The following is a 43384-nucleotide window of genomic DNA, read 5'->3' as shown; positions in this document are numbered from 1 at the left end:
GTAGCAGTGGTGGTCATGGTATCTCCCCCGAGATCAACATGAGTTAGAAGAAGTGTTCTAAACATAATCCTAGCGGCCACCGCCACACATGGCTATAGCTAGTGGTGAATTCCCGTCAAGTCGTCACTATAAACGGGGGTAGCGGCTGAGCATTTCGCCTAGATATTCGATACTTAACGGATGTGGGTGGCGGCGCTTTTGTGAAACGTGAAACGCCCCTCCGGCCGTCAAGGGCAGCGCGAAGGGGCGTGGGTGGGGGTCTACTGGGCGTCGGAAAGCGCGTAGGCAGCGCCGGCACTTGCGGCGGTGACGGTCAGCACGGCCGGCCAGGAGCCCATCTTCTTAGCCAGCGGGTGGGAGAGGCCGAAAGCGCCGGTGTATAGAGCTGCCAAGCCAGCGGTAGTGGCTGGGTTCGTTTTCGCCCACCAGCTGCGGCCCGCCCAGACGCCAGCGGCGGCAAGCACCACGCCGCCAAGCGGGCGAATGCCTGTCTCCCGGGCGGTGAGCCACCCGCCGATAAGGCCTAGCGTGACGGTCGCCGCCGTTGATACATCCTGCGGTTTCTTGATATCAATCATTCCCATGTGCCTCAGTTTAGGCTGTGTGAGCGCGTTGTGGCTAGACTTCGCTCCATGAAACTCGCAGCAACCCCGACCTCGGAAAAGCAGGCTTGGCTCGCCATGGCCGCGCTGTCACTGGGCTTCTTCATGTCGTTGCTCGACCAATCGATGATTGCCGTTGCGCTTCCCGACGTCCGCCGCGAGTTCAACGCCGACGTCAACCAGGTGCTGTGGGTCTCCGCGATCTATCTGCTCGCCGTGGTCGTGCCGCTGTTGTTTACCGGCCGCCTCGGCGATATTTACGGTCAGAAGAACATGTTCCAGTTGGGCGTCGGGCTCTTTGGTATCGGCGCGCTGCTGTGCGCGCTAGCGCCCTCGGTGGAGTTTCTTATCGCAGCAAGAGCCCTGCAAGGTTTCGGCGCGTCGATTCAAATGCCGCAGACTATGGCCGTCATCAACCGTATCTTTGCCCGCGAGCGGCGCGGCCGTGCGCTCGGCGTTTGGGGAGTGGTTGGGTCTTTGGCCACGCTTGCCGGACCGCTCTTGGGTGGCTTCGTTGTCGCCGCCTTCGGGTGGCAGGCGGTGTTTTGGATCCATATACCTTTCGTCGTCGCTGCAATCGTCTTATCCGGTCTGTGGGTTCCTTCCTTGCCGACGGCGACGGGGAAGATTGACTTTGTGTCGGTGGGGGCGTCGTTTATCGCGTTAACGTGCTTTGTGTTCGCAGTGCAGCAGGGCCCAGAGACGGGCTGGCCGTGGTGGATTTGGGCCCTGCTCCTTGCTGGTGTGGTGGGCATCTACATCTTCGTGCGCTTGCAATCATCGCGGGGGAAGGCGGCGCTCGTCCCCCTCGTGCTGTTTAATGACCGCAACTACTCCGCAGGTTCAGTGGCCATCGTGTCCATGGGCTTTATGGCGGCGTCGATGATGATTCCAATCATGATGTGGCTGCAGGTCGAGCAGGACATGTCGGCGCGGGATGCCGGGCTCATCGTTACACCTATGGCGCTGGTCTCTCTGTGCGTGTCGCCCTTGGCGGGCATTCTGGCGGATAAGCTGCACCCACGGCGTCTGGCGGTCGCGGGATTCGGCATCCTGATTGCAACCTTCCTCGCGCTGTGGTTCCTCATGTACGCCGAAGTGTCGGCCTGGTGGTTGTGCCTGCCCTGCGCGGCGCTGGGGGCGGGGCAGTCCTTCATCTGGGGTTCCAACGCCGCGACGACGATGCGCGATATTGACGCAGATCTCATGGGTGCTGCATCCGGCGTCTATAACACTTCTCGGCAGGTGGGTTCGGTCATCGGCGTGGCCGCTGTTTCCGCGGTTATGCAGGTAGCGGGGGCCGCGGATTCCCTCGTGGTCATCGTTGCGATGCTATCGGCGGGGTGTGTGGCTTCGCTCTTCTTCCGCGACACCCTGCATGCGGTAGCGGAAACTGCGAGCCTATAGGGAAGCGAGTAGATTGGATGTCATGCGTCTTGCTGTACTGACATCCGGTGGTGATTGCCCCGGTCTGAATGCTGTTATCCGCGCGGTCGTTCGCACCGCATCCAACGAGTTCGGCGATACGGTCGTCGGCTACGAGGACGGCTGGGTTGGTCTCATGGAAGACCGTCGCCGAGACCTTTATGACGACGCTGAGATCGACCGCATCCTTCTGCGCGGCGGAACCATCCTTGGCACCGGCCGCCTCCACCCAGATAAGTTCAAGGCTGGGCTGGACACCATCAAGGCCAACATGGCTGATGCGGAGGTCGATGCGCTCATCGCCATTGGCGGTGAGGGAACGCTGAAGGGCGCCAAGTGGCTGTCTGATAATGGCATTCCAGTCGTCGGCGTGCCGAAGACCATTGACAATGACGTCAATGCAACGGACTACACCTTCGGTTTCGACACCGCAGTCTCCGTCGCAACCGATGCGATCGATCGCCTCCACACCACCGCTGAATCCCACGACCGCATCCTCATCGTGGAGGTCATGGGCCGCCACGTCGGTTGGATCGCACTGCATGCTGGCATGGCTGGTGGTGCGCACTACACGGTGATCCCTGAGGTTCCATTCGATATCGCAGATATCACCAAGGCAATGGAGCGCCGCTTCCAGATGGGTGAGAAGTACGGCATCGTCTGCGTTGCTGAGGGCGCTCTGCCCAAGGAAGGCACCATGGACTTCGAAGAAGGCGGCGTGGACCAGTTCGGCCACCAGACCTTCAACGGAATTGGCCAGGTCATCGGTGATGAGATCAAGAAGCGCACCGGCTACGACGTGCGCACTACCGTCCTCGGCCACATCCAGCGTGGTGGTACGCCAACTGCCTATGACCGCGTGCTGGCAACCCGTTATGGCACCCATGCTGCCCGCGCCGCGCACAATGGACAGTCCGGAATGTGCGTGGCCTTGCACGGCGAAAACATCGACCTCGTGCCGCTCGAGGAGGCCGTGGGCAAGCTGAAGGTGGTTCCTGCCAAGCGTTATGCCAACGCTCAAGCCCTCTTTGGTTAAACACCACTAGGGCTCACCCTTAGTTAATAAAGGAATTATGACAAGCGTATTAGCTTTCCTGGCTGATCAGCCGGTTCTCTTGGTGTTCCTGCTGATTGGCCTCGGCATGGCCCTCGGCGGTATTAAGACACGGGGCATCAGCTTGGGCGCGGCAGCCGTGCTCTTCTTGGGCATCGCTTTCTCGGCCGCTGCCTCCGCCGTCGGCGTCGAAGCTTCCGTTCCTCCCATTTTGGGTATGTTTGGCTTGGTGCTCTTTGCCTTTGGCATTGGCAACAACTCCGGCGTGTCCTTCTTCAAGTCGCTGAAAACTGCGACTGGCCCCGTGCTTTCCATGATCGCGGTCTTTATCGTCGCCGCCCTCGCTGCTTGGGGGCTGGGGACCTATGTCTTTGGGTTGTCGAGTGCCACTATCGCCGGTACCTTCGCTGGCGCGGTGACAAATACCCCTGCTTTGGCGGCGGCCTCGGAGGCTACGGGCGATCCGGGCTCAGCAACGGTGGGTTATGCGGTGTCTTATCTGTTTGGCGTCATCGGTATGCTCGCGGCGACTGTGCTGGTGCTTCGCGACGCCGGTAATGACGACGACACCCTGTCACCCGTCACGCGCCAGCACATGCAGATTCTGCGCGAGACCTCCGTTGCAGAGCTCGCGGACATTGGCAATGGGGAAGTGCAGGTCACCCGTTTACGCCGAGTAGGCAGCAACGTGATCGTCCTGCCGAAGTTTTTTGATGTGCTACACCCGGGGGATGTCGTCACGCTTGTCGGCGCCCCCGAGGACCTCGACAACATTATTGAGGACGCTGGGCGTGAGTCGCCACAGATTCTCAACGATGACCGCCACGAGCTAGATTTTCGCCGCATCACTGTGTCGGAGCACAACTTGGCCGGTCTGACCATCGCGGAGCTGAATAACCAATTGGCGGATCGTTGGGGCGCACGAATCTCGCGTGTTCGCCGGGCCGATAACGACCAGGTCGCAATCCCCGAACACATCGTAGAGCTGGGGGACCGCGTGCGCGTCGTCGGTTCAAAGAAGTCTCTGCGGGAGATTTCTGCTTTTCTCGGTGATTCCTCCCAAGGCCTGACGGATATCAACCCGGTCTCCCTCGGCCTAGGCATGGCTCTCGGGGTTTTCGTGGGCCACCTCGAGATCCCTCTACCGGGAGGTTCTTCCTTTAGCCTCGGCGCTGCCGCGGGCGTCCTCATCGTGGCGCTGATCATGGCGCGCATCGGGCGCATCGGCAACACGGTCACCGCACTGCCGCACTCGGCCAACACGATTCTTTCCGAGTTAGGCCTGCTGCTCTTCCTGGCGCAGGCCGGAACGAATGCGGGTGGGGAGATTGCCGGCGCCTTTACGGGTGGTTCGTGGTGGAAAATTCTCCTGCTCGGCGCAATCATCACCACGCTGGTGGCCACCGGGTTCGCCTTTGTGATGCGGCGTTTCCTGCACGTTGGTGCTACAAAGACCGCGGGGGCCATGGCTGGCGCACAAACGCAGCCGGCGGTGTTGGCTTTCGTTAACAACCGCACCAATACTGACCAGCGAGTTTCTTTGGGCTATGCCATGGTCTATCCGGCGGCGATGATTGCCAAAATTCTCATTACCCACGGCATCACCTTGTTGGGTTAGGCGGTTGCGCACGGTGTCGCGCTGACATACTAAGATGGCACGCATGACTGCTGCGATGTATGACCTGATGGACTATGATGAGGTCCTTGAAAAGTTCGATCCCGTTATGGGCATGGAAGTTCACGTGGAGCTCAATACGGAGACCAAGATGTTCTCCACCTCACCCACGAACTTCAACGCAGCCCCCAACTCCAACGTGGACCCGGTGTCGCTGGGCCTGCCAGGCGCTTTGCCCGTAGTGAACTCCAAGGGCGTGGAAGGCGCCATCAAGATTGGCCTGGCGCTGAACTGCAAGATTGCGGAGTCTTCGCGCTTTGCCCGCAAAAATTACTTCTACCCGGACCAGCCGAAGAACTACCAGATTTCCCAGTACGATGAGCCGATTGCCTACGACGGCTACCTCGACGTCGTCCTCGACGACGGCACCGAGTGGCGCGTAGAGATTGAACGTGCCCACATGGAGGAGGACACCGGCAAGCTCACCCACTTGGGTGGCGCCGATGGCCGTATCCACGGCGCAACCTCTTCGCTGGTGGATTGTAACCGCGCGGGCATTCCCCTCATTGAGATTGTGACCAAGCCAATCATGGGTGCTGGTGAGCGTGCCCCTGAGGTAGCGCGCGCCTACGTGACGGCGCTGCGTGAGCTCGTCGCCGCTCTCGGCGTTTCTGATGCCCGCATGGATCAGGGCTCGATGCGCGTTGACTCCAACGTCTCGCTGCGCCCGGTGGGCCAGGAGGAGTTCGGCACCCGTACCGAAACCAAGAACATCAACTCCTTGCGCTCGGTCGAGCAGGCCGTGCGCTTTGAGATGCAGCGCCAGGCGCAGGTGCTTGTCGACGGTGGCGAGATCATCCAGGAAACCCGCCACTACCAGGAAACCGATGGCTCCACCTCGAAGGGCCGCCCGAAGGAGACTGCGGAGGACTACCGCTACTTCAATGACCCGGATCTGCCTCCGGTGATTGTTTCCCGCGAGTGGGTCGAAGAAATCCGCCAGACCCTGCCGGAGATGCCGTGGATTCGCCGCGCCCGTATCCAAGAGGAGTGGGGCCTCAAGGACGAGGAGATGCGTGACCTGGTCAACGCTGGCGCGCTTGATCTCATCATCGAAACCGTGGAAGCCGGAACCACCCCGGATGAGGCGCGCTCCTGGTGGGTTTCTTACCTGACTGGTAAGGCCAATGAGGCCGGCGTTGAGCTGAGTGCTCTCGACATCACCCCGGCGCAGGTTGCTCGCGTTGTCGAGTTGGTTAAGGAAGGCAAGCTGACCACCAAGCTGGCCCGTCAGGCGGTCGACGGTGTGCTGGCCGGTGAGGGTGATGTCGACGAGGTCGTCGCCAAGCGCGGGCTCGAGGTCGTGCGCGATGATGGTGCGATTGAGAAGGCCGTCGACGATGCCCTGGCCGCTAACCCGGACATCGTGGAGAAATACAAGGCCGGCAATAAGAAGGTCACCGGCGCTATCGTGGGCGCGGTCATGAAGGCCACCCAAGGTAAGGCTGACCCGGGACAGGTCAACAAGCTGATTGCGAAGAAGCTCTCCTAGCCGGTAGAGATTTCCATTAGGCGAGGTCAGGCGGCTGCGGGGTACCGTGGTCGCCATGACTATTTCTACCAAAGCCCTGCAGAAGACCGGCCCGAACGAGCCCTTCGAGGTCGTGATCATCCAGCGCCGCGAGCCGCGCGCCGATGACGTCGTCATCGACATTAAGGCCGCAGGAATCTGCCACTCGGATATCCACACCATCCGCAACGAGTGGGGCGAAGCGCATTTTCCGCTGACCGTCGGCCATGAGATCGCTGGTGTGGTCTCCGCCGTGGGGGAGGAGGTCACCAAATTTAAGGTGGGGGACCGCGTCGGCGTGGGCTGTCTGGTGAACTCCTGCGGCGAATGTGAACAGTGCCAAGCCGGAATGGAGCAAAACTGCCTCAATGGTGGCGTGGGGACCTATAATTCCACCGACGTTGATGACACCATCACCCAAGGCGGCTACGCCGAAAAAATCGTGGTGAACCAAGACTTCGTTTTGCGCATCCCCGATGCACTCGACTTCGACGTAGCAGCACCCCTGCTCTGCGCCGGTATCACCACGTACTCTCCGTTGGCACGCTGGGATGTGAAGGAAGGTCAAAAGGTGGCCGTCGTAGGCCTGGGCGGCCTGGGGCACATGGGCGTGCAGATCGCTGCCGCGAAGGGCGCGGATGTCACGGTCATCTCGCGCACTTCTCGCAAGGCTGAAGAAGCTGCAGAGCTTGGAGCGAGCCGTACCTTGGCCACCACCGAAAAAGAGGACTTCTTCAGGAAGCATCGCGGGGAGTTCGATTTTATTCTCTCGACCATTTCCGCAGAGTACAGCCTCGAGGACTACCTGCGGATGCTCAAACCCCGCGGCATCATGTCGGTGGTGGGTCTGCCGCCAGAGGCCTTACCACTGCGCCTCAACCGCTTAGTCGGCGGCGGCAAGGTGCTCACGGGTAACAATATCGGCGGCATCGCGGAAACCCAGGAGATGCTGGACTTTTGTGCTGAGCACGGCTTGGGCGCGGTGATCGAGAAGGTGGGCGTCGACGAGGTTGATGCCGCCTACGAGCGAGTCGTGGCGGGTGATGTGAAGTTCCGTTTCGTCATTGACACAGCGACGTTCGCTGAGCACTAAGAGGTGAGCCGTCTCATGCTTTAGCGGTTGTTGGAGCAAGCTCTCTACAGCCGCACACATGTTTTCCTATCAGCGTGGCGTAAGGTAGAGACTATGTACCGTCATACTTATGTCAAAGTATGGCGCGTTTTTATGCACTAGTCATTAAGCATAAGAAGAAGAAAATAGAAAGCAGATAGGAAAACGTGTCTTATAAAAACGTTATGGGCCTCGCTTTGTCCTTTATTGGCTTGCTCGTTGGTGCGGGCTTTGCCACGGGGCAGGAAGTCGTCCAGTACTTTACGTCCTTCGGTATTCCTGGCATGTGGGGAATTTTGGTCGCCGGCCTAGTCATGACCCTCGCCGGCACGGTCTTCCTCCAGCTGGGAAGCTATTTCCACGCCAGCGAGCACAACCAAGTGTTTCGGAACATCACCCACCCGATCATTTCGCGCATTCTGGATGTCGCAGTGATCCTTACGCTCTTTGCGGTGGGCTTTGTCATGCTGGCCGGTGCCGGTTCCAACATGCAGCAACAGTTCGGCTGGCCTGCCTGGGTTGGTTCCTTGCTCATGCTCGTCCTGGTTCTGATCACGGGCATGTTCGATGTTGATAAGGTTTCCCAGGTCATTGGCCTTCTTACGCCGACCATCATCATCGCGGTGCTCTTCGCCGGCGCTTATACACTGCTGCATATGCCGGACAGTGTCGACGCTGCAATTACTGCATCCGAAGCGATTGAATCCCCAATCCCGCACTGGCTTATCTCCGCGCTGAACTACAACGGCCTAGCCCTCATCCTGGCTGTATCGATGTCCCTGGTGATCGGCGGCGATAATATCAGCCCGCGCGAGGCGGGCGTCGGCGGCATCGTGGGCGGCGCGGTTTACGCGGTACTCATGGCCATCGCCGGTTTCTCGCTGCTCATGAACGCAGAGAGCGTGGGCGATTCCGATATTCCGATGCTGACCCTGGTAGACAATATCCACCCAACACTCGGCGTCATTATGGCCATCATCATTTACCTGATGATTTTCAACACGGCCATCGGTATGTTTTACGCGCTGGGTAAGCGTTTGTCCTCTGGCAAGGAATCGAAGTACCGCATCATCTTCATCGTAGGCTGCCTCGCTGGCTTCGCCGTGTCCTTTGCCGGTTTCAAGGCACTGATGCAGTATGTCTACCCAGTACTGGGTTACATGGGCATCGTCCTCGTGGCCATCCTGGTTATTGGCTGGCTGCGCTCCCTGGGCAAGATCAAGGACGAGGGGCTGCGCCGTGAGCGCATCCGCGCCCTGTTGCACCTCAAGCTGCACCCCGATTCGGAGTACGACGCAGCTCGTTACGACGACGAGATCGGCCAGCAGATCGCTGATTCCAACATGGATGATGAAGCCCTCTTCGAGGATCTTGTCTCCGATGTCGTCGATGAATTGGATTCGGATGAAGACCTAGACTTCGACAGGGAAGGCTGGGAGGAAAACCGCAACGATCACTCCTACTACACTGAGCGCGAGGGCGTGGAGCAGGACCGCAGCGACGAAGAAATTAAGGCCTGGGTCGAGGAGACCGGCGCGGTGGGAGACCCTGCCGAAGACGAAGAGCTCCCAGAAGAATCAAAGAAAGATTAGAAGAGCAGGAGCTTTGCCGTCAGCGCAAGCATGACACAGCCGATGACGATGTTGACTACGCGCCACGTCGTCGGCTTGGCCAGCACGTGGGAAAGTTTCCAGGCACCAAAGCCCAGGGAGGGGAACCAGACGGAGCTGGCCAAAATCGCGCCGCCTGCGAAGACCCAGCGCTGGTCGCCATATTGGTTCGCAATGGAGCCCAGCATGACCAGCGCGTCGACGTAGGCCAAGGGATTGAGCCAGGTCAGCGCCAACGCACCGAGGACCGGCTTGACCCAGGAATTCGAGCGCACGCGGGGGCGAATTTTGGTGAGTACGGAGGTTCCTGAAGCTCCCGAATTGCCCGAGTTGTCTTCAACGACCTGCGCCACTGGTGCGGTTTCCTCAATGACCAGTGAGTCCTGTTCCTTCTTAAACGCGTCGCGGAAGCACGTGAACCCAAAGTAGATGAGGTAGGCCGCGCCTAAATACTTGACCACGACGAGCGCGGTGGGGAAGCGCTCGACGAGGACGCCGACTCCGGCGGTGCCGCCGGTGATGAGGATGACGTCGGAAAGCAAGCATGCCAACAGGATGGGCCCGACATGATCGCGTTTAATGCCCATCTTGATGATGTAGGCATTCTGCGGTCCGATGGCGATGATGAGGGATAGACCTAGCGCAAATCCTGCAAGCAATACTGACATGGCTTCTAGTCTGCGCATAGCGCCATATGAAGTCTAGTTAAATGTTCTACAGCTGGTTTAATATAGCTTCATGAATCCGCTCCATACCGAAACGTTGCTGGCCATCATCGATGAAGGATCCTTCGAGGGGGCTGCGGCTGTGTTGGGAATCACTCCTTCGGCCGTCAGTCAGCGCATCAAAGCGCTGGAAGTTTCGACCGGCCGCATCCTTCTGCGCCGCGGCACTCCGGTCACCGTGACTGAAGCAGGGGAGATCGTCGCCCAAGCAGCACGGCGCATGGCGCTGGTCCAAGCTGAGGCGGATGCGCGGCTGACCGAGCGCCTGTCCCGCGTTCCACTCACCGTTGCTATCAACTCGGATTCCCTGGCCACGTGGTTCCGCCCTGTAATCCAGAGCACCGCCGAGCGCGGTGAGGCGGCGCTGCGCATCCGCATCGAAGATGAAGCCCGTACACTCGCCATGTTGCGCCGGGGTGATGTGCTGGGCGCGGTTACGCGCGAGCAAACCCCGGTCTCAGGTTGTGAATCCACGTGCCTCGGTACCATGCGCTACTTTGCCGTCGCCGCGCCCGCTCTGGCGGAGACTTTCGAGGACTGGGAGACCCTGCCCATCGTGGGCTTCGGTCCGAACGACGCCACCTTGGATGACGCCATGCGCGAGCGCTTCATTGATTCCCATGTTCTGCGTGCGCGGGTGTCCCAGATTCCTTCTTCGGAGAGTTATGTCGAAGCAGTGCGCTATGGCCTGGGATGGGGCTTAGTGCCGCGCCTGCAGGCACAGCCCTTGCTGGAGACCGGGGAGCTGGTGCTTCTCGACGACTTCCCGCTTGACATTGACCTCTACTGGCAGCGCTGGCGGTTGGAGTCGGAGTTGCTTGCGGACCTCACGGCGGATGTCTTAGATGCAGGCCGTGCAGTTTTAGCTTCGCGCCGCGCCGATAAAGATGCACCATAAGGGGGCTGTGCTGCCTTAAGTTGGAGGTATGAGCGATAAAACTCCTGATAAAGCCACCGACTTTGATGACGATATTCCGACCTACACGGGGAAAGACTCCGTGAAGGACAGCACGTCTAAAGAAGAAGCTACCGATAAGCCGCAGAAGAGCAGCCTCTTCCAGCGTCCCGGACGTGCCGAGCCGCAAGTGATTAGGCCCAAGAAGGCCGAGGAGCCTGCCGTTGAAGCAGAGCCTGAAGCCAAGACCGAAACCTTTGAGAGCGCCTCCCGTGGCTCCCTGTCTTTCGACAGTGCTGCAGCAGAAACCGAGACCACCGCCTTCCCGCGCGCTGAGGCGACGACAGAGTCCGAAGCGGAGACAACTGCTATGCCGGTATCGGCAACCGCTGCCGCTGATACCACAACTGAACCTGTGGCAACTGAGAGCTATGAAGAGGTACCAAGCACGGTTGCTGTTGCCGACCCCGCCGTGGACTCCGAGGCAGCAGCGGTGGAGGAGAAGCCGGAGCCGGCACGTCGCGGCACCATCGACTTCGGTCTGCTCTTCGTGCGCCTAGCGCTCAGCGTTTACCTGCTCGTGGCGGGTGCTTCGACCTTCTTTAAGCTCGGCGGTAACGAGGGGCTGTCCGGCTTGGAGAAGGAGTTCGGCGAGTACACCATGGCTGCAGCCTTGGCCATCGGTGTGCCGACTGTTCAGCTCATTGCCGGAGCCTTCCTGCTTCTCGGCCTGGTGACACCGCTGGCCGCTATGTTCGGCCTTATCGTCACGGGCTTCTCCGCTATCCACGGCCTCAACGCCTCCGGTGCCGGGTTGGATGTCTTCGCGTGGAATGAGAGTGTCTGGCTGGGTCTCGTCCTCTTCGTTATCGCGGTGGCCCTGCAGTTCACCGGCCCGGGATTCATCTCCTTGGACTTCAATCGCTCCTGGACTCGCCGCCCGCTGGCAACGTCCTGGATTTTCGTCGTCATTGGCGTGGCCGCGCTGGTCGCTATCTGGTGGTTTGGCGCTGGCGTTAACCCGATAAACTAGGCGTTGTTAGCGCGTTTCTACGCTCCCAGCCTGCAGCTATATACAAGCTCTTGTTGTTTTCCATTGCGTAAAGTAAGTTGTTTTCTGTAATGGAAAACAATGACTTTGGTGCCGCAGGAGGGGAGCTTTAGTTTTGTCTGATCAGGATGTTCGGGACGCACTCGCATTTGAGGAGCAACAACGGCTGGCCGCAGCCAAGCGGCCGCCCATCTGGTTGAGCCTGCTCGCAGCGGTGGTGTACGGTGCGTGGTTTGCCTACATGTGGATCAAGGATGACGTCCATCCTCTCGTTCTTGTTGGTGGACTGCTTCTTGTACTCGCGCTCTTGGTGAGTCTCGCCTTCTTTTATCGCACGGGGGTGAGGGATTCGATGCGCCAGAAGGTGGATCCGCATGCGTCACGGAGTGTCACCTGGCGGTATTTTGCGGGTTTGGGTTTCATGATTCTGCCGGCACTGTTCAATCCTTTTGTTGAAGGGCACGTTATTGCCTCGTGCATCGCAGGTGTGCTGTGCAGCTTGGCGGTCTTTTGGACGTTGCACACGGGTGCGCTGGATAGGATGCCGCGATGAATGGGCTCGATCCGGTAATTCACCCGCTCAATCGCTTTAAGATTTGCGCCACACTCAATGCTTTCGGTGCCACGCAGGGTGGGGAAGTAAACCGTGAGATGAAGTTCGCTATGTTGCGTGACCGCACGGAGCTTTCCGACGCCTCCCTGTCCAAGCAGCTTGGTGCATTAGAGAAAGCTGGCTACGTCACGCGCTTCCGCGAGTACGGCACCAGCCGCGCTAAAGATTCGGTATGGGTCGCTCTGACGGAGGAAGGTAAAACAGCTTTCGATGGTCATTTGGCGGCGCTTAAGGCTTTGGCCGGAGATTGATCGCGGGCACAGTTCACAAGGCATCAGCGTTCCGACGCATCATGCCGATGACGGTTTTAGAGCCCGAATGTCCTAGGATTTAGGGGCTATGGCGAAATCATCGACGTATCGTACAGACATTGACGGCCTGCGCGGCTTGGCCATCGCGCTGGTCGTGTTCTTCCACGTCTTCGTGGGCAAGGTCTCAGCGGGCGTGGATGTCTTCCTGCTCATCGGCGGTGTTTTCTTTTTCGGGCCCCAAATTCGCAACGCCCTCAACCCTCGGGGGCTAACCCCAGTCCAAGTGGTTATCAGGATGCTGCGTCGACTCTTTCCGGCGCTCGTGGTTACGGTCACTGTCACGCTGGCCCTAGCCCTAATAGTCTTTCCCCCGACGCGGTGGGGAAGAGAAGGCCGAGAAGCGCTGAGCTCGTTAGCCTATGTCCAAAACTTCGCTTTATCGGCTGCCGGACAGGACTACGCTGCCATTGGTCAAGATGTGAGTACGTATCAACACCTGTGGTCCATGTCAGCCCAGCTGCAAATCTATCTAGGATCCCTACTGGTCATCTTCCTGTGTGCAGGTGTGTACCGGCTCTGTGGACGCCGTGAAGGTAAGGCCCAGGTCAGTGGTATAAACATGGCCCCTTGGGGGCTCGGCATTGCTACGCTGGCCAGCTTCCTTTACGCGATGTATCTGCATGGTGTTGACCAAGGTACAAATTATTACTCACCGCTCAGCCGTTTCTGGGAGATTGGCCTCGGCGGGCTGCTGGGGCTGTGGCTGACACAACCGGGAACCCACCGCATGTCTGGAACTGCTGGGGCCGGTCATCGGAAGACTGACTGGAGTCTTGTTGGCCTAGCGCTCATCCTGGCCACCGGAGTAGTCATGGACGGCGCCCAGCAGTTCCCCGGCCCTGCGACGCTGATGCCGCTTGCGGGCGCGGCTCTCATTATCGTCGCGGGACCTTCCTCGCGTCTCGGTCGGCTTCTGACCACCGCACCATTCCAATTCTTAGGTCGAATTTCTTACAGTCTTTACTTGTGGCACTGGCCATTGTTGGTGTTGGTTACCTATCTACTCAGTGGGGGAGAGTCCAACCGCGATGGTATGGGCATTCTCGCTGCTGTTGGCACTACCCGTGGACTTGCGGCGGGTGCCGGCGTCATTGCCCTCTCGGTGGTGCTTGCCTGGCTCACGCTGAGCTACGTGGAGGTGCCGACTCGGCAGAAAACTAAACCCGGAGAGCGCTCTTGGGCGCCAGGGAGGTTAGTCGGTGTAGAAAAGGGTGCGACGGCAGGTATCGCGGCGCTAACCGTCTCAGCTATAGCACTGGCCGCGTGGGCGCAGCCTCCTGCGGTTTCGGATTCAACCGCGAGCATTAGCGAGAGCGACACTATTGACTATCCCGGCCCCGATGCTCTCCTAAACGGTGTTGAGGTGCCGCCGCGTGACCCGGTGCCGAATGCTCTCAACCCTATTGAGTCTTTCTACCCGGCCTCGCACGCCGATGGCTGCACGGCACTTTTTGAACATGAAGAGCCGATTCTGACGCATCAGCGAAACACTGAGGATATACCGTGCGCATACGGTGACCTGGAATCCGCTCGTACGATGTACCTGTTTGGAAATTCACATGCGGACCATATATTGACGACCTTGGATATCGTGGGTCGTGACCAGGGGATTCGAATTGTTCCGCTGCTGAAGATGGGCTGCTTCCCAGGCGGTGAGCCTAAGCGCTCCGACGGACACGACTACCCGGAGTGCGCCGCCTGGACCGAGGCTGCTTTGGAATACATGGAGGCCAATCCAGCTACGGAAGGCACCTTTCTCATTTCTACCCAGCCAGCGCCAGGAACCATGGGGCCCGAGCAGACTCCCGAGGGACTCCGCACGGTGGTCGAACGCCTCAACAGTGCGGGCATGCGAGTGTGGGGTTTGCGCGACACGCCCTGGCCGCACACCTCGGCAGGCCCCTTAGATGTGCGTGACTGCGTGGCTGCGGGTGGATACGTTGCAGGCGATCCCCTGCTTGATTGCGGCGTGGAGCGAGACGACTCACTGTTGGCTGAGAACCCTGCCGTGAGCGCACTGGCTGGGTTGGATGTCACTCACCTTGACCTGACAAACGCCATGTGTGGTCCAGAGCGTTGCCCTGGCGTGATCGGCAACGTGATGGTTTACCGCGATTCTTCGCATCTCACCAACACATTCGCCGCCATGTTGAGTGACGGGCTAGAGCGCCAAATGTACGGTGGTACGCTACCTAGCGATGAACTTGTTGAAGAACCTACTTCCCCCGGCCTCTGACCCTGATTGGCGTGTTCCGGCCGTCCGGGTGCTCTATTTCGTTGCTGGCGTTATGGTATTTGCTGCCGTAGTGTGGTCCCCAGCCGGGACCACGGGATCTGATTTTGATCCCATTTGGAACGCCGTTGACAAGTATGTCCATGGACAGCCGGTCTACGATGAGGACTACTCCACGCTCGATCCCCACTACCTGTACTCACCGGGGGCAACTTTTCTTCTCGGACCAATCGGCTGGCTGCCCGGCCGGGACATCGCACGTACTATCATGATGTGGCTAGGCGCGGTGTCCATCTTCACTGCGCTGTGGCTGCTTGCGGCCTCCGTTGCCGCGCGTTATAGGGGGCAGGTGTTCGCCGTGCTGGTTATCGTTGCGTGCACCTTCAATGAGCCGGTGCGCAGCACGCTGAGTCTAACCAATATCAATGGCTTTCTTTTCTTGCTGCAGGTTCTTTTTGCGCTGTTGACCATCAAGATGCTGCGTCGCGGTTGGCGTGCTTCATTGAAGTCCTGGGTGGCGGTTGCGGCTGGAATCATCCTGGGGGTGGCCATGACCATCAAGCCCCAGTTCCTCGCGCTGGCTGTGGTTTCATTGTTGTCTGGACACATAACGGTGTTGGTCGTGGCCGGCGTGTTCATGGCGGTAGTTTTTCTCGCTGGGTGGCTCACCATGGCTCGTCCACAGGACTACGTTGATCGCCTCCTGCCATATTTGGGACAGGCACGCGACTACAACAATGGCTCCATTGAGGGGGTGGGCAGGCAGCTTGGCTGGTCTGAGGCTGCCATCACGGGCGCAACCGTGGCTTTCCTCGTTGTGGTCGCTCTATCCTTAGTAGCGCTGTGGCGTTATAAGAGCGAGCAGCCAGTGGTGTGGGTGTACTGCTCGCTGGGGGTTCTTTTTGCGGGGGTGCTTATGACCACGGGGCTGATGCAGGGCTACTACTGCATCTGGTTGCTACCGCTGGTCGCAACGGTAGTGATCGCCGGAAGCCCAACCCGTACGTGGCTCATCGCGCTGATCTGGTGGTGCCTCGTGTCCAGCGCGGCGGGTCCCGAAAACCTGTGGGCACCAGTGGAGGCAGTTATCCGTTGGCGCTCGTCCTTGGCCTGGGTGGCACTGCCGCTCATTATGGCCGGGATGGCCTACTGGACGTGGCCATCCACCACGCGCACCGCACCACGGTCAGCGGACGTGGCCATGTTGGCGTAGGCGCGCAGGGCCTTGGTGACCGGGCGGTTGCGGTGCTTCGGGGTCCAGGGCTTCTCGCGCTGCTCCTCAGTGGCGCGGCGGCGTTCGAGAACTTCCTCGTCGACGTCGAGGGAGAGCTGGCGCTCGCGGATGTTGATGGTGATGGGGTCACCGTTTTCCACTAGGCCGATGAGGCCGCCGTGGGCTGCCTCGGGAGAGATGTGGCCGATGGAAAGGCCGGAAGTGCCGCCGGAGAAACGGCCATCTGTAATCAAAGCGCAGGCCTTGCCCAAACCGGAACCCTTGAGGAAGGAAGTCGGGTGCAGCATCTCCTGCATGCCGGGACCACCTGCGGGCCCCTCGTAGCGAATGACGATGACATCGCCCGGCTGGACCTCTTTCTTGAGGATGATGGACACGGCCTCCTCCTGGGACTCCACCACGCGGGCCGGGCCAGTGAAGGTCCACAGCTCTTCCTCCACGCCGGCGGCCTTGACGATGGCCCCGTTGGGGGCGAGGTTGCCGCGCAGGACGACCAGGCCACCGTCCGAGGAAAAAGCGTGCTCGGCGTCGTGGATACAGCCATTGGCAGCGTCAGTATCCAGCTCATCCCAACGGTTGGACTGGCTAAATGGCTCGGTGGTGCGTACACCGCCGGGTGCGGCGTGGAAAAGCTCGAGAGCGGCTTCCGTGGCCTTGCCGCCGCGGATATCCCAATCATCGAGCCACTCCTCGGCGTTGTCGTAGAGGGCGGTGTGGACCTTGAGGTTCACGTGGCCGGCGCGGCGCAGCTCGCCCAAGATGGCGGGGATGCCGCCGGCGCGGTGCACGTCTTCGATGTGGTAAGTGCCGTTGGGGGCCACCTTGGACAGGCACGGTACGCGGTAGGAGATCTCGTTGATGTCCTCGAGGGTGAAGTCCACCTCGCCCTCCTGTGCGGCGGCCAGCGTGTGGAGGATGGTGTTGGTGGAACCACCCATAGCCATATCCAGAGCCATGGCATTGCTGAAGGCTTCCTTGGTGGCGATGGAGCGCGGGAGAACGGCGTCGTCTTCTTCGCCGTAGTAGCGTCGGCACATCTCCACGATGGTGCGGCCAGCTTGCTCGAAGAGATCTCGGCGGGCGCTGTGGGTAGCCAGCGTGGTGCCATTGCCCGGCAGGGCCAAGCCGAGCGCCTCGGTGAGGCAGTTCATGGAGTTGGCGGTGAACATGCCGGAGCAGGAACCACAGGTAGGGCAGGCGGATTCCTCCACGCGGGTCAAGCCCTCGTCGGAGACGGCATCGCTGGCCGAGGCCGTGATCGCCGTAATCAGATCCGTCGGTGCATGCGCCACGCCGTCAACGACGACGGCCTTGCCGGCTTCCATCGGGCCGCCGGAGACGAAGATGGTGGGAATGTTGAGGCGCAGTGCAGCATTCAACATACCCGGGGTGATCTTGTCGCAGTTCGAAATGCACACCAGGGCGTCGGCAGTGTGGGCATTGACCATGTACTCGATGGAATCGGAGATGATCTCCCGCGAAGGCAGGGAGTAGAGCATGCCGCTGTGGCCCATGGCGATGCCGTCGTCAACAGCAATGGTGTTGAACTCCTTCGGCACGCCGCCGGCTTCGCGGACGGCATCGGCCACGATGTCGCCGACGTTTTTGAGGTGGACGTGGCCGGGGACGAACTGGGTAAAGGAGTTGGCGATGGCGACGATCGGCTTGCCAAAGTCACTCTCCTTGGAGCCGGTAGCGCGCCACAGTGCGCGGGCACCGGATGCCTGGCGGCCAACGGTGGTGACTTTAGAGCGGAGAGGGTACATGGTTAATCCTTCAGTTCGGGGTGTTTCTCGAGGTACTCGGCGTATTCCTCCTTGGTGAGGAGGATCTGTTGGCCATCGCGGTGGACGATGACCACCTTGTCATCGGCGGCGTCACGGCCAGCGCTCAGGGCGTCGGGGATGCGCCCATTGGAAGCGGCAGCGAGGCGGGGGAGGGAGTTGAAAGTCACTCCCGGCAGGTTGAAGTTATCGCCCTTCGTGGTGCGGGCATAGGCTTTCGAGCGCTGGAAACCGATTCCTTGGAAGTCTTTCCACTCGATGTGCTTGGGGCCGCGGAAGCCATAGGTGATGTGGATGCCCGTGCTGTCCACGGTGGTGCGGGCCCGCAGGACCCACCAGATGGCCAGCACGGGGAAGATGAGAATCCAGAAGAGGTACTTCGGGGCCCAGCCAATGCTGAGGAAAGCGATGGCGGCGAGGATGCCGATGCCGAGGAGGTGTTCGCGAGTGGGCTTGAACGTTTCGGCCGTGGGGTGTTCGGCGCGAGAAGATGCGTTCTGCGGGTGTGAGGACGTCATAGTGGGTCATCGTAATTGACAATATGGCGCGGTGGCGAACCGCCCCACCTGTGGAATCTCGCTAAATGAGAAATAAATCCCAAAAATGGGGGTAAAGGCCTGCGGTGGCGTTTCTATCAGTGTACAGTTTATCCCATGATCATTATTCGACTTCACCTCGTAGTAGTACCCGGGCGGCGCGAGCCGTAGCGAGTCCGCTAGTGACGTCGACCAGCATGCGCCCCCGTTACCTTCACACCCAGGAAGGAAAGACGGGGGCGTTATTCGTTGGATGATCTCTCCGATATCCACCCCCACTAAAGGAGCACACCAACCGTGACAGCTTCCACACCGCCACAGCGGGCGCCCGAGCGCATCACGGGCGCACACGCCATTGTCCGTACCCTCGAAGATTTGGGCACCGAGCTGGTCTTCGGCATTCCGGGCGGCGCCGTGCTTCCGCTGTACGACGCCCTGTTTGAATCCACGAAGCTGCGCCACGTGCTCACCCGCCACGAGCAGGGAGCTGGCCATGCAGCAGAAGGCTATGCGCAGGCATCCGGAAAGGTCGGCGTCATGATTGCTACCTCCGGTCCAGGTGCCACCAACCTGGTGACCCCGCTGGCGGATGCAAACCTGGACTCCGTGCCCGTCGTGGCTATTACCGGACAGGTCGGCAGTTCGTTGTTGGGCACCGACGCCTTCCAAGAGGCTGATATCCGCGGTGTGACCATGCCGATTACGAAGCATAACTTCATCGTCACCAAGGCAGAGGACATCCCGGGGGCTATTGCTGCCGCCTTCCACCTGGCTTCCACCGGACGGCCGGGCCCAGTTCTCGTGGATATCCCGAAGGATGTCCAGAACGCCCTGATGGAGTACTCCGGCCCTGTGATGCCGGACCTGCCGGGTTATAAACCCACCACGACCCCGCACCCGCGCCAGATTACGCAGGCTGTTCAGCGCATTGCTCGCGCAGAGCGTCCGGTGCTCTATGTCGGTGGCGGCGTCATCAAGGCAGGTGCCTCCCGCGAGCTGCGCGAGTTTGCTGAGCTGACCGGCATCCCGGTGGTGACCACCCTCATGGCGCTCGGTGCTTTTCCGGATAACCACCCGCAACACATGGGTATGCCCGGCATGCACGGAACGGTACCGGCCGTCGCCGCGCTCCAGCGCGCTGACCTCATTATCGCCGTGGGCGCGCGCTTCGATGACCGCGTGACCGGTGATACCGACACCTTCGCTCCCCATGCCGAGGTTATTCACGCAGATATCGACCCGGCCGAGATTGGCAAGATCCGTGAGGTAGCTGTCCCCATCGTGGGCGATGCCCGCGAGGTGCTTCTGCGCCTGACAAAGGCTTATGCCAATGATGCGGAGCTGGATGCCCCGCGAATTGGCCCGTGGATGGAGTACCTGGGAGACCTGCAGAGCCGCTTCCCGCGCGGTTTCGAGCCGACAGCAGACGGCCTGCTCAATCCGCAAGAGGTTATTCAGCAACTCAGCGCAATCGTGGGCCCGGAGGCGATCTACTGCGCGGGTGTGGGCCAGCACCAGATGTGGTCGGCCCAGTTCCTTGATTTCGAGCACCCACGAAGCTGGATCAACTCCGGTGGCGCCGGCACGATGGGCTACGCAGTGCCCGCAGCGCTCGGCGCCAAGGCTGCCTGCCCGGAGCGTGAAGTCTGGGCAATTGACGGTGATGGCTGCTTCCAGATGACTAACCAGGAGCTCACCACCGCTGCGGTGGAAGGGTTCCCCATCAAGGTGGCTGTCATCAACAACGGCAACTTGGGCATGGTGCGCCAGTGGCAGACGCTCTTCTATGAGAACAAGTACTCCCATACTAAGTTGCGTGAGCACGATGAGTACGTCCCGGACTTCGTCAAACTCAGCGAGGCCTTGGGCTGCGAATCTATTCGCGTCACCACCGTGGAAGAGATTGGCCTGGCGATTGAACGAGCGCGCTCAATCAATGACCGCCCAGTGGTCATCGACTTCATTGTGGGCCAAGACGCCCAGGTGTGGCCGATGATTGGCGGCGGCGCCTCCAATGAGGAAATCCAATACGCCCTTGGTCTGCGCCCGCTGTTTGATGAAAATGAGTCCGCGGCCGAGGAACCGGCCGACATCCACGAATCCCTCGAGGAGGCCTAAGAGTAATGGCTAAAGACGATATCACTCGCCACATCCTGTCCGTGCGCGTCCAGGATATTGAGGGCATCATTTCCCGTGTGACCGGTATGTTCACCCGCCGTGGTTATAACCTCATCTCGCTGGTCTCCGCGCGGACTGAAACCGAGGGAATCAACCGCCTGACCATCGTTGTGGACGCCTCCGAGGTTGTCATCGAGCAGGTGACGAAGCAGCTCAACAAGATTGTTCCGGTGCTCAAGGTGGTGGAGCTGGAAGAGGAAAACACCATTGCCCGCGCCATCATGCTGGTCAAGGTGGCTGCGGATAACTCGAACCGCCCCCAGGTGGTCGACGCGGTGAACATCTTCCGTGCTCGCATCGTGGATGTATCGCCGGAGTCCGTGGTGGTGGAGGCCACCGGCACGCCCGGCAAGCTGCAGGCGCTTCTCGACGTCCTCGAGCCCTTCGGCATCCGCGAACTGGTGCAGTCCGGAAACGTCGCGCTGGGGCGTGGCCCGAAGGCGATGGCACCGAGCAAATAAAAAATCTCACAATGTGGGCGGACCGTCCCAACGTGTGATACAAATTTAATAGGCAGAGTTACTACTGGATGCGTAGTGCTCACGAACCCAAAGAGAAAAGGAACATTAAACATGGCTATTGAGACTCTGTACGATTCTGATGCAGACCTGACCATCATCCAGGGCCGCAAGGTTGCCATCATTGGCTACGGCTCCCAGGGCCACGCCCACGCAATGAACCTGCGTGACTCCGGCGTTGAGGTCGCCATCGGCTTGCGCGAAGGCTCCAAGTCTCGCGAGAAGGCAGAGGAGGCTGGCTTCAAGGTTCTCACCAATGCTGAGGCTGCCAAGTGGGCTGATGTCATCATGCTGCTGGCTCCGGATACCTCTCAGGCTGCTATCTTCACCGAGGACATTGAGCCGAATCTGGAGGACGGCAACGCACTGTTCTTCGGCCACGGCCTCAACATCCACTTCGGTCTGATCAAGCCGGCAGAGAACATCACCATCGGTATGGTCGCTCCGAAGGGGCCGGGCCACTTGGTTCGCCGCCAGTTCGTTGACGGAAAGGGCGTTCCTTGCCTGATTGCTACCGAGCAGGATCCGAAGGGCGAGGGACGCGAACTGACTCTGTCCTACGCCGCAGCCATCGGCGGTGCCCGCGCCGGCGTTATCCCGACCACCTTCAAGGATGAGACTGAGACCGACCTCTTTGGTGAGCAGGCTGTCCTGTGTGGCGGCGTGGAGTACCTGATCATGAACGGCTTCGAGGTCCTTACCGAGGCTGGCTACGAGCCAGAGATGGCCTACTTTGAGGTCTGCCACGAGCTGAAGCTCATTGTTGATCTCATCGTTGAGGGTGGCATCAAGAACATGAACTACTCCTGTTCTGACACCGCGGAGTTTGGCGGCTACCTTTCTGGACCGCGCGTCATCGACGCTTCCGTGAAGGAGCGTATGAAGGATGTCCTGACCGATATTCAGGACGGCACCTTTGTCAAGCGCCTCGTTGCCAACGTTGAGGGTGGCAACAAGGAGCTCGAGGATCTGCGCGCCAAGGTGAATTCCCACCCGATCGAGCAGACTGGCTCCCAGCTGCGCGATCTCATGAGCTGGGTAAAGAATCCGCTGGACGCAACTGCCTAAACCGCGTTTATCTGAAGATTCCCGTTGGCCTGTGTGCAGTGGTCAACGGGAATCTTTTGTTTTGTGATGTTCTCGCACAAACGGGCACATTCCCACATCCGAGAGTAGGGTTGAGGCCATGGGTTTCTCTACGCCAAGCTATGACCTTAATGACCTCTTCGCCCGCATCGATCGCGGTGATATTCAGCTTCCCGATTTCCAGCGCTCCTATTCTTGGGACGAGGACCGCATCCGATCGTTGATCGTCACTGTCCTGCGCGGCTACCCGCTCGGCGCATTTATGGCCTTGGATACCCGCAACGAGGCTATGCGCTTTCGGCCGCGGCCGCTCGCAGGTGCGCCCAATACCGGGGTAAACCCCGGTCTGCTTCTGCTCGATGGTCAGCAGAGGTTGACCACTCTGTACCACTGCTTCCGTGGCGAGGGTTTTGTCGATACCACTGATTTTCGTTCCAAGAAGGTTTCCCGCAAGTACTTTGTAGACTTGCATAAGGCGACCTCCGAGGACATCATGCCGGATGAGGCCGTCTTCGCCGTCAACCAGCACGGCGAACTGCGCTCCCACTTCGCGCCAGAGCTCGAGTCTTCTTTGAACAGCCGTGAGGCCGCCGTGGAAGCATGCTGCATTCCCGTCTCCGCGCTCCTGAGCGAGGAGGGCACTAGCATGCTCTTCGAGCTCGCGGCAGCTAATGACGGCGCCAATCGCGATGTTGTTGCTGCCTTCAACAACCGGATTCTGCGCCCCCTGTCCGGCTACACTGTGCCGATGATCCGTCTTTCTCGTGAGACTGCGAGCGCTGGTATTGGCTCCATCTTCGCGCAGGTGAACTCGGCTGGTTTGCAGATGGATGTCTTCGATCTCCTCACCGCAGTCTTTGCCTCCGAGGACCCGGACTTTCACCTGGCGGAGGATTGGGCGGCCGTCGAGAAGCAGCTGCGTGCCTTCCGAGCGCTCGACGGCATTGGCCGTAATGAGTTCTTGTCGGCAGTGTCTTTGCTGGTGTCGGGGGAGAAGGGCAACGCTGGCGGCCAGCGCGAGGATATCCTGCAGCTCTCGTTGTCGGAGTACCGCAAGGCTTCGCAAACCCTAGTGATTACTTTCCGTGAGGTGGCTGAATTCTTAGCTGAGCGCTGCATCCTATCTTTGGAGCAGGTGCCCTATTCCGAGCAGATCATTCCGCTGGCGGTGATCTTGGCACGTCTGGCGGAGAAGAAGGGCGTGCTGTCGAGCCAGGAATCCTGGGACCGCCTCAACCAGTGGTTCTGGAGCGGCGTCTTTGGTGAGCTCTACGGCTCGTCGGCCGTGAAGCTACGTGCCGCACGCGATGTCGACGAGGTCACCGCATGGGTTGCAGGCGACACCGAGGATGTTCCGAAGACCGTCCGTGATGCCTCCTTCCGCGAGTCCCGCCTGTTGTCGGTAGGAGAGCACGACGGAGTGTGGCACGGCCTGTACGCCCTGCTCATGGCTCGTGGCGCAAAGGACTGGCGTACGGGCCGTCCGTTTAGCCGCCATAGCTTTGAGGAGCTGCAGCCGGGCTTCTTCCCCGTCTTCCCACTTCGCTGGTGCGAGCGCCACGGCGTCAGCGGCGTGCTGGCAAACTCCGTGCTGAACCGCACTCCGATGGGCAAACGCACCGAAGTTGTCATCGATGGGCATTCGCCCGAGCGCTACCTGCCGCGCGTGCAGTCGAAATCGATCATGGAGGATGCTGAGTTCGATAGCGTGCTGGCCTCCCACGAACTGGAACCAGAGCTGCTGACTGCAAAGACTGTGCACCAGTTCTTTGCTGACCGCCGCGAGCGCTTCGTTGGCATCGTTGAATACGCGCTGAACAAAAAGGTAGTGCGTGACGTGGACGAGGCGAATCTCTCTGGTGGCGAGGAGGGGCCGCAGGCCTTTGCTCGTTAAGGTTCCATTTCTACGTGGGCTAAAGGCCGCCTCCGCGGCGCTACTGCTGGGCATGACCGCTCTGGGAGCCGTAGGGTGCTCATCGCTGGGGCGCGGTGAGCCCCTCTTGACTCAAGACATCACCGCTCTCCCTGAGTCTGAGATTGATCTGGCTCGCGCGAGCGAGGAAAACCGCCTGCGGCTCATTGATCCGCAATTCGCCGATGAAGTCACCGTTGTTGGGGACCGTTGGGGAATCGATTCGGCACGTTTATTTTTCAAGGAGAGCAATTCGCTGATCCTCGCCGAGGAGACGGATGCTGCGGCCTTGCGCGCAGCGACGTTGAGCGTGTCGCAGCGCGTTCCCATGGTGACCTACGACGATTCGATTCGCCCGCAGATTTCACAACTGCTCAATGACCTTGATGTTGACCGAATCCTCGTTATCGGCAACGTCCCGTGGGCTAGCCAGAGCGGGCAACTCGAGGTCATCCACGACCCAGGAAACACCAAGGCGTTGGGGGAGTACACCGCTTTTCGTTTTGATTCCAAAGTAGTGATGAACCGTGAGCGCATGGTTGATAACATCGCGCGCTTGGATTCCTCTACGAAAACGGAGCTCAAGGCCGCGTGGGAGCCGCTGCCGCAGCATCTTACCAAGGAGAAGATGCCGGCGATTCCCGCGCAAGCGCGCCGTGATGCGCAGATGGCACCGGTAATAGTGGCGACGAAAGATAGCCCCTTAGCCAATGTGGTGAATGCCACCGCATATGGCGGTACGGTGTTCGTGATGGAGGACCCGGATCCGACGGCGACGAAGGCCGGCGCGGCGATTACAGCTGGACTATCAGACGGGCCGATCGTGGCCCTTGGTCCGGAATTCGGTTCAGTGACAGAATTCACGCATAAAATCACTCAGGGCTGGAAAGAATAAACTACACTTCTCGGCATCTCCAATTCTGACTAGTAAAGGAAGTTATGTCGAAGCCGGTCGTTCTTATCGCCGATAAGCTTGCAGAATCCACCGTCGATGCTCTCGGGGACACCGTCGAGGTCCGCTGGGTAGATGGTCCAAATCGTGCGGAGCTGCTCGCCGCGGTGCCGGAGGCTGACGCCCTCCTCGTCCGCTCCGCCACGACTGTGGATGCGGAGGTGCTGGCCGCTGCGGAGAACCTCAAGATTGTGGGCCGCGCTGGTGTCGGTTTGGACAATGTTGATATCCCCGCTGCCACCGAGCGCGGCGTCATGGTTGTCAACGCGCCGACCTCCAACATTCACTCCGCGTGTGAGCAGGCCATCGCACTGCTTCTAGCCACCGCCCGCCAGGTGCCGGCAGCAGATCAGTCTCTGCGTCAGGGGGAGTGGAAGCGTTCCTCCTTCAAGGGCGTCGAGATCTATGGCAAGACCATCGGCATCGTCGGCTTCGGCCACATCGGCCAGCTCTTCGCACAGCGTTTGCTGGCTTTTGAAACCACCGTCATTGCCTATGACCCTTATGCCAACCCGGCTCGCGCAGCAGCGCTGGGTGTAGAGCTGGTGAGCCTTGAGGATCTCATGTCCCGCTCTGATTTCGTGACCATTCACCTGCCTAAGACGCCGGAGACCGCCGGCATGTTTGATGCTGAGCTCTTGGCTAAGGCCAAGAAGGGTCAGATTATTATCAACGCCGCCCGCGGTGGCTTGGTTGATGAGGCAGCGCTGGCAGAGTCCATCAAGTCGGGCCACCACCGCGGCGCGGGCTTCGACGTGTATGCTTCCGAGCCCTGCACCGACTCCCCACTCTTCGAGCTGCCGCAGGTAACCGTGTCTCCGCACCTTGGTGCTTCCACGGTAGAGGCGCAGGACCGTGCGGGTACCGACGTCGCCGCATCCGTGTTGAAGGCGCTGGCCGGTGAGTTCGTGGCCGACGCTGTCAATGTTGAAGGCGGCAAGGTCGGCGAGGAGGTATCCGGTTGGCTGGATCTGACGCGGAAGCTTGGTCTCGTTGCCGGAAACCTCCTGGGTGCAGCGCCCGTCGCCATCGAGGTGGAGGCGTGTGGTGAGCTGGCCAATGAAGAAGTCTCAGCGCTTGGTTTGTCTGCCGTTCGCGGCGTGTTCTCCGGCGTGGTTTCGGAAACCGTTACTTTTGTCAACGCCATGAAGATCGCCGAAAGCCGCGGCGTGACCGTGGATGTTAAGACCAACGTGGAGTCGAAGGGCCACCGCTCTTCGGTGCGCGTGAAGGTCATCGGCCCGAACGGTCTGGTTTCCCAGCTCACCGGTGCCTTGACTGGTATCGATGGTGTGGAGAAGATTGTCCGCATCAACGGCCGCGGCGTCGACATGCGCGCTACCGGCCGCAACCTCTTCTTCTCCTACAAGGATGCCCCGGGTGCCCTGGGAACCGTGGGCACCAAGCTGGGCGCTGCTGGAATCAACATCGTGGCTGCCGCCCTGACCCAGGGTAAGGAAGCCTCCGATGCTGTGCTCATCCTGCGCGTCGAACGTGAGGTGCCGGAGGAGCTGGTCGAGGACATCAACGCGGCGCTGGGTGCTACCTGCCGCCAGCTCGACTTGGACGCATAGCCCACAGCGCTAAGCTGTTTCGCAACAGCCCCCGTGAAGGATCCACCGTGGTTCTTCACGGGGGTTTCTCCGTCGCCGAAGTGTGGAGAGTGGTACGCTCACATGTATCCAATATGTGAGAAAGGAATCCCACAAAATGAAACTAGCAGTGATTGGTGGCGACGGCATTGGTCCTGAGGTAACCGCGGAGGCATTGAAGGTCCTGCGCGCGGTTCGCCAGGATATTGAGGTCACTGACTATGACCTCGGTGCTAGGCGCTACCTGCGCAACGGGGAGCTGCTTACCGACGCCGACCTGGCATCCCTGCGCGAGCACGACGCCATCCTGCTCGGTGCGATTGGCGCACCCGGTGAGGTTCCGCCTGGTGTCTTGGAGCGCGGCCTGCTGCTGAAGATGCGTTTCGCCCTCGACCATCACGTTAACCTGCGCCCCTCCAAGCTGTACCCAACGTCCACCTCGCCGCTGGCGAACCCGGGTGATATTGATTTCGTCGTCGTGCGCGAAGGCACCGAAGGTCTGTACTGCGGTAACGGCGGCACGCTGCGCGAGGGAACCGAACACGAGGTGGCCTCAGAGGTTTCGCAGAACACGCGCTTCGGCGTTGAACGCGTGGTGCGTGATGCCTTCCAGCGCGCAATGGGCCGCCGCAAGCACGTGACTTTGGTGCACAAGACCAATGTCCTTGTTAATGCCGGCGGACTCTGGCAGCGTACGGTGGACGAGGTGGCGCAGGAATTCCCTGAGGTTAGCGTGGACTACAACCACATCGATGCCGCAACCATCTACATGGTCACCGACCCTGCGCGCTATGACGTCATCGTTACTGACAACCTCTTTGGTGACATCCTGACTGACTTGGCGGGCGCGGTCACCGGAGGTATCGGCTTGGCCGCCTCCGGAAATATTGATGCCTCCGGGGCTAATCCCTCCATGTTTGAGCCGGTCCACGGTTCTGCACCGGACATTGCGGGCAAGGGGATTGCGGATCCCACCGCGGCGATCTTGTCCGCGGCGATGCTGCTGCGCCACCTCGGAGACGAGGACAACGCCGTGCGCATCGAAGAGGCCGTTGCGGCCGACGTCTCCTCTCGTGGGGATGCGCAGCCGAACACCGTCGAAATTGGTGATCGAATCGCCGCCGCGCTCAGTGCTTAGCGCTGTATGGTTGGCGCATGAGCGTCGAAATAGACGAGGTCACTAGCTTCCTCGCCCAGCATGAGCCTTTCTCCCGTCTGCCGGAGGAAGAGCTCACCGCCCTGTCCTCACAGCTGAGCATGATCTACCTGCGTCGCGGGGATATTCCCATAAAGATGGGGGAAGAGAATGCTCATCTCCACATCATCCGCACCGGTGCGATTGATGTGGTGGGAGAGGAAGGCGTGTTACTGGACCGCCGCGAATCTGGCCTTACCTTTGGCTACTCCACACTGCAGGGAGAGCCGGTCTCTGCCTATGAGATGGTCGCGGTGGAAGACAGTCTTGTCTTCACCCTCCCGCAGGAGGCCTTTAGCCAACTCGCGGAGCGCAACCCTGACATCGCGCGTTTCTTTTCAGCGCAGTCCCGCCAGATCCGAGCAGCAGCGCGGGAGCTCACCGAATCCGCACCAACAGACGTGCTCCGCACGCCGCTGAGGGAGCTCATTCGGACTGACGTGTTGACGACGCCAGCCGCAACTACCATCCGCGAAGCTGCTCTGCTGATGACAGAGCATGGCGTTTCTTCGTTACTCGTCGTGAAAGCGGGCCCGGAGTCAGACAAGCGTCTCACCGGAATCCTTACCGACCGCGATTTGCGAACCCGGGTGCTCGCCGCCCAGCGCGACCCTGCCGAGCCGGTAGGGGCGATCATGACGCCGCAGCCCCTCACAGTATCGGCAGATGCCCCGGCCATGGAAGCCCTGCTGCACATGGCCGAGCGCCGAATCCACCATTTGCCGGTGGTCAAAGAAGGCACCCTGCAGGGGATAGTGACACAGTCGGACGTTACCCGGCTGCTGCACAATGATCCGGTCTACCTCGCTGCGGATCTTTCACGGCGCTCCAGTGTTGCAGAGCTGAATGGTGCCTTCAATGAGGCCACGCGCCTAGCCGGGCGCTTCGTGGAACGCGGCTCCACACCGGCGGAAGCCTCGAGCCTGGTCACGCTTGCCGCCGATGCTATGGCACGACGCTTGTGCACGCTGGCGGAGGAGGAGCTCGGTCCTCCGCCTGTGGAGTATGCCTTCGTGGCCGTGGGCTCGCAGGGAAGGCGAGAGATGGCGCTGGCCTCGGACCAGGATAATGCGCTTGTCCTCGCGGATGATTTCGATGCCGCTGCGCATGGGGAGTATTTTGCGCGGCTTAGTTCCTTTGTGTGCCAGGGCTTAGCCGACGCCGGGCAGATCCTGTGTCCTGGGGACATGATGGCCATGACCAATCAGTGGCGGATGACGCGCTCCCAATGGATCGATACCTTCCGTCGGTGGATTCGAGACCCTCAACCGGAGGCGCTGCTCAACGCGCAAATCTTCTTCGACTTCCGGGTTCTCTATGGAAGCGAGGCGCTGGGCCGGGAAGTTCACACTGCGGCCGTGGAAATGGGACAAGGGGCAACGCGCTTGCACGCCCACCTAGCTAGCTTGGCCGCGCGCCGTGAGCCACCGCTGACCTTCTTCCGGGGGCTTGTGGTGGAGCGCGATGGCGACTACGAAAACACCCTCGATATCAAAAAGGGCGGAACAGCGGGCATTGTGCAGATGGCCCGTCTCTTCGCCCTGGCCTCCGGTTCCACCGTGGTGGACACGCGCCAACGGCTCAGGGAAGCAGCGGGTAGTACGGTGAGCCGACAGGGCGCACAGGAGCTTCTCGACGCCTTCGACTACCTGCGTTCCCTGTCCTTCCAGCATCAAGCCCGCCAGCTGCGGGAGGGCCAGCAGCCGGATTATCACATCGACCCCAAGGGCCTCGGCCGCATGGAGCGAGAGCACCTGCGCGATGCTTTCCGTGCCATCAAGTCGATGCAGAATGCGTTGGCCACGAAGTATCCGGTGAGGAATATCTAGATGTGGAGCCCCTGGAGACGGCGTGCGGATTGGGGCGCGCCAGGACGAGGCACCCCGCTCGATGAACTGGATTTGCTTGCCGTAGACATGGAGACCACGAGCCTAGACCCGCGAAAAGGAAAGATTGTCTCCATTGGCTGGGTGCCGGTTAACGGGGGAGTCATCGACTTATCTGGTGCCGGCTATACCGTGGTTCGCGGCGCGCAGGTGGCCGAGGATGCACATGTCCACCTGCTGACGCAGGAGGTCATTGATGCCGGCGAGGAGCTAAGTATCGCGGTGACGCAATTGCGCCAAGCTCTGCAGGGACGCGCACTACTCGCGCATTTCGCGGCCTTGGAGGTGGGGTTTATTGAAGCTGCCTCCCGTGAGGTCTTTGGGGAGCGCCCGCGACTGAGCGTGGTTGATACCTTTGCGCTCGAGCGGCGCCACATGGAGCGCATGGGAACCTACCCGCGCGGAGAAGATTTGCGCCTGCCCCGCGTGCGCGCGCGTTATGGTCTACCGCGTTATGGAAGCCACAATGCGCTCAGTGATGCCTTGGCCTGTGCTGAGTTATACCTTGCGCAGCGGGGACACACACGGGCGGTGACCTTAGGGGACGTCGCCCAGCGCTAGGCCTGTGCGAAGGTGCTCGCCGCGGAACTTGATGCCAGTAGAAGCATTGCAATCTTTGCAACCTTTACTCAAGACCCCTGATCGCGAGTTAAAAATCCTTGCGAGTAGTATGGCCGTTATGCGTTTAGGACGAATTGCTCACACCGAAGGTATCTGTTTCGCCATCATTGATGGCCCCGCCGACGCCCCGCTTGACCAGCTGGTGGCGAAGGAAATTTCCGGCACACCGTTTACCCCACCGGAGCCGACTGGCCGTGAGTGGCCGCTGAGTGAAGTACGCCTGCTGGCGCCGACCCTGCCCACCAAGGTCGTAGCTCTGGGCCGCAACTACGCCGACCACGTGGCGGAAGTCTTCAAGGAATCCGCGGAGCACCTGCCGCCGACGATCTTTATCAAGCCCTCCACCTCGGTCATCGGCCCCGGTGCACCCATCAAGATTCCGGAGTTCGCTACCAACGTTGAGTTCGAGGGCGAGCTCGCCGTGGTGATTTCCAAGGTGTCAAAGAATATTGATCCAGAGAAGTGGCGCGATCACGTCGTCGGCTACACGATCTGTAACGATGTTTCTTCGCGTGACCTGCAGTTCCAGGATGGCCAGTGGGCACGTGCGAAGGGCATCGATACCTTCTGCCCGCTGGGCCCGTGGATTGAGACGGACTTGGACTGCATCAATCTCGATAATCAGAAGATTAACGCCTACCTCACTCACGAGGGCAAGCGAGAGCAGAAGCAGGATTCCAATACGGATCAGATGATTGTGAAGATGGGTGACATCATCGCTGAGATCTCGCAGTCCTACACGCTGCTGCCGGGTGATGTCATCACGACGGGTTCCCCGGCTGGCACGGCGCCGATGGTGCCGGGCGATACCATCGAAGTTGAGATCCCCGGCGTGGGTAGCCTGAAGAACCCGATCGAGCGAGCCTAAAAGCTGCTTTAGAGGTTGAGCGCGCGCAAAATGGTGCGCAGCTTAGCCGTGGTTTCCTGAAGCTCGGCCGTCGGGTCGGAATCCACGACGATTCCTCCGCCAGCCCACGCGCGGGCGGAGAGGCCATCGCCGGCCACCTCGGCGCAGCGGATGGCTACCATGTATTCGCCGTCGCCGGAATCATCGCACCAGCCGACCGCGCCGGCGTAGAAGCCGCGGTCGGTTTCAGCGGTTTCGATCAGCGCTTGTGCGGCCTCAGTGGGGGTGCCACAAATAGCAGGGGTGGGGTAGACCAGCTCGGCCAACTCGAGGGCAGTAATGCTCGAATCCTTAAGGGTTCCCGCGATCGGCGTTCCCAGATGCCACATCTCATTGGTGGAGGTCAGCTGCGGAGACGTGGGGGCATCGAGAGTCTCGCACAGAGGCTGCAGAATCCGGCGGATATGGTCCACCACGAAGGCGTGTTCGCGCAGGTCCTTTGCCGAGTTGTGGAGGTCTTGGCCCGCTTTGATATCGCGTGCCTTATCAGCCTGGCGGGGTGCGGAGCCGGCTAGGGGGAAAGCTGTAACCGTTGATCCCTGCTTCTTGACCAGCACTTCTGGGGAGGATCCGACGAACATTGCGCCAGGGCGTCCAGCCGGAGTGAGGTCGGCGATAAAGCCATCGCGGTGGGAGGATAAATCAATGAGCCGCGCGGCGACGAGGAGCGGATCCACAGGGGCATTGAACTCGATGTCGACGGCGCGTGCAAGCACCACCTTATCCAGTTTGGAGGCCTCGATCGTGGCAATGGCCGCCTCGATGCGGCGCAGGTGCTCCTCCGGCTCTGGGTCGAACCCAGTCACCCGCGCGTTGAGCGTACCGCTGCGGTAATAGGCGTGTGGTTCGAGTGGCCCGTCCTCGCGGATGATGCTGCGCGGCACGGTCAGTGCCGCTGGGTCACCCTTGTGGAAGGGCAGCGCGCCGACAACCATGGGTGCCGTGCCGGCACGCAGAGCAGCTACGGCAGCGTCAACATCGCTGAAGGTGGCCACTGATCCTTGGGTACGCACAGACCCCGTCGCGCGGGACAGGAGGAAGTCAGGGGCGGTAGAGGGTCTGTTTTCACACATAAGGAATAACTCTAGTTGTTTGCTGCGCTAGTGCCGAAACCAGATCCCCCTCCTTACAGGCTGTGCGCATGGCGGTAGTGCTAGTCGCGCTTGCGCGGGCGGAAGAATTGCACGGCGATGAAAAGCCCAATTCCTAGCAGCAGGGCCAGCGAACCCATGCCCGCCAGAAAGCCCGCCCAGAAGCCCACCATCGGGGCTCCATAGCTCGTAGCCTGGATGTTTCCGCCGTCAGCATACTGTTCTGGCGCGTCAGATGCCGGGCGTTGTGCCGCTGCTTCTTTCCTGGCATTCCTTTCGCGGTTGGACGCGGCGCTGCGCGTCGAGTCCTTGGCGTCGGCGGACGACGTGCTGCGCGAGGACCCACGCTGTGCCGAATCTCTCGGTTCTTGTGCAGTGTGGGCTGTAGCGTTGGGGGCCGGGTTGCGGCCTTGCGCGGTCGCAGAGCTGGGAGCGCTTGGCTCTTTCGACCCTGTTTCTTTCTGTGGTTTCGTGTCCTTCCGCGCGCTGGCCCGTGTGGAGCGCTCTGAGTTCTTTTCCTCCTTCGCATTCTTCGCATCGGAGGGTTTCCCGCCGTTGAAGAAGGTATCGGCCTCTTTGAAGGTCTTGTCCATCGTCTTATCTAACTGCGCAATGGACTTGGAAGTGTCATTAATGTCCTTGGCCAGCTGCTGAGGGCGGTTTTTCGGGCTTCCCGATCCACCGCTGCCACCTTCGCCTGAGCCCCACTCCAGCTGGCAAAGCTCAGAGGCGTCCGCGCCACCTACCAAGAAAGGCACATCAATAGAGTGCTCGGAGCCATCGTTGAGGGTGAAGGTAAAAGTGGCAGCATAGGCGCCCGGCTCGCTAAAGATGATCCCGGTGTGACTGTGGAAATGATCAGGATAGTCCCACGTGATATCCGAGTTCTCGGAGTCAAAGAGCACGGTCGGGTCAGCACCCACGGAGTTCTGGAAGCCCACCATACGTCCGCCTTCCGGGCCGCTGTGTAGCGTTAAGGATAAAGTGGCATCGGCCGCAGTGGCCTCGTCGAGGTAGCTGGTGTTGAACCCCACCCAGGGGATATTCGGATCTTGGGTTTGGGGGATTTGCCAACCACTCGATGGAATATCGCTGCCCGCTGATTCATCGAAAGCGGCGTTGCTGCCTACTTCTACGTAGAACTCCCCAGAGGCATAGTCCTCACCGGATTCATCATCGCGGGCTATAAAAGACAGGTCCCCGGAGTCACCAACCAAAGCGAGGTCTTGGTGTCCGCGGCTGAAGGCGTGGAGGGAGTCAGCATCACAGGAAGTGTCGCTCGCCTGCTCGGCCGCGAGGGCGGGCGGTGCAGCGTGAATGAGCATCGGGGAGCTGAGCGCTAGAGCAGCGGTTGCGGTCAAGGCGAGGGGACGGTAGATCATGCGAGTCATTGGGAGAATGTTCATGCGGACAAGGTCTCCTTTGGGGTGTGTGATGTCGAGGTGGATGCGGAAGCGCGGCGGGAGTGCATGAGAGGGGAGAGCACCCAGGCCACGAGGAAACAGGCGGTAAGGAGTAGAACGATGGTGGCACCCGCGGGAAGGTCAATGGCCCATGCCAGGTAGATTCCGAAGAAGCTACCCAAGGAGCCGATCGCCGCGGCTGCGAACATCATCGAGCCCAGCGAGTCACAGAGCAGGCGGGCGGTCGCGGCCGGGGTGATAAGCAGCGCGAGGACGAGGACGTTGCCGATGGTGCCTACGGATATAACCACTGCGCCCGTAACACAGAGGTAGAGCACGATGTCCAGAGCAAAGACAGGAAGACCCATTGCGCGGGCGGTTTCCTTGTCCAAGCAGGTGGCGGTGAGCTGGGGGCCAAGGAGAAGAACCGTGGCCACGATGAGCACCGTGACGGTGAACGCGGTGTAGAGGTCCGCGCGGGAGACACCCGTGAGCGAGCCAAAGAGAAAGCTGGTGAGCGAGGCTGTATAGCCGTCTACTCGGGAGATGATCACCATGCCGAGGGCGAAGGCGGCGGCAAAGAAGATTCCGATGACGGAATCCTCGCGCACCGTGCGCCGCTGGGAGAAGCATGCGATGAGCACCGCGACGGTGCAGCCCGCCACGGCGCCGCCCAGCAAGACTGAGCCTTGGAGCACGAAGGCAATGGCCAGCCCCGGGAAGACCGCGTGGGAAACAGCATCACCGATGAAAGACATGCCGCGCAGCACGACATAGCATCCCACCACGCCGCACACGATGGCAGCGAGGATAGAAATTCCCACCGCACGCGCCAGGAAGTCCAAGTGTGGGTTGGTGAGATCCTGGAAGAACTCGATGAGTGAAATGTCGATCATGCTGCCACCCCAATCGCAGAAAGCAATGGAGAAGAAGCTGAGACCCCGAACGTGTCGCTCCAGGGCTGCGAGGTCATGCGCAGTGTTTCCGCTGGACCATCCGCGATGATTCCCCGGTTAAACAGCACGAGCCGCGAGCAGGAATGCGCGGCCTCCGAGAGGTTGTGCGTGGACATGACAACGCTGGTGCCATCGGCGGTGAGTTTGTCAAAGAGAAGTAGGAGCTCTTCAGTGTTGGGAGCGTCGAGGCCGGTAAATGGTTCGTCGAGAAGCAGCACCTCAGGCTCGCAGGCTAAGGCCCGGGCGATGAGTACACGCTGACGTTGGCCACCGGACAACTGCGCGATGGGGCGTCGTGCGAATTCCTCCAAGTTGGTGAGCTCGATGGCCCGGCGGGCGGCCTGTTTATCAGCACGTCCCGGACGACGGAACCAACCCACAAGTCCGGTGCGTCCGCTCAGCACAGCGTTGGACACGCTGATGGGGAAGTCCCATTCCACGTCGTGGCGCTGCGGGACATACCCCAGGGAAGTGGTGACATCGATGCTCCCGGTGAAGGGGATAAGCCCCAAGATCGCACGCATCAGCGTGGTTTTGCCCGCCCCGTTCGGTCCTAGCAGCCCGATGAACTCGCCGGGGCGAACAGTCAGGTTAGCAGCGTCGATGACGCGACGGCCGGAGAGGGAAACGGAGAGGTCTGTGACTGAAATGAAAGGACTAGTCACGCTGGCCACCTTTCGCACGCACGACGGCGATGATGGCACCGATAAGGACTAGGACGCCCACGCCGGCCAGCGCCCAGATCCATACCGGCACGGATGCCGAGGTAGAGCTTGGATCGGTAGAGGATTCAGCGTTCGGATCCCATTCTGTTGCCTGAGCTTGTGCGACATCCGTTTCATCACCTACAGCAAAGGTCAACGTAGCCTCGGCGGCTACCTCGCTGCCGGCGCTTTCACCCGCGCCTTCGCCGCTCATGCGGACCCACACCTGGTGGATGCCGGGCTCAGTGAACACCCAATTGGCGTGGGTATGCGTGCCCAAGTCGACCCAGAAGCCTTCTGAGTTCCCGGTGGCGGTGGACCATAGCAACTGTGGTTCCTCGAAGCCGCCGTTCTGCAAGAAGAGGGAGAATTCACCTGGTCCTTGGTGCCCGAGGAACTCCATAGTGACTCCTCTCTCAACGTTCGCTTCTAGAGAGGGGGCCTGGGTATTCCAACCCAGCCACGGCACATCAGCCTGCTCCGTTTGTGGAACGACCCAAACCTGCGAACCGGGCTCGGCGCCGACGAAGGAGAAAGCCTTGTCCTCAGGCAGGGTTAGCAGGGCGTTGTCGCCCACCTGGAAGACCATATCGTCGGGTTGACGCCACACGGGTGTTTCGGCCGAATCGTCACGGGCGAGGAACTCTGCGTGGCCTTCATTAAGCAGCAGGCCTAGGTCGACGTGGCCGTGATCGATGGCGGCAGCAGTTCCTGGTGCCGCCACCTCTTCGTCGGAGCTGACAACTTGAGCCAGATCCCCGGCCCAGGCGGCGGAGGGCGCGAAGGCCAGCGCTGCGGCGCTCAGTGCTGCCGCAAGCGGCATAGTGAAAGTTCGGATGGTGCGATTAGACATGAGATTCCTTTGTTGTGCTGCCAAGGCAGCGGTTGAGTGAGTGTGCATTGAAACGCATTAGATCGAGATACGTCGGTACGGCGTCATCGAGGGTGTCACCGTAAATGGGGCACACCGCCACCCCGAGGGAATCGGCGGCCTCCCTAATGACGTCTGCACTGGCTTGTTGGGTCGGTTCCACGAACACCGCGGGAAGCTGGAGGTTTTCCAAGGTGCGGCGCAGCGCGATGACATCGCGCGGCGAGGGCTCGATGGCCGGGTTGGGGCTAACGAAACCCGCGATATCAATGCCGTAGCCTTGCTCCAGGTAGGCGTATCCGTGGTGGGGTGTGACGAGGTGGCGGTTGTGCTCAGGAATGGCAGAGATGAGCTGACGAACCTCTGCATCGACGGCTCGCAGTTGTGCGATGTAGGCCTGTGCGCGAGCACGGTAGTCCGTGCCGTGCGAGGGATCCGTTTGCGCAAGTTGCTCAGCGATAACCTCGGTAAAGCTGATGACATTGGCGGCGTTATGCCACAGATGTGGGTCTACTTCGCCGTGAATGTGCTTGCCCAAGACAGCTTGGGGCAGGAGATAGGTCTCATCCCCGGGCCGGCCCAAGAAACGGTAGGAGGGATCCGGCGGTATCTGTTGGAGAGCGGAATTCGGGATGCTGAGCACCGTGGTGTTCGGATCAAAACGCTCGCCTTGATCCTCCAAGTCGAGTTTTCCTGTAGCCATGTCCGCGGTGATATCCACGTGACCTGCATCGAGCGCGCGCATTCCCGCAGGTGCGCTAACGCCCACCGCCACCGTGAACTCCTGCGGGGTGCTGTTGGTAGCACCAAAGCTCAGCCGGTAAATTCCGGGCGTGTTGAAAGCCCACGAGACGTGCGTGTGAGCATTAGCCGGCAGCGTCGTGGAATCGTTGTGCTGGTCAATCCCGTCGGCGCTGTTAAAGAGCGGCTCAGGTGTACCGAATGTAGAGACTACGTAGGCCGCGACATCGCCGGGTCCTTCCACATCGAGCAGACGCATGTCGACGCTCGTGGTACCTGGGGCTGCGTTGCGCACACGCAATCCTAGCCATACCGCATCGAGGGCAACGTTTTCTACCAAGGGGACGAGCTTCGCGCCGTGGGTGGATGCTTGGTCCGCCACTTCAGTGACGGGCACATCCGATGACTCCCGCAAGGACTTCAGCAGGCTTTGCGGCTCGAGGAGAAAACCATTGGACAGCAATACGTCGGCGTTAGCGATATCGCGCACCGAGCGCAGGCTCGGCTCAAAGGTATGTGGATCCTTTCCCGCAGGAATCAGCGTGGTCACTGTGGCATCCTCACCTGCTACGTGCTTGGCGACGTCCCCCAGTATCGGCGTCGTCGCCACCACCTTCACCTTCCCATCGTCTCCGCTGGCGGAGCTCGCGCAGCCACTCACCATGGACGCGCCGAGAAAGATGGCGGAAAGAAGCGCGGTGTACTGCGTCCGAGTGCGAACCTTCAGTGGCATTAGTCGCGGCCCTTCATGAGCGCGAGGCGCGCCAGCGCCAGGCCCAGCACAAGCATGCCCAGGCCGAGGATTCCGATGCCCCACGGCAGCAGGTTTTGCCCGCTGTCGTAGTAGCCGGCCGCAGCGACGGTGTCCACATTCTCCCCGTCCGCGGCTTCGGCGGATCGGCGAGAAGGCTTGCGCTCTTTCCTTTCTCCGCGCTCTTTACGCTCCTTGCTGCTTGCCTGTTGCTTCGCGTTCCTGGTTCCGCCTGCGGATGCCGCACGGCGGGTACCGCCTCCAGCGTTTCCACCTCCCGGGCGTGTTCCGGAGGAAGAGGATGCCGGTTGCTCAGGGGAGGCGTCGCTCAGCTCTGCCTCGTGGTTGTCTTCGGTACCGTCATCCCCATGATCGGTGCTGGTTTCCCCGTCCCCGGACTCCTGGGGTGCTGAGTCACCATCACCGACATCCCAGGTATAGGTGACCTGATTACTCGTATCGCCGTTGGATTCCGCTTGGACAGTCATGGTGTAGATACCAGGTTCACTAAAAGCCCAGTTAACGTGGCGATGCGCCGGGTAAGCCTGGTTGATGACGTCACCAGAAACGAGATCGAGCTCACCGGCATCGGTGACCGGTTGGATATCGCCGAAGCCAGCCGTTTCGAAGATAAAGACGTCACCAGGCCCAGTGACCTCGACGAATTCGAAGTTAACGTCTTTGTAGCCAGCAGATTGTGCCGCTTGGGTATCCCAACCCGGCCAGAGCAGCGAGCTGTCTTGGGTTTGGGGGAGGTAATACGTGGGTATACCAATGCCGTCGATGCGCTCGGTCGCCTCGCTCCATGCTTCTTCTGCGACTTTGAGGATGACATCGTTGCCGGGCCGGAGAACACCACTGCCGGTGACATCCTCCTTCATCGATAAGGTCAGTTGACCGCCCGGCGCGGAGACATAAAAGGCATCGACATGTCCGGAATCGATGAGCTCGCTGTCGGCGCGGGCTGGCGCAGGATAGCCAAGGACGGCCACAAGCATCGCCACGGCAACGGTGAACGTGAACACGGCGGCGCTGGTTTTCTGCAGTGCACTGCTCTGGCGCAAGTTCAAGCGCTGAGCAGCGGGTGGTGTGGAGTGCAATCCAGTGTGTCCTTTCTAGCGGGGAAGAAGGCCATTGAACCGCGCCGCAATCTGGTCACGGTGATCGTTGTAGAAGTTGAGGAAGCCTTGGAAGATGATGGCCAAGACAACTGGGAGTACCAGGCCCCACAGACCCTCGAGCTTGGGCATAGAGGATGTCTTGTCTTTCTGGCCACCAGGCTGGTTAGCGTCTGGCTTCTTATCGCCTGGTTTATCTCCGGGCTTCTCGTCACCTGGATTCGGGGTGTCTTCGCCTTCGTTTCCGTCCTTCGAGTTCGCACAGTCTTTGATTGCGGCATCGCCCGCTGCGACGGTGAGCGTTTGGGGAGCAGAGGAGATGTCCTTGCCCTCTGTGGTGGTGGCCGAATAGGTGACCTCAAGCTTGTACGTGCCTGGCTTGGTAAACGCCCAATTGGTGTGGGTGTGCGAAGCAAAAGTGGTCTCGATGGAGTAGTCACCCTCGGCGGAATTGATCAGCGGGGTGAAAACCTTGCCCAAGCCTTCGGCAGTGAAAAGGCCTACCTGCGCACCCTCTGGCATCTCCACGGGCTTGATGTTGAGCGTGACTTTGCCGTCTTTATAGTCCTTGTAGTTGAGGGCCTGGGTGTTATAGCCCGGCCAGATGATGCTCTGCTCCTGGGTCTGTGGGAGGAGGAAGAATTTTTCCTTGCCTAGGTAATCGAAGTCCTTGCCCTTAAGCGCGGCGGGGCGGGAGCGCAGGGCGTTGTCGTGCACCGCGAGGACCACGTCATCGAGCGGACGCTCGACGGCCTTCTTGTCCACGAGGGCCGTTTCATCCTTCAAGCGGGTGAGGAACTCATCACCCTCACGGGTGACCGCAATGTCGACGTGGCCGCGGTCAAGCACCACCTTGTCAGCACAGGTACCAGTGTGTTCTTCCGCGTCCGGTTTCGGGCTGTTATCCGGGGCTGGCGCAGGAGCCTGAGCCCCAGCGCCGAGTTTGCCCGCTCCCTCGTACTTTTGCCCGAAGGCGAAATTGTCGGTCAGCGTGATGCTGCCGGACTCTTGCGTGATGCTCGGGTGCGGAAGAATATCGAGGCGCACGGTATTGCCGTTGAAGTTTGCATCGGCGGCGACGACAAATTCCGCGCGGCCGCGGGTGATCGTGCCGTCGAAATCGATGTCGGGAAGCGAACTTCCCTTGCTAAAGAAGCCGCCGTGCACGTAGCCTTCCAGGTTCTTATCGGCTGCCTCCAGGATGATGCGGGTGGCGTCTTCGCCCTCCGGAACAGCGCGTGCGGACAGCCCCGTGTCAGATAGCGAAACCTCTTCTCCGGAGAAGAGCTGGCGGGGGTTAGTGGTTTCGGTCCAGGAGTCCGCAGACGTCTTCGAGGTGGTGGAAAGCTCTGCGTTTGCAGAGTAGGCGAGCTCCTCGCTCACCCAGCGCGGGCTGCCGTCCTCCGGGGTGTACACAGCTTGGATTGTTGAAGCCTCGGGTCCTAAGAATTCATCGAAGTGTGCCTTGCCATCTTTCACGGCTAGATCGGTGAGGAAGTAGCCGTCGATCAGCAGTGTCAGAGTGCCGTCGCTGCCGCCAGCGAAATCGATGGAGGAAAGGCGCTCATCCCCATCCTTGTCCCCGGATTTCTTGGGCGTGATGCTCAGGCGGTAGTCCTTCTGGCTGGCATCGCCGGAGGAGGCCTGGTCAAAGCGCTCTTTGAGGGAAGGCGTTTTTTCATCAACGGGCCGCTGTCCGCCGACTTGGATCGACGTGGTCGTGGGCTGGGAGGTAATCAATGAACCATCCTTGCCCCGCGCGCTCGTTTGATAGGTGAGCTCATAGCGTCCAGGTTTAGAAAATACGGTGTAGTTGTGGGTATGCGTGCCGCTGGTCAGCCATGCGGAATGTGGAGCGCCCTCGGTGGTTCCAAAGAAACGCTGCAGTCCGCCGGGTCCGGGGTAGTAGCCAAACATCTCGACATCGCCGGGTCCGTCAACGCTTAAGAGGTCCAGGGAAGCAATGTTGTCGCGGAAGTCGTCAACAGGCAGCTCTGTGTCGGCGCCGAAGCCCATCCACACCGGGTCCAGGCTGCCTTGGACACTGGCAGGCGCCATGTAATACGTTTCACCCGGCTTTCCCACAAAAGCGAGCGCAGGGTCCTGAGGCACGGTGAACTGGTATTGGTTGGTGCCGTTCTGGTTCCAGCCTTTGCCTACCCAGGTGACGGTATCGGCTAGGTCGTGGTTGGACTGTGCAGAATGGCTCTTGAGGTTGAGAGCATTGCCCTCCCAGAAAGCCTTGGGAGAATCAATATGTGTCTGAGTGGCTACGTGTTTGCCGTCGTCGGGACCAGCGACGGCGGTAGCGGGGGAGAAGAGAAGCGTGGCGCAGGTTAAAAGCGCCACATAGCGAGTTCGAGCCACAGTCTGGGACCTTTCTTCAGTTCTTTGGCGAGAATTTCACTATAGGTAATGGAATTCAGTCCCGTTAAGCTTGCGCAGAAAGCCCAGTTCACGCTTAGTGGAAACGGGGTTCAATTACCCCCAAGTGGGGCGGCCAGTGCAGTGGGGAGGCGCTGAACTACGATGGGGGACATGACTAAACCGACATCCGACGTCCGCGTCCGTTTCTGCCCTTCGCCTACCGGCACGCCCCACGTGGGCATGGTCCGCACGGCTCTGTTCAACTGGGCCTATGCCCGTCACACTGGCGGTACGCTCATCTTCCGCATCGAGGACACCGATGCTGCCCGTGACTCTGAGGAGTCCTACCAGGCCATCATCGACTCCCTGAACTGGCTCGGGTTGGGCTGGGATGAAGGTGTTAACGTCGGTGGCCCGGATGAGCCTTACCGTCAGTCGCAGCGCATGGACATCTACGCAGATGTCCTGCAGAAGCTCAAGGATGGCGGCTATGTCTATCCGGCCTACTCCACCAACGAAGAGGTTCAGGAGCGCCATAAGGCGGCCGGCCGCGACCCGCAGCTGGGCTACGACAATTTCGACCGCGACCTCACTCAAGAGCAGATCGACGCCTTCGAGGCAGAAGGCCGCAAGCCGGTTTGGCGCCTGCGCATGCCGGACAAGGATTGGTCCTGGAATGACCTGGTGCGCGGCGAGATGACTTTCAAGTCGGAGACCCAGCCGGACTATGTCGTGGCGCGCTCGAACGGTGCGCCGCTCTACACGCTGGTTAACCCGGTCGACGATGCCCTCATGGGAGTTACTCACGTCCTGCGCGGAGAGGACCTCCTGTCTTCCACGCCGCGCCAGCTCGCTCTCTATGAGGCGCTCGTGGAGCTTGGTATTGCCAAGCAGACTCCCGAGTTTGGGCACCTGCCCTTCGTGATGGGTGAAGGCAATAAGAAACTGTCCAAGCGTGACCCACAGTCCAACCTGTTCAACCACCGCGACAACGGCATTATCCCGGAGGGCATGCTCAACTACCTGTCGCTTTTGGGTTGGTCCCTGTCTGCCGACCAGGACATCTTCTCCGTTGACGAGCTCATCGCCAACTTCGACGTTCACGACGTGTTGGGTAACCCAGCTCGCTTCGACCAGAAGAAGCTCGAGGCCATTAATGCCGACCACATCCGTCTGCTGGAGCCAGCAGACTTTGCGCAGCGCCTGCGCGACTACCTGACTGAGTACACCGACTTCCCGGCCGACTATCCGGAAGAGAAGTTCGCTTTCGCTGCGGATCTGGTGCAGACCCGCATCAAGACGCTGTCTGACGCCTATGGGCTCATGTCCTTCCTCACCACGCCGGATGCCGATCTGGAACTGGATGAGAAGGCAGCACGCAAGAACCTCAAGGAAGAAGCAGTGCAGCCGCTGGAGGTTTCCATCGCCAAGCTGGAGGAGCTCGGGGAGTGGAAGACGGAGGAGATTGAGAAGGTTCTCTCCGCCGCGCTTATCGACGACCTCGGCCTCAAGCCACGCAAGGCCTACGGCGCCCTGCGTGTAGCAATCTCTGGCCAGCAGGTCTCCCCGCCGCTGTTTGAGTCCATGGAGTTGCTGGGCAAGGAGTCTACTCTGGCTCGCCTTAAGGCTGCGCGTGCTCTCACGCCGTGGAGCGCTGAGTAGATCCATTTAGTAGTCTCACATGGCTGTCATTTCGGGGCGTTAGGTTTCATTCCTAACGCCCCGAAAATGCTTTCTGAACTGGCGATTTGTGTGTATCGTTAGTGCTGGATATAGTAATAAACCGTTGCAGCGAGCAGCGAGGGATTAAAGCCCCGAGCTAGTTCACAGCAATAATGGCCTATGGTGTAATTGGCAACACAACGGTTTCTGGTACCGTCATTCTAGGTTCGAGTCCTGGTAGGCCAGCAGTGATAGCGATGTAACGTGGCACTGCACGTTACAGTACGTCGTCACAGTTCTAAGCCCCGTTCGTCTAGCGGCCTAGGACGCCGGCCTCTCACGCCGGTAACACGGGTTCAAATCCCGTACGGGGTACCATTGTGTTCTTGCACATACGAGTTAGTGATTTAACAGAGGTAGCCAGGTCTTCGGACCTGGCTTCTTTTTTCTTGGGTTAAATCCAGGCTTAAGGGCTTAAGGGACATTTCGTGTGGATTTGCGGCG

General features: G+C 60.2%; 35 protein-coding genes and 2 tRNA genes. 25 read left to right on the top strand and 12 right to left on the bottom strand.

The window, feature by feature from the left end:
- Nucleotides 1-260: 260 nt before the first annotated feature.
- Nucleotides 261-584, bottom strand: coding sequence for a hypothetical protein (locus HMPREF3147_RS11245; protein ID WP_070447677.1), 324 nt, complete (start codon nucleotides 582-584; stop codon nucleotides 261-263).
- A gap of 48 nt (nucleotides 585-632) precedes the next feature.
- Between HMPREF3147_RS11245 and HMPREF3147_RS11240 the strand changes: the two genes are divergently transcribed.
- The 6 genes from HMPREF3147_RS11240 (at nucleotide 633) to HMPREF3147_RS11215 (ending at nucleotide 8969) form a co-directional block, all read left to right on the top strand.
- Entirely contained in the window at nucleotides 633-2009 is a 1377-nt protein-coding gene (locus HMPREF3147_RS11240; RefSeq protein ID WP_070447674.1) for an MFS transporter, read from the top strand.
- A gap of 22 nt (nucleotides 2010-2031) precedes the next feature.
- Entirely contained in the window at nucleotides 2032-3063 is a 1032-nt protein-coding gene (locus HMPREF3147_RS11235; protein WP_070447671.1) for an ATP-dependent 6-phosphofructokinase, read from the top strand.
- Nucleotides 3064-3100: 37 nt separating this feature from the next.
- The gene (locus HMPREF3147_RS11230) at nucleotides 3101-4699 is read left to right on the top strand and encodes an aspartate:alanine exchanger family transporter (RefSeq protein ID WP_070447667.1); all 1599 of its coding nucleotides are present in this window, start codon (nucleotides 3101-3103) and stop codon (nucleotides 4697-4699) included.
- Nucleotides 4700-4742: 43 nt separating this feature from the next.
- A complete protein-coding gene (gatB, locus tag HMPREF3147_RS11225) occupies nucleotides 4743-6248 on the top strand; it encodes an Asp-tRNA(Asn)/Glu-tRNA(Gln) amidotransferase subunit GatB (protein ID WP_070447664.1) in 1506 nt (501 codons plus the stop codon).
- Nucleotides 6249-6303: 55 nt separating this feature from the next.
- On the top strand, nucleotides 6304-7359 hold the full coding sequence (locus HMPREF3147_RS11220; RefSeq protein WP_070447660.1) for an NAD(P)-dependent alcohol dehydrogenase: 1056 nt from the start codon (nucleotides 6304-6306) through the stop codon (nucleotides 7357-7359).
- A 185-nt stretch (nucleotides 7360-7544) separates the two neighbouring features.
- Nucleotides 7545-8969, top strand: a complete 1425-nt coding sequence (locus HMPREF3147_RS11215) for a YkvI family membrane protein (RefSeq protein WP_070447657.1) — start codon at nucleotides 7545-7547, stop codon at nucleotides 8967-8969.
- Here HMPREF3147_RS11215 and HMPREF3147_RS11210 read toward each other — a convergent pair.
- Entirely contained in the window at nucleotides 8966-9655 is a 690-nt protein-coding gene (locus HMPREF3147_RS11210) for a LysE/ArgO family amino acid transporter (protein ID WP_070447653.1), read from the bottom strand. The genes HMPREF3147_RS11215 and HMPREF3147_RS11210 overlap by 4 nt on opposite strands.
- 70 nt (nucleotides 9656-9725) lie before the next feature.
- On the opposite strand from HMPREF3147_RS11210, the gene HMPREF3147_RS11205 reads away from it, so the two are divergent.
- From HMPREF3147_RS11205 to HMPREF3147_RS11180, 6 genes are all read left to right on the top strand, one after another.
- Entirely contained in the window at nucleotides 9726-10610 is an 885-nt protein-coding gene (locus HMPREF3147_RS11205) for a LysR family transcriptional regulator ArgP (protein WP_070447651.1), read from the top strand.
- 28 nt (nucleotides 10611-10638) lie between these two features.
- Nucleotides 10639-11640, top strand: a complete 1002-nt coding sequence (locus HMPREF3147_RS11200) for a DoxX family protein (protein WP_070447648.1) — start codon at nucleotides 10639-10641, stop codon at nucleotides 11638-11640.
- A 133-nt stretch (nucleotides 11641-11773) separates the two neighbouring features.
- Entirely contained in the window at nucleotides 11774-12211 is a 438-nt protein-coding gene (locus HMPREF3147_RS11195; protein ID WP_070447645.1) for a hypothetical protein, read from the top strand.
- On the top strand, nucleotides 12208-12522 hold the full coding sequence (locus tag HMPREF3147_RS11190) for a transcriptional regulator (protein ID WP_070447642.1): 315 nt from the start codon (nucleotides 12208-12210) through the stop codon (nucleotides 12520-12522). Before HMPREF3147_RS11195 ends, HMPREF3147_RS11190 begins: the two co-directional genes overlap by 4 nt.
- 88 nt (nucleotides 12523-12610) lie before the next feature.
- Nucleotides 12611-14818 carry an acyltransferase family protein gene (locus tag HMPREF3147_RS11185; RefSeq protein WP_070447639.1) on the top strand — a complete coding sequence of 736 codons (2208 nt, stop codon included), beginning with the start codon at nucleotides 12611-12613 and terminating at the stop codon, nucleotides 14816-14818.
- The gene (locus tag HMPREF3147_RS11180) at nucleotides 14781-16028 is read left to right on the top strand and encodes a glycosyltransferase family 87 protein (RefSeq protein WP_070447637.1); all 1248 of its coding nucleotides are present in this window, start codon (nucleotides 14781-14783) and stop codon (nucleotides 16026-16028) included. Before HMPREF3147_RS11185 ends, HMPREF3147_RS11180 begins: the two co-directional genes overlap by 38 nt.
- Here HMPREF3147_RS11180 and ilvD read toward each other — a convergent pair.
- Together ilvD and HMPREF3147_RS11170 are read right to left on the bottom strand one after the other, a co-directional pair.
- Nucleotides 15962-17815 carry a dihydroxy-acid dehydratase gene (gene ilvD, locus HMPREF3147_RS11175; protein ID WP_070447634.1) on the bottom strand — a complete coding sequence of 618 codons (1854 nt, stop codon included), beginning with the start codon at nucleotides 17813-17815 and terminating at the stop codon, nucleotides 15962-15964. The genes HMPREF3147_RS11180 and ilvD overlap by 67 nt on opposite strands.
- Nucleotides 17816-17817: 2 nt before the next feature.
- Nucleotides 17818-18351: a PH domain-containing protein gene (locus tag HMPREF3147_RS11170; RefSeq protein WP_010186912.1), complete on the bottom strand. Its 534-nt coding sequence runs from the start codon at nucleotides 18349-18351 to the stop codon at nucleotides 17818-17820.
- 315 nt (nucleotides 18352-18666) lie between these two features.
- Here HMPREF3147_RS11170 and HMPREF3147_RS11165 point away from each other — a divergent pair, with 315 nt between their 5' ends.
- The 10 genes from HMPREF3147_RS11165 to HMPREF3147_RS11120 all read left to right on the top strand — a co-directional run bounded on the left by HMPREF3147_RS11165 (nucleotide 18667) and on the right by HMPREF3147_RS11120 (nucleotide 31177).
- Nucleotides 18667-20487 (top strand): acetolactate synthase large subunit, encoded by a 1821-nt coding sequence (locus HMPREF3147_RS11165; protein WP_070447632.1) that lies wholly within the window; start codon nucleotides 18667-18669, stop codon nucleotides 20485-20487.
- A gap of 5 nt (nucleotides 20488-20492) precedes the next feature.
- Nucleotides 20493-21008 (top strand): acetolactate synthase small subunit, encoded by a 516-nt coding sequence (gene ilvN, locus HMPREF3147_RS11160; RefSeq protein WP_010186907.1) that lies wholly within the window; start codon nucleotides 20493-20495, stop codon nucleotides 21006-21008.
- A gap of 111 nt (nucleotides 21009-21119) precedes the next feature.
- Complete coding sequence (gene ilvC, locus HMPREF3147_RS11155; RefSeq protein ID WP_010186905.1) at nucleotides 21120-22133, top strand: ketol-acid reductoisomerase; 1014 nt, start codon at nucleotides 21120-21122, stop codon at nucleotides 22131-22133.
- Nucleotides 22134-22251: 118 nt separating this feature from the next.
- A complete protein-coding gene (locus HMPREF3147_RS11150) occupies nucleotides 22252-24045 on the top strand; it encodes a GmrSD restriction endonuclease domain-containing protein (RefSeq protein ID WP_070447629.1) in 1794 nt (597 codons plus the stop codon).
- A gap of 52 nt (nucleotides 24046-24097) precedes the next feature.
- Entirely contained in the window at nucleotides 24098-24958 is an 861-nt protein-coding gene (locus tag HMPREF3147_RS11145; protein WP_070447689.1) for a hypothetical protein, read from the top strand.
- 44 nt (nucleotides 24959-25002) lie between these two features.
- Complete coding sequence (gene serA, locus HMPREF3147_RS11140; protein WP_070447626.1) at nucleotides 25003-26589, top strand: phosphoglycerate dehydrogenase; 1587 nt, start codon at nucleotides 25003-25005, stop codon at nucleotides 26587-26589.
- 136 nt (nucleotides 26590-26725) lie between these two features.
- A complete protein-coding gene (locus HMPREF3147_RS11135; RefSeq protein ID WP_070447624.1) occupies nucleotides 26726-27745 on the top strand; it encodes a 3-isopropylmalate dehydrogenase in 1020 nt (339 codons plus the stop codon).
- A gap of 17 nt (nucleotides 27746-27762) precedes the next feature.
- Nucleotides 27763-29631 (top strand): DUF294 nucleotidyltransferase-like domain-containing protein, encoded by a 1869-nt coding sequence (locus HMPREF3147_RS11130; protein ID WP_070447620.1) that lies wholly within the window; start codon nucleotides 27763-27765, stop codon nucleotides 29629-29631.
- A complete protein-coding gene (locus HMPREF3147_RS11125) occupies nucleotides 29632-30249 on the top strand; it encodes an exonuclease domain-containing protein (RefSeq protein WP_070447617.1) in 618 nt (205 codons plus the stop codon).
- 118 nt (nucleotides 30250-30367) lie between these two features.
- Nucleotides 30368-31177 carry a fumarylacetoacetate hydrolase family protein gene (locus HMPREF3147_RS11120; protein ID WP_210384600.1) on the top strand — a complete coding sequence of 270 codons (810 nt, stop codon included), beginning with the start codon at nucleotides 30368-30370 and terminating at the stop codon, nucleotides 31175-31177.
- A gap of 8 nt (nucleotides 31178-31185) precedes the next feature.
- On the opposite strand, the gene HMPREF3147_RS11115 is transcribed toward HMPREF3147_RS11120, so the two are convergent.
- The 8 genes from HMPREF3147_RS11115 to HMPREF3147_RS11080 form a co-directional block, all read right to left on the bottom strand.
- Complete coding sequence (locus tag HMPREF3147_RS11115; RefSeq protein WP_070447609.1) at nucleotides 31186-32289, bottom strand: isochorismate synthase; 1104 nt, start codon at nucleotides 32287-32289, stop codon at nucleotides 31186-31188.
- An 80-nt stretch (nucleotides 32290-32369) separates the two neighbouring features.
- Nucleotides 32370-33713 carry a choice-of-anchor M domain-containing protein gene (locus HMPREF3147_RS11110; protein WP_070447607.1) on the bottom strand — a complete coding sequence of 448 codons (1344 nt, stop codon included), beginning with the start codon at nucleotides 33711-33713 and terminating at the stop codon, nucleotides 32370-32372.
- Nucleotides 33710-34606, bottom strand: coding sequence for an anchored repeat-type ABC transporter permease subunit (locus HMPREF3147_RS11105; RefSeq protein ID WP_070447604.1), 897 nt, complete (start codon nucleotides 34604-34606; stop codon nucleotides 33710-33712). The genes HMPREF3147_RS11110 and HMPREF3147_RS11105 overlap by 4 nt, the downstream gene beginning before the upstream one ends.
- Nucleotides 34603-35331: an anchored repeat-type ABC transporter ATP-binding subunit gene (locus HMPREF3147_RS11100; RefSeq protein ID WP_070447601.1), complete on the bottom strand. Its 729-nt coding sequence runs from the start codon at nucleotides 35329-35331 to the stop codon at nucleotides 34603-34605. The genes HMPREF3147_RS11105 and HMPREF3147_RS11100 overlap by 4 nt, the downstream gene beginning before the upstream one ends.
- Nucleotides 35324-36223: a choice-of-anchor M domain-containing protein gene (locus HMPREF3147_RS11095; protein ID WP_070447597.1), complete on the bottom strand. Its 900-nt coding sequence runs from the start codon at nucleotides 36221-36223 to the stop codon at nucleotides 35324-35326. Before HMPREF3147_RS11095 ends, HMPREF3147_RS11100 begins: the two co-directional genes overlap by 8 nt.
- Nucleotides 36216-37715, bottom strand: a complete 1500-nt coding sequence (locus HMPREF3147_RS11090; RefSeq protein WP_070447594.1) for an anchored repeat ABC transporter, substrate-binding protein — start codon at nucleotides 37713-37715, stop codon at nucleotides 36216-36218. Before HMPREF3147_RS11090 ends, HMPREF3147_RS11095 begins: the two co-directional genes overlap by 8 nt.
- Nucleotides 37715-38833, bottom strand: coding sequence for a choice-of-anchor M domain-containing protein (locus tag HMPREF3147_RS11085; RefSeq protein WP_070447589.1), 1119 nt, complete (start codon nucleotides 38831-38833; stop codon nucleotides 37715-37717). The genes HMPREF3147_RS11090 and HMPREF3147_RS11085 overlap by 1 nt, the downstream gene beginning before the upstream one ends.
- Before the next feature lie 15 nt (nucleotides 38834-38848).
- Nucleotides 38849-41218, bottom strand: a complete 2370-nt coding sequence (locus HMPREF3147_RS11080) for a choice-of-anchor M domain-containing protein (RefSeq protein ID WP_070447586.1) — start codon at nucleotides 41216-41218, stop codon at nucleotides 38849-38851.
- Between the two features lie 162 nt (nucleotides 41219-41380).
- On the opposite strand from HMPREF3147_RS11080, the gene gltX reads away from it, so the two are divergent.
- From gltX to HMPREF3147_RS11065, 3 genes are all read left to right on the top strand, one after another.
- Nucleotides 41381-42880, top strand: coding sequence for a glutamate--tRNA ligase (gene gltX, locus HMPREF3147_RS11075; protein ID WP_083276500.1), 1500 nt, complete (start codon nucleotides 41381-41383; stop codon nucleotides 42878-42880).
- A gap of 174 nt (nucleotides 42881-43054) precedes the next feature.
- Nucleotides 43055-43126 (top strand) — tRNA-Gln (locus HMPREF3147_RS11070).
- Nucleotides 43127-43182: 56 nt separating this feature from the next.
- Nucleotides 43183-43258, top strand: a tRNA-Glu gene (locus HMPREF3147_RS11065).
- The last annotated feature ends 126 nt before the right edge of the window (nucleotides 43259-43384 follow it).

Origin of the sequence: Corynebacterium sp. HMSC05D03, assembly GCF_001807205.1 — a bacterium.
GTDB lineage: Bacteria > Actinomycetota > Actinomycetes > Mycobacteriales > Mycobacteriaceae > Corynebacterium > Corynebacterium aurimucosum.
The sequence above is the reverse complement of the archived record's forward strand: the minus strand, read 5'-3'. Positions and strand labels throughout refer to the sequence as shown.

Excerpts from the sequence above, each read along its gene's own strand:
- HMPREF3147_RS11210 (WP_070447653.1), bottom strand. The coding sequence starts at position 9,655 with ATGTCAGTATTGCTTGCAGGATTTGCGCTAGGTCTATCCCTCATCATC.
- HMPREF3147_RS11230 (WP_070447667.1), top strand. The coding sequence starts at position 3,101 with ATGACAAGCGTATTAGCTTTCCTGGCTGATCAGCCGGTTCTCTTGGTG.
- HMPREF3147_RS11245 (WP_070447677.1), bottom strand. The coding sequence starts at position 584 with ATGGGAATGATTGATATCAAGAAACCGCAGGATGTATCAACGGCGGCG.
- HMPREF3147_RS11120 (WP_210384600.1), top strand. The coding sequence starts at position 30,368 with ATGCGTTTAGGACGAATTGCTCACACCGAAGGTATCTGTTTCGCCATC.
- ilvN (WP_010186907.1), top strand. The coding sequence starts at position 20,493 with ATGGCTAAAGACGATATCACTCGCCACATCCTGTCCGTGCGCGTCCAG.
- serA (WP_070447626.1), top strand. The coding sequence starts at position 25,003 with ATGTCGAAGCCGGTCGTTCTTATCGCCGATAAGCTTGCAGAATCCACC.
- ilvD (WP_070447634.1), bottom strand. The coding sequence starts at position 17,815 with ATGTACCCTCTCCGCTCTAAAGTCACCACCGTTGGCCGCCAGGCATCC.
- HMPREF3147_RS11130 (WP_070447620.1), top strand. The coding sequence starts at position 27,763 with ATGAGCGTCGAAATAGACGAGGTCACTAGCTTCCTCGCCCAGCATGAG.
- HMPREF3147_RS11150 (WP_070447629.1), top strand. The coding sequence starts at position 22,252 with ATGGGTTTCTCTACGCCAAGCTATGACCTTAATGACCTCTTCGCCCGC.
- gatB (WP_070447664.1), top strand. The coding sequence starts at position 4,743 with ATGACTGCTGCGATGTATGACCTGATGGACTATGATGAGGTCCTTGAA.
- HMPREF3147_RS11185 (WP_070447639.1), top strand. The coding sequence starts at position 12,611 with ATGGCGAAATCATCGACGTATCGTACAGACATTGACGGCCTGCGCGGC.
- HMPREF3147_RS11235 (WP_070447671.1), top strand. The coding sequence starts at position 2,032 with ATGCGTCTTGCTGTACTGACATCCGGTGGTGATTGCCCCGGTCTGAAT.
- HMPREF3147_RS11205 (WP_070447651.1), top strand. The coding sequence starts at position 9,726 with ATGAATCCGCTCCATACCGAAACGTTGCTGGCCATCATCGATGAAGGA.
- HMPREF3147_RS11220 (WP_070447660.1), top strand. The coding sequence starts at position 6,304 with ATGACTATTTCTACCAAAGCCCTGCAGAAGACCGGCCCGAACGAGCCC.
- HMPREF3147_RS11095 (WP_070447597.1), bottom strand. The coding sequence starts at position 36,223 with ATGTCTAATCGCACCATCCGAACTTTCACTATGCCGCTTGCGGCAGCA.
- gltX (WP_083276500.1), top strand. The coding sequence starts at position 41,381 with ATGGGGGACATGACTAAACCGACATCCGACGTCCGCGTCCGTTTCTGC.
- HMPREF3147_RS11180 (WP_070447637.1), top strand. The coding sequence starts at position 14,781 with ATGAACTTGTTGAAGAACCTACTTCCCCCGGCCTCTGACCCTGATTGG.
- HMPREF3147_RS11090 (WP_070447594.1), bottom strand. The coding sequence starts at position 37,715 with ATGCCACTGAAGGTTCGCACTCGGACGCAGTACACCGCGCTTCTTTCC.
- ilvC (WP_010186905.1), top strand. The coding sequence starts at position 21,120 with ATGGCTATTGAGACTCTGTACGATTCTGATGCAGACCTGACCATCATC.
- HMPREF3147_RS11200 (WP_070447648.1), top strand. The coding sequence starts at position 10,639 with ATGAGCGATAAAACTCCTGATAAAGCCACCGACTTTGATGACGATATT.
- HMPREF3147_RS11240 (WP_070447674.1), top strand. The coding sequence starts at position 633 with ATGAAACTCGCAGCAACCCCGACCTCGGAAAAGCAGGCTTGGCTCGCC.
- HMPREF3147_RS11105 (WP_070447604.1), bottom strand. The coding sequence starts at position 34,606 with ATGATCGACATTTCACTCATCGAGTTCTTCCAGGATCTCACCAACCCA.
- HMPREF3147_RS11135 (WP_070447624.1), top strand. The coding sequence starts at position 26,726 with ATGAAACTAGCAGTGATTGGTGGCGACGGCATTGGTCCTGAGGTAACC.
- HMPREF3147_RS11125 (WP_070447617.1), top strand. The coding sequence starts at position 29,632 with ATGTGGAGCCCCTGGAGACGGCGTGCGGATTGGGGCGCGCCAGGACGA.
- HMPREF3147_RS11115 (WP_070447609.1), bottom strand. The coding sequence starts at position 32,289 with ATGTGTGAAAACAGACCCTCTACCGCCCCTGACTTCCTCCTGTCCCGC.
- HMPREF3147_RS11145 (WP_070447689.1), top strand. The coding sequence starts at position 24,098 with ATGACCGCTCTGGGAGCCGTAGGGTGCTCATCGCTGGGGCGCGGTGAG.
- HMPREF3147_RS11170 (WP_010186912.1), bottom strand. The coding sequence starts at position 18,351 with ATGACGTCCTCACACCCGCAGAACGCATCTTCTCGCGCCGAACACCCC.
- HMPREF3147_RS11110 (WP_070447607.1), bottom strand. The coding sequence starts at position 33,713 with ATGAACATTCTCCCAATGACTCGCATGATCTACCGTCCCCTCGCCTTG.
- HMPREF3147_RS11190 (WP_070447642.1), top strand. The coding sequence starts at position 12,208 with ATGAATGGGCTCGATCCGGTAATTCACCCGCTCAATCGCTTTAAGATT.